This is a genomic window from Novosphingobium sp. FG137, assembly GCF_057809735.1.
The window spans coordinates 216,230-273,900 of the sequence record NZ_JBMDKN010000002.1; the positions used below are offsets into that span (position 1 = coordinate 216,230).

At 66.0% G+C, this 57,671-nt stretch carries 54 protein-coding genes (1 of these 54 cut by a window edge); 41 read left to right on the forward strand and 13 right to left on the reverse strand.

Annotated features, from left to right (window positions below; all coding sequences use genetic code 11):
• The first annotated feature begins 537 nt into the window (after positions 1-537).
• From ACODS2_RS06735 to ACODS2_RS06845, 23 genes are all read left to right on the forward strand, one after another.
• Complete coding sequence (locus ACODS2_RS06735; RefSeq protein ID WP_488998125.1) at positions 538-1,140, forward strand: hypothetical protein; 603 nt, start codon at positions 538-540, stop codon at positions 1,138-1,140.
• Positions 1,137-2,693: a hypothetical protein gene (locus tag ACODS2_RS06740; RefSeq protein WP_488998126.1), complete on the forward strand. Its 1,557-nt coding sequence runs from the start codon at positions 1,137-1,139 to the stop codon at positions 2,691-2,693. The genes ACODS2_RS06735 and ACODS2_RS06740 overlap by 4 nt, the downstream gene beginning before the upstream one ends.
• The gene (locus tag ACODS2_RS06745) at positions 2,693-2,947 is read left to right on the forward strand and encodes a hypothetical protein (RefSeq protein ID WP_488998127.1); all 255 of its coding nucleotides are present in this window, start codon (positions 2,693-2,695) and stop codon (positions 2,945-2,947) included. Before ACODS2_RS06740 ends, ACODS2_RS06745 begins: the two co-directional genes overlap by 1 nt.
• Before the next feature lie 32 nt (positions 2,948-2,979).
• A complete protein-coding gene (locus ACODS2_RS06750) occupies positions 2,980-3,813 on the forward strand; it encodes a hypothetical protein (protein ID WP_488998128.1) in 834 nt (277 codons plus the stop codon).
• Positions 3,814-3,877: 64 nt separating this feature from the next.
• Positions 3,878-5,545 (forward strand): portal protein, encoded by a 1,668-nt coding sequence (locus tag ACODS2_RS06755; protein ID WP_488998129.1) that lies wholly within the window; start codon positions 3,878-3,880, stop codon positions 5,543-5,545.
• Between the two features lie 40 nt (positions 5,546-5,585).
• Entirely contained in the window at positions 5,586-5,906 is a 321-nt protein-coding gene (locus ACODS2_RS06760) for a Bbp19 family protein (RefSeq protein ID WP_488998130.1), read from the forward strand.
• Complete coding sequence (locus ACODS2_RS06765) at positions 5,903-6,760, forward strand: hypothetical protein (RefSeq protein WP_488998131.1); 858 nt, start codon at positions 5,903-5,905, stop codon at positions 6,758-6,760. The genes ACODS2_RS06760 and ACODS2_RS06765 overlap by 4 nt, the downstream gene beginning before the upstream one ends.
• 256 nt (positions 6,761-7,016) lie before the next feature.
• Positions 7,017-7,961, forward strand: a complete 945-nt coding sequence (locus tag ACODS2_RS06770) for a phage capsid protein (RefSeq protein ID WP_488998132.1) — start codon at positions 7,017-7,019, stop codon at positions 7,959-7,961.
• 74 nt (positions 7,962-8,035) lie between these two features.
• Positions 8,036-8,491 (forward strand): hypothetical protein, encoded by a 456-nt coding sequence (locus ACODS2_RS06775; RefSeq protein WP_488998133.1) that lies wholly within the window; start codon positions 8,036-8,038, stop codon positions 8,489-8,491.
• A gap of 102 nt (positions 8,492-8,593) precedes the next feature.
• On the forward strand, positions 8,594-9,241 hold the full coding sequence (locus ACODS2_RS06780) for a phage connector family protein (protein WP_488998134.1): 648 nt from the start codon (positions 8,594-8,596) through the stop codon (positions 9,239-9,241).
• A gap of 6 nt (positions 9,242-9,247) precedes the next feature.
• Positions 9,248-11,455 (forward strand): phage tail protein, encoded by a 2,208-nt coding sequence (locus ACODS2_RS06785; protein ID WP_488998135.1) that lies wholly within the window; start codon positions 9,248-9,250, stop codon positions 11,453-11,455.
• Entirely contained in the window at positions 11,452-11,928 is a 477-nt protein-coding gene (locus ACODS2_RS06790; protein ID WP_488998136.1) for a hypothetical protein, read from the forward strand. The genes ACODS2_RS06785 and ACODS2_RS06790 overlap by 4 nt, the downstream gene beginning before the upstream one ends.
• Positions 11,925-12,422 (forward strand): hypothetical protein, encoded by a 498-nt coding sequence (locus ACODS2_RS06795; RefSeq protein ID WP_488998137.1) that lies wholly within the window; start codon positions 11,925-11,927, stop codon positions 12,420-12,422. The genes ACODS2_RS06790 and ACODS2_RS06795 overlap by 4 nt, the downstream gene beginning before the upstream one ends.
• 1 nt (position 12,423) lies before the next feature.
• Entirely contained in the window at positions 12,424-14,274 is a 1,851-nt protein-coding gene (locus ACODS2_RS06800) for a hypothetical protein (protein WP_488998138.1), read from the forward strand.
• Complete coding sequence (locus tag ACODS2_RS06805; protein ID WP_488998139.1) at positions 14,274-17,429, forward strand: hypothetical protein; 3,156 nt, start codon at positions 14,274-14,276, stop codon at positions 17,427-17,429. Before ACODS2_RS06800 ends, ACODS2_RS06805 begins: the two co-directional genes overlap by 1 nt.
• Positions 17,430-17,450: 21 nt before the next feature.
• Entirely contained in the window at positions 17,451-20,054 is a 2,604-nt protein-coding gene (locus ACODS2_RS06810) for a hypothetical protein (protein ID WP_488998140.1), read from the forward strand.
• Positions 20,055-20,161: 107 nt separating this feature from the next.
• Complete coding sequence (locus ACODS2_RS06815; RefSeq protein ID WP_488998141.1) at positions 20,162-22,825, forward strand: hypothetical protein; 2,664 nt, start codon at positions 20,162-20,164, stop codon at positions 22,823-22,825.
• Between the two features lie 25 nt (positions 22,826-22,850).
• A complete protein-coding gene (locus ACODS2_RS06820; RefSeq protein ID WP_488998142.1) occupies positions 22,851-23,690 on the forward strand; it encodes a hypothetical protein in 840 nt (279 codons plus the stop codon).
• A gap of 3 nt (positions 23,691-23,693) precedes the next feature.
• A complete protein-coding gene (locus tag ACODS2_RS06825) occupies positions 23,694-23,942 on the forward strand; it encodes a hypothetical protein (protein ID WP_298164601.1) in 249 nt (82 codons plus the stop codon).
• Positions 23,943-23,945: 3 nt separating this feature from the next.
• A complete protein-coding gene (locus ACODS2_RS06830; RefSeq protein ID WP_488998143.1) occupies positions 23,946-24,626 on the forward strand; it encodes an N-acetylmuramidase domain-containing protein in 681 nt (226 codons plus the stop codon).
• On the forward strand, positions 24,623-24,964 hold the full coding sequence (locus tag ACODS2_RS06835) for a hypothetical protein (protein ID WP_488998144.1): 342 nt from the start codon (positions 24,623-24,625) through the stop codon (positions 24,962-24,964). Before ACODS2_RS06830 ends, ACODS2_RS06835 begins: the two co-directional genes overlap by 4 nt.
• Complete coding sequence (locus tag ACODS2_RS06840) at positions 24,961-25,314, forward strand: hypothetical protein (RefSeq protein WP_488998145.1); 354 nt, start codon at positions 24,961-24,963, stop codon at positions 25,312-25,314. Before ACODS2_RS06835 ends, ACODS2_RS06840 begins: the two co-directional genes overlap by 4 nt.
• A gap of 49 nt (positions 25,315-25,363) precedes the next feature.
• On the forward strand, positions 25,364-25,510 hold the full coding sequence (locus tag ACODS2_RS06845; protein ID WP_488998146.1) for a hypothetical protein: 147 nt from the start codon (positions 25,364-25,366) through the stop codon (positions 25,508-25,510).
• Positions 25,511-25,647: 137 nt separating this feature from the next.
• On the opposite strand, the gene ACODS2_RS06850 is transcribed toward ACODS2_RS06845, so the two are convergent.
• The 3 genes from ACODS2_RS06850 to ACODS2_RS06860 form a co-directional block, all read right to left on the reverse strand.
• Positions 25,648-26,346, reverse strand: coding sequence for an SDR family NAD(P)-dependent oxidoreductase (locus ACODS2_RS06850; RefSeq protein ID WP_488998147.1), 699 nt, complete (start codon positions 26,344-26,346; stop codon positions 25,648-25,650).
• Complete coding sequence (locus ACODS2_RS06855; protein WP_488998148.1) at positions 26,343-26,936, reverse strand: 2-hydroxychromene-2-carboxylate isomerase; 594 nt, start codon at positions 26,934-26,936, stop codon at positions 26,343-26,345. Before ACODS2_RS06855 ends, ACODS2_RS06850 begins: the two co-directional genes overlap by 4 nt.
• Positions 26,937-27,011: 75 nt before the next feature.
• Positions 27,012-27,602 carry a TetR/AcrR family transcriptional regulator gene (locus ACODS2_RS06860; protein WP_488998149.1) on the reverse strand — a complete coding sequence of 197 codons (591 nt, stop codon included), beginning with the start codon at positions 27,600-27,602 and terminating at the stop codon, positions 27,012-27,014.
• Positions 27,603-27,865: 263 nt separating this feature from the next.
• On the opposite strand from ACODS2_RS06860, the gene ACODS2_RS06865 reads away from it, so the two are divergent.
• From ACODS2_RS06865 to ACODS2_RS06945, 17 genes are all read left to right on the forward strand, one after another.
• Positions 27,866-28,624 (forward strand): SDR family NAD(P)-dependent oxidoreductase, encoded by a 759-nt coding sequence (locus ACODS2_RS06865; protein WP_488998150.1) that lies wholly within the window; start codon positions 27,866-27,868, stop codon positions 28,622-28,624.
• Positions 28,625-28,707: 83 nt separating this feature from the next.
• Positions 28,708-28,845 (forward strand): hypothetical protein, encoded by a 138-nt coding sequence (locus ACODS2_RS06870; RefSeq protein ID WP_488998151.1) that lies wholly within the window; start codon positions 28,708-28,710, stop codon positions 28,843-28,845.
• 169 nt (positions 28,846-29,014) lie between these two features.
• Positions 29,015-29,416, forward strand: coding sequence for a hypothetical protein (locus tag ACODS2_RS06875; RefSeq protein WP_488998152.1), 402 nt, complete (start codon positions 29,015-29,017; stop codon positions 29,414-29,416).
• 535 nt (positions 29,417-29,951) lie between these two features.
• On the forward strand, positions 29,952-32,231 hold the full coding sequence (locus ACODS2_RS06880; protein ID WP_488998153.1) for a TonB-dependent receptor: 2,280 nt from the start codon (positions 29,952-29,954) through the stop codon (positions 32,229-32,231).
• A 75-nt stretch (positions 32,232-32,306) separates the two neighbouring features.
• Positions 32,307-33,035 (forward strand): TetR/AcrR family transcriptional regulator, encoded by a 729-nt coding sequence (locus ACODS2_RS06885; RefSeq protein ID WP_298164612.1) that lies wholly within the window; start codon positions 32,307-32,309, stop codon positions 33,033-33,035.
• Positions 33,032-33,913 (forward strand): NAD(P)-dependent oxidoreductase, encoded by an 882-nt coding sequence (locus tag ACODS2_RS06890; RefSeq protein ID WP_488998154.1) that lies wholly within the window; start codon positions 33,032-33,034, stop codon positions 33,911-33,913. The genes ACODS2_RS06885 and ACODS2_RS06890 overlap by 4 nt, the downstream gene beginning before the upstream one ends.
• A gap of 64 nt (positions 33,914-33,977) precedes the next feature.
• Entirely contained in the window at positions 33,978-34,901 is a 924-nt protein-coding gene (locus ACODS2_RS06895; RefSeq protein WP_488998155.1) for an SMP-30/gluconolactonase/LRE family protein, read from the forward strand.
• Entirely contained in the window at positions 34,898-35,689 is a 792-nt protein-coding gene (locus ACODS2_RS06900) for an SDR family oxidoreductase (RefSeq protein ID WP_488998156.1), read from the forward strand. Before ACODS2_RS06895 ends, ACODS2_RS06900 begins: the two co-directional genes overlap by 4 nt.
• A 23-nt stretch (positions 35,690-35,712) precedes the next feature.
• Positions 35,713-36,696: a beta-keto acid cleavage family enzyme gene (locus ACODS2_RS06905; RefSeq protein ID WP_298164618.1), complete on the forward strand. Its 984-nt coding sequence runs from the start codon at positions 35,713-35,715 to the stop codon at positions 36,694-36,696.
• Positions 36,697-36,721: 25 nt separating this feature from the next.
• The gene (locus ACODS2_RS06910; RefSeq protein WP_488998157.1) at positions 36,722-38,053 is read left to right on the forward strand and encodes an aspartate aminotransferase family protein; all 1,332 of its coding nucleotides are present in this window, start codon (positions 36,722-36,724) and stop codon (positions 38,051-38,053) included.
• Complete coding sequence (locus ACODS2_RS06915) at positions 38,029-39,129, forward strand: CPBP family intramembrane glutamic endopeptidase (protein ID WP_488998158.1); 1,101 nt, start codon at positions 38,029-38,031, stop codon at positions 39,127-39,129. Before ACODS2_RS06910 ends, ACODS2_RS06915 begins: the two co-directional genes overlap by 25 nt.
• The gene (locus ACODS2_RS06920) at positions 39,119-40,447 is read left to right on the forward strand and encodes an aspartate aminotransferase family protein (protein WP_488998159.1); all 1,329 of its coding nucleotides are present in this window, start codon (positions 39,119-39,121) and stop codon (positions 40,445-40,447) included. The genes ACODS2_RS06915 and ACODS2_RS06920 overlap by 11 nt, the downstream gene beginning before the upstream one ends.
• On the forward strand, positions 40,444-41,223 hold the full coding sequence (locus tag ACODS2_RS06925) for a TIM barrel protein (protein ID WP_488998160.1): 780 nt from the start codon (positions 40,444-40,446) through the stop codon (positions 41,221-41,223). Before ACODS2_RS06920 ends, ACODS2_RS06925 begins: the two co-directional genes overlap by 4 nt.
• Complete coding sequence (locus tag ACODS2_RS06930) at positions 41,220-42,296, forward strand: serine hydrolase domain-containing protein (RefSeq protein WP_488998161.1); 1,077 nt, start codon at positions 41,220-41,222, stop codon at positions 42,294-42,296. Before ACODS2_RS06925 ends, ACODS2_RS06930 begins: the two co-directional genes overlap by 4 nt.
• Positions 42,293-42,715, forward strand: a complete 423-nt coding sequence (locus ACODS2_RS06935) for a hypothetical protein (protein ID WP_298164627.1) — start codon at positions 42,293-42,295, stop codon at positions 42,713-42,715. Before ACODS2_RS06930 ends, ACODS2_RS06935 begins: the two co-directional genes overlap by 4 nt.
• Positions 42,715-43,668, forward strand: a complete 954-nt coding sequence (locus ACODS2_RS06940) for an alpha/beta fold hydrolase (RefSeq protein ID WP_488998162.1) — start codon at positions 42,715-42,717, stop codon at positions 43,666-43,668. Before ACODS2_RS06935 ends, ACODS2_RS06940 begins: the two co-directional genes overlap by 1 nt.
• Positions 43,665-45,068, forward strand: a complete 1,404-nt coding sequence (locus tag ACODS2_RS06945) for an MFS transporter (RefSeq protein ID WP_488998163.1) — start codon at positions 43,665-43,667, stop codon at positions 45,066-45,068. Before ACODS2_RS06940 ends, ACODS2_RS06945 begins: the two co-directional genes overlap by 4 nt.
• Here the strand turns inward: ACODS2_RS06945 and ACODS2_RS06950 are convergent, their stop codons facing one another.
• The 5 genes from ACODS2_RS06950 to ACODS2_RS06970 are packed head-to-tail and all read right to left on the reverse strand — an operon-like array spanning position 45,069 to position 49,601.
• Positions 45,069-45,725: an SGNH/GDSL hydrolase family protein gene (locus ACODS2_RS06950; protein WP_488998164.1), complete on the reverse strand. Its 657-nt coding sequence runs from the start codon at positions 45,723-45,725 to the stop codon at positions 45,069-45,071.
• Positions 45,722-46,843, reverse strand: coding sequence for a C45 family autoproteolytic acyltransferase/hydrolase (locus tag ACODS2_RS06955; protein WP_488998165.1), 1,122 nt, complete (start codon positions 46,841-46,843; stop codon positions 45,722-45,724). Before ACODS2_RS06955 ends, ACODS2_RS06950 begins: the two co-directional genes overlap by 4 nt.
• Complete coding sequence (locus ACODS2_RS06960) at positions 46,840-47,712, reverse strand: beta-keto acid cleavage family enzyme (protein WP_488998166.1); 873 nt, start codon at positions 47,710-47,712, stop codon at positions 46,840-46,842. The genes ACODS2_RS06955 and ACODS2_RS06960 overlap by 4 nt, the downstream gene beginning before the upstream one ends.
• 45 nt (positions 47,713-47,757) lie before the next feature.
• Complete coding sequence (locus ACODS2_RS06965) at positions 47,758-48,513, reverse strand: SDR family NAD(P)-dependent oxidoreductase (RefSeq protein WP_488998167.1); 756 nt, start codon at positions 48,511-48,513, stop codon at positions 47,758-47,760.
• Positions 48,510-49,601 (reverse strand): mandelate racemase/muconate lactonizing enzyme family protein, encoded by a 1,092-nt coding sequence (locus tag ACODS2_RS06970; protein ID WP_298164642.1) that lies wholly within the window; start codon positions 49,599-49,601, stop codon positions 48,510-48,512. The genes ACODS2_RS06965 and ACODS2_RS06970 overlap by 4 nt, the downstream gene beginning before the upstream one ends.
• 325 nt (positions 49,602-49,926) lie before the next feature.
• On the opposite strand from ACODS2_RS06970, the gene ACODS2_RS06975 reads away from it, so the two are divergent.
• Positions 49,927-51,669 (forward strand): PQQ-dependent sugar dehydrogenase, encoded by a 1,743-nt coding sequence (locus ACODS2_RS06975; protein WP_488998168.1) that lies wholly within the window; start codon positions 49,927-49,929, stop codon positions 51,667-51,669.
• Positions 51,670-51,673: 4 nt separating this feature from the next.
• Here the strand turns inward: ACODS2_RS06975 and ACODS2_RS06980 are convergent, their stop codons facing one another.
• The 5 genes in view from ACODS2_RS06980 to ACODS2_RS07000 are tightly spaced (at most 16 nt apart) and all read right to left on the reverse strand, a layout consistent with a single transcriptional unit that may run on beyond the window.
• Complete coding sequence (locus tag ACODS2_RS06980) at positions 51,674-52,096, reverse strand: GlcG/HbpS family heme-binding protein (protein ID WP_488998169.1); 423 nt, start codon at positions 52,094-52,096, stop codon at positions 51,674-51,676.
• A 6-nt stretch (positions 52,097-52,102) separates the two neighbouring features.
• Entirely contained in the window at positions 52,103-53,404 is a 1,302-nt protein-coding gene (gene glcF / locus ACODS2_RS06985; RefSeq protein ID WP_488998170.1) for a glycolate oxidase subunit GlcF, read from the reverse strand.
• On the reverse strand, positions 53,388-54,515 hold the full coding sequence (locus ACODS2_RS06990; protein ID WP_488998171.1) for an FAD-binding protein: 1,128 nt from the start codon (positions 54,513-54,515) through the stop codon (positions 53,388-53,390). The genes glcF and ACODS2_RS06990 overlap by 17 nt, the downstream gene beginning before the upstream one ends.
• Before the next feature lie 16 nt (positions 54,516-54,531).
• Complete coding sequence (locus ACODS2_RS06995) at positions 54,532-56,025, reverse strand: FAD-linked oxidase C-terminal domain-containing protein (RefSeq protein ID WP_488998172.1); 1,494 nt, start codon at positions 56,023-56,025, stop codon at positions 54,532-54,534.
• A gap of 16 nt (positions 56,026-56,041) precedes the next feature.
• A protein-coding gene (locus tag ACODS2_RS07000) for a malate synthase G (protein ID WP_488998173.1) crosses the window boundary here: on the reverse strand, positions 56,042-57,671 show its 3' portion. Its footprint extends 467 nt past the window's final position; only the last 1,630 of its 2,097 coding nucleotides appear in the window; its start codon lies off the right edge, out of view; its stop codon occupies positions 56,042-56,044.

The window sequence follows — 57,671 nt, forward strand, 5'->3', positions numbered from 1 at the left end:
GCCGGATCGGGGCGGCGGCGGCGGCCTGGTCGAGCTGCGGGGCGCGGATCGGGATCCGCGGAATTCTGCGGTTTCGGGGGGCCTCGATCGGGCAAGTCAGAACGGCGAAGTCAGAACGGGGCGCGCAAGTCTTTGATGTTTCGCGGTTTTCGGGCGATGCGGTTCAGCCTGACAGGCTGAATTCGGCCGGTCTGGCCTTCGGCCAGGGGGGGCGACCCCCTCGCCAACGGCGACCGCTTCCCCTCCCCGTCGCTGACGACAGGAACCAGATTGGTCAAAAGTTTCCGGACCGGGGCCAGCCCCGCGACAATGGCCGCTGCAAGGCCGAAATCGGACGCCTGAAAGGGCGCGGAGTTCTTCAGGCCCCACTGGGGTCAGGGGTGCGGGCGGCACCAAGCGCAGGTGTCAACGGCCAGTCTGGGTGCCGCCCAATATCGCGCCAAAATTGGCGGAAAACTGCGGGTTCGGGTGGGGGATTTGCCCTGTCCTGCGCCAAAGGTGTCAACGTTCTGCGGACGCTAGAATCGGGGGCGGGCCATGTCAACCAGCGGGCTTGACCGGATGCTGGCTGAAGCTGCCGGCGACAGCGCTGCACGGCCGCTCCACGGCATGCCGAGCGCCGAGCAGCTCGATCTGCTGCGCGACGAGAAGGGAAATCTGCCCCGCGACGTGTTCCAGCTGGCACGCAAGCGCGGGCGGCCGGAAGGCGCCCGCAACAAGCGTGATCAGGATCTGGCGAAGTACATCGTCCAGGAGTTCGGCGACCCGGTAAATGCCCTCGGCAACGTCATGGCGATGGATTGGCAGAGCCTGCGCGACCTGTGGGTGGCAGCGCAGCGCAGCGAGGACAAATCGAAGCCAGTGCGCATCCGCGATGTGGCCGAATTCTGGCTGAAGTGCGTCCAGGAGCTGATGGACCGGGTGCACGGCAAGGCCGTCCAGCGCCTCGAAGTCGACGGCAAGGTCGATGGGTTCATCTTTGCGCCGCAACTGCTGCCCAAGGGCGCGGTTTCCGATGCCGCGCTGACGGAATTCATGGGCCGGATGAAGGGTGTGGTCCATGCCGACGATATCCGGCTGCTGGAAGCCGAAATCGAGGATGCCCGCATCGAGCCGGTGGCCCCGGATAGCGGCGAATGAGCGCGGCAGCGGCCTTGAGCGAGGACGGCGAGAGCAATGTCCTGACGATGGAGCCGGTTGGCCCGATCGCGGACCGCTTCATCAATGATACCAAGCTGATTTCGGCGATCATGGGGCCTTACGGTTCGGCCAAGACGACGAGCTGCTTCCAGAAGATCATCAACGCGGCGCTGTGGCAGAAGCCGATGCAGGACGGCGTGCGCCGGATCGCGGTGTGCTGCGTGCGCGCAACCTATTCCCAGCTTGCCACCAACGTGATGCAGGACTGGTTCCGCTGGTTTCCCCAAACCAAGGCCAATTGGAACGGCGAGCTGAACCGGCACGTGGTGCGGCGCATGGTGATCGGCATCGGCGAGATCGAGATCACGATGTGGTTCCGCGCGATGGGCGACCTGAAGGCCGAAGAGGTCTTCAAGGGCATGTCGCTGACCGTGCTGTGGCTCAACGAGGTCGATACGCTCGATCCTTCGGTGATCCGCTTCGGCCTGCCCCGCGTGGGCCGCTATCACGGCTCCGTGCATGGCTGGAACGGGGTGATTGCCGACTTCAACGCGCCTGACGTGGACAACTGGACCTATGACCTGCTGGTTGAGGGCAATCTGGGCATTCCCGATGACATGGTGGATGGTTTCCAGCAGCAATTCGGCGACGATTTCGGGATCAATTTTCACCGGCAGCCCGGCGGGCTTAGTCCCCAGGCCGAAAACCTCAAGAACCTGCGCAAGGGTTACTATCAGGGCATGATGCTCACGATGTCGGAGAACGACATCCGACGCTTCATTCACAACGAATTCGGCGCGGTGCGCGCCGGGCAGCCGGTCTATCCTGAATTCAACGACCGGATGCACATGGCGGAGGGTGCGCTTCAGCCCCTGCCTGACTTGCCGATCCATTTCGGCATCGACGGCGGGCGAACCCCCGCGATCGTGTTTGCGCAAGAGGATATGGGCCAGCTTCGGGTGCTGGACGAGCTGGTGATCTTCGATCCGGCGAAGAACAACGAACTGACCCGCATGGGGCCGACCGCTTTCGGCGAGCTGGCCCGCGAATTCGTGAGCACCGCCTATCCGCGGGCGACGCTGGGCAAGGGGTTTTTCGATCCGGCGGCGGAATGGGGCGAGTATGACGACGAGGGCACGTGGATCGAAATTTTCCTGCGTGCCTTTGGCGGCAGCGCCAAGCCCGGCGGGGAGCCGGGGAACCGGATCGAGCCGCGCCTTGAGGCTGTGCGGGCGCGCCTGAATGCATCGCCGGGCGGGCGGCCCGGCCTGTTGGTGAGCACAACGGCGCGGATGCTGCGGCGCGGCTTCAACAACGGCTACGTGATCGAGCGCATCCAGACATCGGCCGGTGGCCGCTTCCGCGATCTGCCGACCAAGAACGACTTCAGCCATGTGCAGGATGCTCTGCAATACCTGTGCCTTGGCCTCTCCAGGAAGGCTCGCGTGGTTTCCGAAATGGATGACCGCCGCGACGCGCGGCAGCGGACGGGTGGACAGGTTTCTTACTCGAAAAACGTGGCGCAGCTGCGCGGCCGCGAAAGGAGAGCGTGATGGCGTTTTTGGCGGCAATCGTTCCGGCCCTTCTTGCAACGGCGGCGACAGTGGGTGTGTCGAAGGCGCTTTCCGGCGGTGGGCAGCAGCAGCAGGCGCCGCAGGTGGCGACGCGCAACGACGCGCTCGAGCGCGCGGCGGCGGCGGATAGCCTGGCGCGGCGCACGGGTGCGCGCGGGCAGAAAAAGACGCCCGTGGGCGGGGCCGAAGCCTCGACCGGGCCGAAGACGAGTTTGCTGGGGCGTTCGGCCTGAAGGCCCCGATTTGACGGCGAAGGAACACGACGATGGCACGGCTGAAGACAGTGACGGATGGCGAGAATGCAACGCAAGCCCCTGACGACGTGGCGGGCGCAGCGGCACCGGATGCCGCGCCGCCGGCCGAAGCTGCGGCGGAAGAAGCTCCGGCCGGCGAAAGTGCCGCCGAACCCGTGAGCGAGGATGGTGTCTCGACTTCGCTCGACACGAACGGAGAGGCTGCTCCCGATCCCGCTCCGATCGACGATCCGGTGGTGCTGCTGACCGGCGAAGTCGAGGCCGCAAAGTCCGCGCTCGATGCGGCGCAGGCGGAGTATCTGGCGCAGAGCGACAAGCTGGCGGCGGCGAATGCCACGAATGCCAGCCTTCAGGACGAGCTGAAGGACCGCGATGCGCAAATCCTGGCGCTTACCGCGACGATCGCGCAGCGCGATGCGCAGATTGCCGTGCTGGGCGCTGCACCGCCGCCCCCCGTGGAAGAAGCGACCGTCAAGCTGCCCAAGCTGGGCAAGGTGCTGAAGCTGCCGGAAGATCACGGCTTCGCCAAATGGGCAGATGTGCTGGAATACCTTGATGCCGGCGCACTGGCAGTGATGGTTCTGGCCGATGACAACGGCGTGGTGCAGCCCTTCGCCCCGGTGGTGGGCGGCAAAGCGCTGTTCACGGCGCAGGCCGGCTCGCTGCTCTATGGCGGCATGATCCAGCTCGAACCCGAAATGGATCAGGTGACGCTGCGCTTTGCGGTGCTGCTCGATGCCGGGGGCAAAGTGCTTTCGGTGTGCCGGCTCGGCGCGCTGCTGATCGGCGGCGGCGGGCTTTCCGCGATGATCCCCGGCAACAATCTGCGGTTCAACTTCGGCTGAGGGGCGTGATGGAGGAGTCTGGCGCTCCTCCACCATTGCGCGACGGTTTCAGGAAAGGGTGGCCATGTACAGCGGCGAGGCGATCATCAAGCGGCAGGACCGGATGGCGGCGGGACAGACCGCGATCCGCGAGCTGCGGCAGGAAGTAGCCGAATTGATCCTGCCGCGCATGGCGAAGTTCTATTGCCTGGGCCAGTACGGCGATGTGCAGCGTAGCATCGTTACCGCCGTGTTCGACGAATATGCCCAGCAGAAATTCGAGGAAGGCGTCTCGATCGCGATGGGCCTTTCCAACCCTTCGGGCCAGATTTGGCAGCGCTGGACGCTGGACGACGATGACCTGATGAAGCTTCAGCATGTGGCGCTGTGGGTGGAGAGCAAGAACCGCCTGCTCCAGCAGCTGCGCAGCGACCCGAAATCGGGCTTTACCGACCATCTTGGCGAAGGCTGGGCGAGCCTGCTGGCCTTTGCCATGCAATCGAGCTGGGTAGACATCAGGCGCGACATCATGGGCCGCCCGATCGGGTTTTCCTACCAGAGCGAGTTCATCGGCCAGATCTATGTGGAAGAGAACGCCGAAGGGCTGCCGATCCGCACGCACAACAAATTCACCCTGACGGCCCGCCAGGCATGGGACAAGTGGGGGCCGGAAAGCCCCGAAGTGGTGAAACGCCATATCAGCAAGCAGGGCGGCACCGGGGACGACGAGAAGGTGGAATTCATCCACGCGATCTATCCGAACACCGAATATGATCCCGACCGGATCGATCATCTGGGCAAGCCCTGGCGCGGGTGCCTTGTGGCGGTGGAAGGCAAGGAACTGTTCAAGGACGGTGGCTACGTCGCCGCCCCGCGCGTGGTGAGCCGCTTCGCCAAGGGCCTCAACGGACCCTATGGCCACTGCGCCGCGTTTCAGGTGCTCCCCTCTGTCCGCCAGTGCGAGATGATGATGGTGGACATGACCGAAACCGCCGAACAGAAGGCGGGGCCGACGATGCTGGCGCATGACGACATGCTGGATTACGGCATCCGCTATGCCCCGCGCGAAGTGATCATGGGCGGGCTTGGCAGCCGCTATGAAGAGCGGATCAAGGCGCTGTTCAACCCGGCCGACAACACCGAAGCCGAGCGGCTGCTGGAGCTGCGGCACAGCTACATCGACCGCGCGTTCTATGCCCACCTGCTGCAAATCAACCAGGACCTGAAAAGCCATGTGACCGATGGCCAGATCATGGAGCGCAAGGCCGATGCCGGCGTGCTGCTGACCCCGCTGGCGCGACAGGAGAACGAATGGTTCTCTCCCGAGCTGGACCGCGAGCTGGCGCTGATGGACGAGCTGGGCCTGATGGACGACGAACCCGGCGAAGTGCGCGAGGCGCGCGAAGCGGGCATGGGGATCAAGGCGGTCTATGACAATGGCGTCACCAGATCGCAGGGCGCGGCCGGCGTGGGCGCGCTGCTCGACATGGAGCGCTTCTTCGCGCCGACCTTCCAGAACGATCCCGAGACTTACCAGACCTACAAGCAATACTTCCCGTTCGAGAAGCGGCTGAAGTTCGTGGCGGAAAACACATCGGTGCCAGTTTCGATCATGAGCACCGAAGATGAGCGCGCGGCGATCAAGCAGCAGCACGATCAGCAGAACCAGGAGCAACAGTTCCTGGCCGCCGTGCCGGAGCTGGCGAAGGCATCGAAGGACCTGGCCGGGGCGGTGCCTCCCAATGTCGCCTGACTACGGCGAGAGCCCGGACCTGATCGAGCTGCGCGCGAAAATGGCCGCATCGCGCAGCAAGCGGCGCAGCCTGCCCGGCATGGGCGGAATCCAGCGACGCAGGGCGCTGCGTGAAGTGCACGAGGCCTATCGCGAGCTGTTCTATCCGGACGGAGCCACGCTTTCGCGCGCAGGCGCAATCGTACTTGACGATTTAGCGCAGGCGGCCGGGCTGGGCGCGGCCTCTGCCCTGACCGATCATGCTGAACTGTGCGTGCTGGAGGGCAAGCGGCGGCTGATGCTGCACTTGCTGGCGCGCTTCCGCCTCATCCCGGCCGAGAAAGCCAAATCCCTGCAAACTGAACTGGAGAACCAACGATGAGTGACGTTGACCCCATCGCCGCCCCCAATGGATCTGGCGCCGATCCGGCCCCGGCTGCCGATCCCGCGCCTGCTTCTCCGCTGGGCCGGGCGGACCCGGCCCCGGCTGCCGATCCCGCTGCCGATCCCGGCGCGAAGGCGTGGATGGACAGCCTGCCCGATGACCTGAAGGGCGACAAGACGCTGGCGCGGTTCAAATCGGTGGAGGAGCTGGCGGCGGGGCTGGTGGAGCGCCAGAAGATGCTGGGGAACCGCATCGAGCTGCCCAAGGCCGACGATCCCGACAGCTTCGAGCGCTTTGCTGCTGCCGTGCGGCCGGAGAAGGCGGAAGACTACAAGATCGAGGTTCCTGAAGGGCAGGATGCGACCTTTGCCGAATCGATGCGGCCGGTGTTCCACAAGGCCGGGCTGCATCCGGCGCAGGCGGAATTGCTGGTGGCGGCGAACAACGCCTATGTTGCCGAGCAGCAGGCTGCCTTGCAGGCGGCGGCGCAGCGCGAGCTGGCCGATCTGGAAGCGGGCATGGGCAAGGCGGAGTTCGCGGCCGCCAAGGCCGCGACGAATTCCTGGCTGACGCGCATGGGCATCCCGGTGAAGTTCGATACCGACCTCGCCCGCCTTGTCGGCGCGGGCAATTCGGTGCGCATCCTGTTCGATATCGCGCGGCGCACGGGCGAGATGGGCAAGGTGGATGATACCGAAATGGCCATGGCGCTGGGCACGATGACGCCGGAACAGGCCAAGGAGGCGGCGGCGAAGCTCCCGGCGGACAAGCTGCGCAACCCGAACAGCGCCGAGAGCAAGAAGCTGGACGAATATGCCAAGATCATCGCGGCGGGCACTTCGCGGCGCTGACACAAATCAGCTTGACTTTGTTATCGATTCGATAAACTTCTAGGGCGTTCCGATCGGGCTGAAGCACCCTGCCCCCCGGCCCGATCGGAACGTCCGGATACCCTGCCAGATGGCGGCCCCGGTGCTTCCCCGCAAAAGGTGCGGGCGTTCACGCGGCACGTGAGTCGCCAGTCCGGCCCGGCCCTGCGGCGACGCACGGGGCGATACCCCTGACGAAAATTTCGCATGTTGTGAAACTTTTGCCAGGAGAAAGACTGTGGCAGTTCCAGTTGAAAATTGGCCCGAGACCGATCGGACCATCGCCTATACCCTCAAGGTCACCAACGAGCTTAACCAGATTCCGGGGAAGTTCACCCAGCTGTTCGACGAGAGCAACAGCGGCCAGTGCAGCGGCACGATCAAGGTCCTCGAAGACCGCTTCGATATCATCAATCTCGAAACGCAGAACAACCGCGCCGACGACACCAACTATGTCGACATCGGCAACGTTCGCCGCGCGATCCGCAAGCGCAAGCCTGCCGATGCGGCGGTGCTGGTGGGACGCCATGACATTCAGGCAACCGATGTCAACATTGAGGCGGTGCCGCCCAAGAGCCTTGCCGATGCCGCGCGCCGGTATCACGACGATGCGTTCTTCGATCCGCTCGGCGGCTTCTACGGCAACGCCTATACCGGCGAATATGGCGCGACTGCGGTGCCCTTCACCCCCGGCAACATCATTCCGCATGGCGGTGCCGGTATCACCAAAGCCAAGCTGCAAGCGCTGATGAAGCTGTTCAACGACAACGACGTGGACACCGAGACCGAAGAGCCGATCCTGTTCATCGACAACCAGGGCGTGATCGACCTTCAGAACATCACCGAATTTGCCAACTGGGAATACAGTGAAGACCGCCCGCTGGCGCGCGGTGAATTCGCTGCCGGGCGCGGGTTCCTCGGCTTCCGCTACATCCGCTGCAACATGCTTTCGGCGCGCGCCTATCCTTCGGCTCCGGGCACGATCGTGCCGGCAGCCGGGCAGATTTCGCTGCCGGCGTTCGTGCCCAGCGGCCTCTACCGTGGCGTCTGGACCGAGTTCTTCTACCGCCAGGGCGAGAACCCCGGAAAGAAGCACCAGATGCAGCAGTATGCGGAAGCCTGCTCGGCGATCACTCGGGTCGATGAGAAGAAGTGCTTCCAGATGGTCTGCAACGGCCGGTGATCAATCTGACGGCCCTTCGGCAAGCTCAAGGTGAGCGCGCTTAGGGGCCGTCAAAAGCTTTCAGGAGAACGATCATGGCCGACCGTACCGGCAAATATATGACCAACGTGTACACGGGGACCAAGGCGCAGCAGGCCCCTGGCCACAGCAACAATGCAGGCATTCGGCGCAACCGCGAAGTGTTCCTGACCGACGACGGCGGCGCGAATGCCATCGGCACCACGCTGGTGATCGGTGCACTGCGCGGCGGCGATGTGCCTGACTGGGTGGATCTCACGGCGGGCACTGTTTCGATGGCGGGCGTGAGCTTTTCCGTGGGCACGCGCGCGAATGCCACCAAGTACAGCGCGGCGGTGGCAGGCCCGGCGGCGGGCGCAACCGTGCGCATCAAGCTGCTCGACTTCAACGATATCGGCCTCAACACCGTGCCGTTTTCGACCGAAGAACTGGTGCTGACCACCAGCGTTGCCGTGATCCCGGTGACCGCTGGCGGCAAGCTTCAGGTGGATACGTACTACAGCCATAAGTGAGCACACCCGCGCTCATTGGGCTGAAACTACGCCCGCCGCGTGCCGAGGTCTTCATCTCGGGCTGGACACGCGGCGGGTGCTTTCTTGGTGGGAGAGTGAAGCGTGGCTGATATCGTGACTTCGCAGACCCGCATCGCCAACCGTGCGCTGATCCTGCTGGGGACGGTGACGCGGATCATCTCGATCGATGATCGTGTGCCGCTGGCGCGCCAGCTGGCCGACCTGTGGCACGAAAGCCGCCGCGCCGCGATCGTGTGCCACCCGTGGAATTTCGCGCTGTTTCGCGCGCTGCTGAACGAGACGGGCGACGCGCCCGCTTTCGGCTATACCCGGCGCTTCAAGCTGCCTGCCGAGTGCATGCGCTGGTTGCCGCCGCCGCGCGACGACGATGCCTTCTTCGAGGGCGTGGAAGAGGGTGGCCATATCCTGACCAATGCCGCCGCACCGCTGCCGTTTCGCGGAATTCGCGACGTGGAAGACGTGGGGGCCTGGCCTGCACATTTTCAGGTGTTCATGGCCTATCAACTGGCGATGGACCTGGCCGACGCGGCAACGCAGTTTGCCAGCAAGGCGCAGGACATGGCGCAGATGCGCGAGGCCGCGCTGGAGGAGGCCAAGAAGCTGGACGGCCTGGCATCGGGCGAGCGCACGACGGGCAATGCCCGCTATCTTTCGCGCTGGAACCGGGCGCGGCGCGAACGGGCGTCGGGCAGCTATTTTGGGGGCAGCTATCCGGGCTGGGGGCGGTAAGGCGCGATGTCTCTCGTCACCCCGCTGCAATCCAACTTCACCGGCGGCGAGCTTTCGCCGTTCATGCTCGGCCGCGTGGACCACGAGGTGTGGAAGGTTTCCTCGCTTGAAGTGACCGGGTGGGTGCCGCGCCCGCAAGGCCCGCTAGAGGCCTGCCCCGGCTTTGAATACGTGGAGACGGCGGCGGGGCCCTGCCGCCTGATCCCGTTCGAGCCGTACCTCACGCAGGCCTACCAGATCGAAATGTCGGCGCTGAAGTTTCGCTTCTACACGAACGACGTGCGGATCGAGACGGTAGGCGTGCCGGTGGAGCTGGCGCATCCCTACACGCTGCCGCAGGTGAAGGCGCTGGATTACACGTTTTCTCCCGATGGGGACACGATGTGGTTCTGGCACCGCGACGTGGCCCCCAGGCAGCTTTTCCGCACCGGGGCAACATCGTTCACGCTGGTCGATTTCACCTTCAAGAACGGCCCCTATGAGGACCGCAATGCAGACAAGACGCTGACCGTGCAGGCCAGCGCGAGCAGCGGCACGGTGACGCTGGTGGCCAACCAGCCCCTGTTCGATCCGGGCGACGTGGGCGGCCTGTTTGAAATGGAGTTCATCGACCTTTCGACCATCCCGCACTGGATGGTGGGCATGACGGTGACGGCCGGGATGCGCGTGGTCAGTGTCAACGGCAAGGTCTATCAGCATAGCTCCGGCACCATCACGGGATCGGTTGCGCCGACGCACAACGAGGGCACGCAGTACGACGGGATCAATGGCAACGATGTGAATGCCAAAGGCCCCTATGGCTGCGCCTGGACCTATCTTTACAGCGCGATCGGGCGGCTGAAGATCACCGGCTATACCGACAGCACGCACGTGACGGCGACAGTCAGCCAAGACCTTGCATCGACCAATGCGACCTGGCGCTGGCGCTTTGGCGCGTTCAGCCCCAAGCGGGGCTGGCCGCAGCACGGCGCGATCATTCAGGACCGGCTGATCCTTTCCAAGGACAACGTGCGCTATGCGAGCCAGATCGGGCTGTATGACGACTTCGACCGCTTCAACGAAAACGGCGATATCGGCGACGATCAGGCGTTCATTTCCCCGCTGACCGACCCCAACGAAATCGCGTGGATGCAATCGGGCAACAACCTGTTCACCGGAGGCGCGCGCGAGGAAGGCGTGATGCAGCAGAGCAGCGCCGCACGCGGGATCGCACCGGGCAATGTGCGCAACACGGTGAATTCGCGGCGCGGCAGCGCCGTGGTGCGCCCGGTGGACATCGACGGGAAGCCGGTGTTCCTTCAGCGCAACCGGCGCAAGGTGCTGCGGGTGACCGATACGACTTACGAGCGGCTCGGCGTGGAGGACATGACCCGCTATGCCGACCACATCGGCAACAGCCCGATCGTGGAGATGGCCAAGCAAAGCGAGCCGATGCCGCTGCTGTGGAGCGTGCACGAGGACGGCATGCTGAAGGGCTGCCTGCTTATGCCGGAGGAGGCCATCCTTGGCTGGTTCAACCGGCCGCTGGGTGGCGGCATGCTGGCCCGTTCCATCTCCGCCTGCACCGCCCCCGATGGCACGCGCGAGGATCTGTGGATCGCGGCGGAAACGCCGGACGGCGCGTGGTTCGTGATGAAAATGGCGCCGTTCCGAAATGCCGGCGAATATGACGAAAACGGCATCATGTGTGACGCGGCGCTGACCTATGACGGGCCGCCGGCCAGCATCTTCACGGCGGCGCATCTGGCGGGCAAGGACGTGGAAATCATCGCCGATGGCGCGGTGCTGGGCACGTTCACGCTGGACGGCACGGGCACGGTGGACCTTTCGGGCTATGGCGACGACGGCGCGTTCAGCAAGGTGATGCTGGGCCAGCCCTTTGCCTGCCGCTGGCGTTCGCTGCCGGTGGAGGCGGGGGGCGACAATGGCCCGGCGATGTTCAAGATCGGCCGCACGGCCAAAGTGTGGCTGCGCGTGCAGAACAGCCTTGGCCTGCGCGTGACGGTGGACGGGGCGGCCAATTCGGCAAGGGATGTGGAGAGCCAGACGACGGACAGCCCAATGGACGTGGCGCTGCCATTTCTGACTCAAGACATCCCGCTGGATACCGGCGGCGATTACGACGGGCTCAACGTGATCGAGATCGAGCGCACGGCAGCCAAGCAATCGACCATTCTGGCGGTGATGCAGCAAGTGAAGAAGGCGGGCGGATGATCAAGGGGCGCGCCGTGAGCGGCGACATGCTGCGGGTGCCTTTCGAGGCGCGGCATCTGGGCATGATCGAGGTGCAGCCGGAGCAGGCGAACGACTGGCCGGACTGCGCGGCGCGCGACGCACGGGCACAGGCCTTTGCCGCCGAAGAGCATTGCTGGACCTTTGCTAATCCGGAACGTGACCGCGTGCTGGCCTGCTTTGGCATGGTGCGCAGCCATGCCGAATACCTGACGGCATGGGCGGTGATGAGCGAACTGGGCACGGCGCGGCTTGCCCATGTGACGCGCTGGTGCCGCGCCTATATCGCCAGCATGCCGGAGCGGCGCATCGATGTGACGGTGCGGCGCGGCTTCAAGCAAGGCCACCAGTGGGCGCGGCTGCTGGGGCTGGGCTTCGAGGGGTGGCATTACCGCTTCTGCCCCGACGGGGAGGACATGGCCGTGTACGCGCGGATCGACGGGAGGCCGGCATGAGCGCGGGATTGCTGGGTGCGGTGCAGCTGGTGGGCAGTGTCGCCGGGCCGATCATCGGTGGCATGGAGCAGAGCGGCACCTTGCGGGCGCAGGCGCGGATGGACCGCGAGAATGCGAACCGCACCGAATTTCAGGGCGAGCTGGACGCCTGGCAGACGGCGCGCGACGCGAGGCTGGCGCAGGGCGCTGGACTTGCCATGGCGGCGGCGGATGGCAACCCGGTGGGCACTGGCACGGTGGCCGATCTTGTCGAGCAGGCGGCGCTGGAGCGCGAGCTGGAGATTGCCAACTTGCGCAGCAAGGCACGGGGTGAGGCATACAACCTGCGGGTGCGCGCGGGGCAGGCCGACCGGCAGGCGCGGGGGGCGCTGGTGAAGGGCTTCCTTGGCGGCGCGGTGGGCTATGCCGCCACAAAATTCGACCAGCGAAACGGGCAGATGCAGCTTGAAATGAACAAGCGCAACAATGCCAGCATCCTGAACAGGAACGGGTGACATGGCGGGATGGTTCACGAGCCGGATCAACGCGAGCGTAGTGCCGGCCGCGCCGGTGGCCGAGCCGCTGGGCATCGGGGAGACGGTTTCAGCGCTGGGGCGGACAGCGGGCGGCATCCTCGACCAAAATCGCCAGACTGAAATCCAGACGGACAAGATCGCCACCGCGATTGCCGAGCGGGAGAAGGCGCGCCAGCAGGACAAGGCCAATTCTGCCCTGGCGATGAAGCTGGCACAAGGCGAGGGCGAGTATTCGCGCTGGGTGATCGACCACCAGAACGATGCCGATTTCGAAAAGCAGGCCCCGGCCAGGGTAGATGCCGACATCAGCGCGCTGCGCGGCGAGATTGGCAATGACCCCGATCTGCTGAATCATTGGGAGCCGGTGCTGACGCAGGCTGCCGAGGCGCGCAAGACGGCGGCCTATACCCATGTCGCAGCGATCCGGGCCAAGGCGAGCGCAGCGGATACCGACCAGCTGGTGACGACATCGAGCGACAATGCCGCCAATGCGCCCGACCGCACCGCGGAATTTGCCGACACGGTGAGCGCGGCGGTGAAAGCCAACAGCACGATCCCGGCAGCGCTGCGCGACAGCGTGGCCCGGACTGCCGCAGGGCAGGTGTGGGTATCGGGCCTTTCCGCATCGATCCGTGCAGGGCGCTATGACGCGGTAGAGAAGGAACTGGATGCGGGCACCTATGCCGGGGTGCTGCCCGATGGCGCGGCGGACACGCTGCGGCGGCAGATCGATGCGGAACGCAATGCGGCCGGAGTGGCGGCGCGCGCGGCGGAGGCTGAACGGCAGAAGGCGGCGCGCGAGGCGATTGCGCAAGTGAAAGTGGCGATCAAGAACGGCGATACCGTGCCGGTGACCACGATCAACAGCGTGCTGGCGAATGGCAGAGCAGCAGGCCTCCAGCCATCGGAGCTGATGGAAGCGGGCTACCTTGCCGGAGACATGGTGAATGTCCAGAACGCCAAGGCGCTCGACACGGGTTCGCTGGAGACGCGGATAGGGGCGCTGGAGACGCGGCGCGCAGCGGGAGGCGCGCAGAAACTGAAGCCCGACGAGGGGCGGCTGCTGGATGCCTTCAAGGACGAGCTAAAGGCGCGTGACGATGCCGCCGGGGCCAGGCTGGGGCCGATGCTGAAGGGCGGGCCGGAACAGCGCATGCAGGGGGTGGCGCAGCTAGCCGCCATGCCGCCGGAGCGGCGTTTTGCAGCGGCGACGGCGGCGGGCGACACGCAGGCGGCGGTTGTTGCGGGGCTGGACCCGCTGGCGCGCGGGTGGGCGGTGCAAGGCGGGCAGATGCGGCGCGAGCGGCCCGACGTGTTCAAGCCCGTGGCGGCAAAGGGCGAGAACCCTGACGCGCAGATCGAAGCGGTGATGGCAGCCAAGCTGGGCGGCGTGGCGGACCATGATGGCGGGGCCTACAAGGAAATCCGGGATACCGCGCTCGATATCATGGCGGCGACGGGCCACAAGTATGACGAGGCGAACCTGAAGGCGGCCGTGGACCGGGTTTACGGGGGCAGCGTTCGCGACGGCAAGCGGTATGGCGGGGTGCAGACGGTGAACGGCATGCAAGTGGTGATCCCGCCGTTCCTGACCGCCGAACAGTTTGCCCAGCTCTATGCCCGGCATGACTTTGCAAACGCGGTGCTGGCGAACGGGCAGCCTGCGAATGCCGCCGATATCAAGGCCCATTTCCAGCTTCGGCAGGCCGAGCCCGATGCAGATGGTGCAGAGCGCTACATGCTGATCGGCCCGGACTTCAAGGCGCTGGCGCGTCGCCGCCGCGATGGCCGGACAGAGCCGTACTATTTGCGTGTGAAGGCGCTGCGCTGATGCCGCCGGTTCTGCCGCAGACGCTGCGCTCGCCGATTTCGGACCGGCCAAGCAATGGTCCGCCGCCGCCGGACAAGCCGGGCTGGTGGGAAGGCATTACGGCGGGTTTCAACGTGGCCCGCGATACGCAGGACAGCCTGGTGCAGGCCCCGCGCGAGTACGATGCTTATGCCGACGCGCTCGACGCGCTGGCAAAGCTGGGCATGGACACATCGCCTTCGGGGCCGCTTTACGACAATGGCGCGACTTCGATGATGGCGATGACACCCGGCGGGCCGGTTTATGCCGGGCCACCGGGAACAGCGCGCGTGCTGAACCATGACAGGGTGTTTGCCGCGATGCAGGCACAGCGGGCCACAAACGGGCAGGCCTTTGGCGCGCTGCCAGCGACGCGCGCGGAATGGGACCGGCAGATTGCCACCCGCTTTGGGCAGCGTGCGCGCGATGCATCGGTGGCAGGCCGCGCGCCGGTGGCAAGCATGATCGGCGGCGTGGGCGCGGTGGCAAGGGACCCGGCGCAGGCCATGGCCATGCTTGTGGGCGGAGGCGGAGGCACGCTGGCGCGGTTCGTGATCGGCGAAGCGCTGGCCGGTGCGGGTGGCAGTATAGTGATGCTGCCTGACAAGAAGCGCGCGATGGACCGCATGGGCGAACCCTATGGCGCGGCGGATATGGCGGGCGACGTGGCGATGGGTGCGGCGGGGAACGTGCTGGTGGCCGGTGTGGGCAAGTATGTGGCAGCGCCGGTGCTGGGCGCGGCGGCAAAGGCTGCGGGGAACGTGGCGGCCCCGGTGGTGGAAGCGGGGCTGGCGCGAATCATCCCGCACCTGCCCGAAGCGCTGCGGCCCAAGATCATCGGGATTGCCGACATTCCCGATGCGGACCTTGCCAATGCCTTTGAGGCGGCGATCGGGCGGGACAAGATGACCGAAGCGGAGCGCGGTGCGGTTTCCATCCTCCGCCGCGCTTCGGACGAGGCGGCGAGCAATCCATTCGTGCCGGACGGGGCGGGCACGGTGGCGCATCAGAGCGCGCTGCAAGCCGCCATGGACCGCATCACATCCGGCATACCGAAGCCTTCGCAGAAGGGCTCGCTGGGCGGCTCCAGTGGCCTTGCCAGCGGCACGGTGCGCGCACCCGGCGAGCTTGGGCCGGGTGCTGCGGTGAGCGGGCGCGAGGCGGTGGATTACGTGGTGCGCCGGATCGCGGGCAATCCGGCGGTGGAGGGCACGGGCAAGAACCCGGCGAGCAGCGCGGTGGGGGTGGGCCAGTTCGTCGACTCCACGTTCGTTTCGGTGTTTCGCAAGACGTTTCCGGCCGAGGCGAAGCTAAGCAACAAGGATATCCTTGCCCGGCGCGGCAGCGGGGTGGAGCGCGCGATGCTGGAGCGGTTTACCGCCGACAACGCGGCAAAGCTGACGGCGGCGCGGCAGCCGGTGACGCCGACCACGCTGTACCTTGCTCACTTTCTGGGCGATGGCGATGCGATCAAGGTGCTGGGCCATGCGGGAGATACGCCGCTGGCGGGACTGATCAGCGCGAAATCGATCAAGGCGAATGCCAGCGTGCTGGCGGGGCGCACGGTGGCCGATGCCATCGCCTTTGCCGAGCGCAAGATGGGCGGGCGCGGTGAAGGCCTGCCCATGGGCGGCGCAGGCGATGACCTGGCGCTGGCGGCAGCGCAGGCAGCAGATGCGGTGCAGGCGGCGGAAAGCGGGGTGCAGGCGATCACGGCCGCGCCCGCGATCGATGCCGAGACGGCGGCGCTTTCGCAGCCTGTCGCGCCGCGGCCGACGCTGCTGCCCGAGTATCGCGGGGCCATGCCGCATGCGCTGGAGCGGGTGGCGGCGAGCCAAATCAACGTGGACGCGGAAACCTTCCAGTTCAAATCCGGCGGCGATGCGCAAGGGGTGACCGACGCGCTGGCCGGGGTGACCAAGTGGGAGCCGGGTTTCTCTGACCGCGTGATCCTGTGGCAGGACAAGGAAGGCCGCTATTTCGTGGCGGATGGCCACCAGCGCACCGGCCTCGCCCGCCGGATCGGCGCGAAGGAAGGGCGAGACATCAACCTTGACGCCTATGTGCTGCGCGAAGCGGACGGGGTGAGCGCGCGCGATGCGCGCACCTTTGCCGCACTGAAGAATATCGCCGGCGAACGCGGCACAATCCTCGACATGGCCAAGGTGCTGCGGGATGCGGGGCCGGACGCACTGCGGCAGGCAGGTGTGCCGCGCGGGGCCAAGGCGCGGCATGCCGAAGGTGCGGCACGGCTTTCACCGGAAGCATTCGGTGCGGTGGTCAACAAGGTGATCCCGGAGGAATATGGCGCGATCATCGGCGCGCGCCTGCCCGATCGGCCTGAAGCGCACATGGCGCTGGTGGACCTGCTGAAGAAGACCAAACCGGCGAACCTTGCACAGGCCGACGATATCGTGCGGCAAGGCATCGAGGCGGGCTTTCAGGGCGGCGTGCAGACTGATATGTTCGGCCAGCTCGACACGATGGCCAGCCTGTTCACCGAACGGGCGCGCGTCAAAGAATCGGCGATGGCCAAGCTGCGCAACCTCAAGCGCATCCACAATGTGGCGGCGAACGAGGCGGGCACGCTGGAAAGCGCGGGTTCGAAGATCGATGTGGCGGCGAGCAGACAGGAAGCGTTGAGCAATGATGAAGCCCTTGCCCTTATCGACAAGCTCGCCTGGAGCGCCGGACCTGTCAAAGACGCCATCGACCGGGCTGCCAAGCGGCTTGCCGGTGGAGAATCCCTCGCCCGCGTCTCCAGCGACCTTGCGAGCGACATCCGGGCCATTGACCTACGCGCTGCGGCCCTGGATGGGGCCGAAGCTGGCGGAAATGCTGGCGGCGGAGAGCTAGGCCCGCCCGACCCGCTGGATGCGCGGCCGTTTGACAATCAGGCGCAGGCCACGCTGGCCGGGTTCGACGATCCGGCCGCAGAGGCAGCGCAGCGCCAGATGGACAGCGCGCGGCACGACCTGGACCTGTTTGCCACCGAGAACCCCGACATGATGATCACGCCGGACGGCGACAGCGAGCCTGTGCGGCTTGCCGACTATCTGCGCGAGGCGGACGTGGAAGAGCAGGGCCTCGACACGATCGAGGCCTGCCTCGCCCCTGCCCCTCTGCCGAAAGCATAGACCATGGCGCTTAGCGAATGCGTGAAGACCCTTGTGGCCGAAGGATCGATCCCCAAGGCGCAAGGGGAAAAGGCCGAGCAGCTCTACACGCGCCACTTCAACCGGCTGAAGCACCAGAAGGGGATGATGGCAGCGGCGGCGGAAGCGACCGAGCTGACGATGAAGCACTTGCGCGGTGAGGCGAAGGCGGCGAAGCGCGCGAAGATCAGCACGGCCATGGCGCAAGTGAACGCGCTGAAGGACCTTGCCACGTACAACGGCGGCATGAAGCCGGGCGGGCTGCTTGATCCGCGATCCCTCACCGCACTGGCGGCATGGGATGACCGGGCGCGGTTCATGGACATGGAGGGACAGCGCGAGGCGTTGCGGGCCACATACCTTTCGACGCTGGACGGCCTGCTGAAGGAAACGCGCGCCACGGTGCTGGGCAAGGTACGTGCGCCGGCACTGGAGGAGGATATCCTTGCCGCTGCCTATGGCGAAGTGGTGGACGACGTGAACGCGCACGAGATGGCGCTGGCCGCGCAAAAGGTGGCCGAGCTGGCGCGCCAGCAATTCAACGAGGCGGGCGGGCACATCGCCAAACGCGAGGACTGGCACTGGGTGCAGGATCACAGCGGCGACAAGTTTCGCGCGGCCGGGTTCGATGCGTGGAAGAAGTTCGTGCTGGGCACCGATGAACGCGGGGTGCCGATCCTGAAGCTCGATGCCATGCTCGACAACGAAACCGGGCTGCCGCTGGAAGGTGACCGGCTCGATATGATCCTGGGCAAGATGTATGACGACGTGGTGACCGATGGCCGCGCCAGCATGGAAATCGGCGGCATGGGGAACGGCAAGGCGCTGTACAACCGGCACGCGGAAGAGCGCTTCTTCGTATTTTCGGACAGCAAGGCACACCTTGCCTATGCGAGCGCCTTCGGAAAGACGGGCGTGGCGGAGGGGATGCTGCGCCACCTTGACCGGATGGCGCGCGACGTGGCGGCGATGCAGCGGTTTGGGGCGAACCCGGATGCGACGATCAAGCATGTGGGCGATACGCTGGTGCAGCAGGCGGCGGCCAGGGTGGGCCGCGCGCCGCAACCGCGCGCCAAACTGCTGAAGGACCCGGTGGCGGCAATCAGGCAGAGGCTTGCGCCGGACCCGCTGGACAGAGCGCTAGCGGCGGCATCGGAATTGCAGACTACCTACGACGTGTTCATGGGGCGGCATGAGAACATGATCCCGAAAAGCCGCAAGATCGCGGCGGGGTTCGATGCCTTTCGCGCCTTCGAGACAAGCGCCAAGCTGGGCAGCGCGGTGGTATCGGCCGCGACGGGCGACACGGCCACAGCATCGGTGGTGCGCGCGTTCAACGGGCTGGACGTGTGGAAGAGCGTGGCCGATTACGTGCGCTTGATGGCCCCGACCGAAGGCAGCCTGACAGAGCGCCAGATGCTCGGCCGACACGGCGCGATCCTTTCCGATTGGGCGCATTCGGGCGCGGAAGCGCACCGGATGATGGGCGAAGAGTTTTCCGGCGAGCTGGCCAAGCGGGCGGCAGAAACCACGATCCGGGCTTCGGGCCTGGCGAAGCACACCGATGTGATGCGCGCGCTGTTCGTGAAGAGCTTCAATGCCGGGGTAGCGGACTTCGCGCACCTGCCGTTCGTGCAGCTGCCGGAGAAGTTCGCCGCCGCGATCGACCGCTACGGAATTGGCCCGGCCGAGTGGGAAACGATCAGGTTGACCCCGATGGAGGACGCGCACGGCACTGTGTGGTTCAACCCGATGGCGATCAGGGATGATGCCCTGCGCAACTCCTACCTGCGCATGGTGCACACGGAAAAGCGCCTGGCCGTGCCCGAGACGGATCTTCGCACGCAAGCCATGCTGGCGCAGAATTTCAAGCGCGGGACCGTCTTCGGCGAGACGATGAAGAGCCTGTTCCTGTTCAAGGGCTTTGGCCTTACGCTGATGAACACGCACGGCCGGCGCGCGATGGGCCAGGGCGGCTATGCCGGCGCACGCTTCATGGCGGCCTATGCCATGCGGCTTGGCATCCTCACCACGCTGGCGGGGGCAGCGGCGATCCAGCTGAAGCACCTGCTGCGCGGCGAGGACCCGGAGCCGATGGACAGCGCGGGCTTTGTCGGCAGCGCCGTTGCGCAAGGCGGCGGCTTCGGCATCTTCGGCGATTTCCTGAAAGCCAGCGATAACCGCTTTGGTGGCGGCATTGCCCAGACGATTGCAGGGCCGGGTGCACAGACTGCGCAGAACGTGATCGAGCTGACCTATGGCAACGCAGCGGCGGCGATCCGTGGCGATGATACGCATGTGGGCAAGGACATCGTGAAGATCATGCGGCAGGAAGTGCCGGTGGCCAGCTCGCTATGGTATTTGCGGCCCGCCTATGACCGGCTGCTGGTTCACGAAATCGATACCATTATCAACCCGAAGCACGACGACGACGAGGCCCGCATGCTCCAGCGCATCCAGGACGAGCGGCACCCGATGTTCGTGCCGCCGGGCACGTTGATGCCAGCACGCGCGCCGGATTTCGGGAATATGTTCGACAATCCGGGCGCGCCGGAGAATGTGGCGGCCAAGGCAGCGGCAGAGCGCGAGGCAGCGGCGGCGAATTGACGCGGCGTTAACGATCCGATAACAGGACGACACCGGGGACCTCGCTCCAGCCCGTCCCGGCCTTTACCGCTCGCATGGCGTGAGCGCGATCAGGTCGGGCGCTTCTCATGACGGTATCTTCGGCGGTCCTCTCCCATAGCTACGTTCCGGGCGCGGCCATGCTGGCGGAATCGCTGGCGGGCCTGATTGCCATGCAGGCCAGCGAGCTGGTGGTGACCGACCCGGATGGCGCGGTGCAGGTGCTGGGCACCGATTACGAGATTACCGGCAACCTGCGCACCGGGGCGGGATCGATCCGCACGCTGCGCGCCTACACGGCGGGCGTGCAGTTGACCGTGACGCGCCAGACGAGCCGGGTCCAGCTGGCGCAGCTTTCGCCGACGCAGCCGCTGCCGGCGAAGAAGATCGAGGACGAGCTGGATCGGCGTGCGCTGATCGAGCAGGAGCAGGATGCGCTGGCGGCGGATACCGCAATGCGCGCCATTCTGGGCTTGCCGGGCCAGGCGGGGCTGGCGCTGGACACTGCGGGTCTGCTGGACGGCGATATCCTGCAATATCGCGGGGGCAGGCTGCGGCGGTTTGATCGCAGCCTGTTTGCGGGCAAGTTTTATGCCGGGGGAGCGGCCGGCGAGCTGGTTCCGGCGAGCGGCACCGGGAACGATAGTGCGCTGCGCGGCGACCTTGCCAGCACGATCGGCGACCTGCTGATCGCGGTGGGCAACAAGACGCTGCATGAGGTGCTGGGCGATCCCAATGCCTTCCGGCTTTCGGGGCTTTCCGGGGTGAACGGCCTGCCTGCCGCCGCACCCGGCACCGATGAAAGCGTGCTGCTGGCGCAGGGCATGTACCTGATGAATTTCTGGCACCGGCCATTCATCATCGACCGAACCATTCAGGCCGCCAGCTTTACCACGGTGAGCGGCTACTGCGTTGTGGTCTGCGAAGAAGATTGCTTCATCGAGTTCACCGGCGGGACAACCGGCTTCCGCGCCGAAAATACCTATGCCGCCGTGGGGAGCTGGACCGGGGCATTCGTGCCCGCGCAATCGCCGGTGGGAAGCGGCGCGATTGTCAGCACCTTGCCGGTGGATGCGGCGAGCTATGCTGCGCTCAACGTGGGTGACCGTGTGTTCCTGGGCGATAGCGTGCCCAATACCTTCACCTACAATGCCAATTCGACTTCGCTGGCGGACTGGGCGCAGGTGATCGACAAGACCGGCGGCAACACGCTGTGGTTTGACCGGACCATCGACGAGGCGGCGCTCTATGCCGCCACCGGCACGATCTACAAGGTAGACCAGAACGAATGCGTGCTGGACCTGAAGGTGAAGGGCGAAAAGACGCAGGTGCGCGAGGCGGTGCGCATCGAGGGCTATATCTGCGCGCGCGGCAAGGTGCGGGTGGAAGGCAATTCGAGCCGGGGCTTCATGCCCGTTTCCTGCTACAACCCGGTGTTCGAAATCTTCGCCCGCGATCTGCGCGACGATGAAGGCAGCAACTGCTACGGCTATGGCTGCTCGCCGTTCGGCGCGACGGTGGACGGCTACTACAAGATCTATGCCGAAGAATGCCGGCATGCCTATACCGATGGCATCATCGGCGGCGTGGCGGCCGCCGCGCGGATGCGGCAGGGGGTTTGCCGCCGCAACACCGTTACCGGCGTGGCGGTGCGCTGCACGGCGGCGAGCTGGGATACGCATCCGAACAGCAAGGTCACCCTGTTCATCGACATCGTGGCGTGGGGCACGCATTCGGTCAGCCCCGGGCAGACGGTCAACGGCCTGAACTGGGCCATGCAGGTGCGCGGCAACGATGTGACGGTGGACGGTTTCACGACCGATATCCGGCAGGGCATCATCTATGTCGGCAATGCCGTGGTCAGCCGCGCGAGCCTGACCGAAGTGAAGAACTTCACGCACCAGTGCAACTTCCCCGGTGCGTATGCCGGCCTCAATTCCATGACCTCGGTGGCGTTCTTCTCCAAGACCGGGACGGGCACGCATGCCTTCATCTGCCGCAATTCCAGCATCCACAACTTCACGACGACGGGCGGGGGATGGGCTGCGCGATTCGTTGATTGCAAAATGGACCGAACCACGACGGCTTCGGCCATGGCGGGCGACAGCACATGCATGTTCGAGCTGGAGAACTGCGAGATCGTCTCACCCGGATCACTCACCATCGCGGGCGGCTATGTGTTTCGCGGCGGCCTGCTCCGCATCGCCAATTCGGGTGGGCTGAACCTGATCGACGGCGCGAACGTGACGGCCATCAATGTGGGGATCGAGCGGCCGCCGCTGCTGACCTCGCTGAACAAGGCCTTTGCCTACACCACGATCGCGGTGGGCGCGGTGACATTCCAGCATGCGGGCCTGTGGATCAATTCGCCGAACGACGCGGCGCGCAGCGTGCGGCCGTTTGCCGATCTTTCCACGGGCGGGGCGGTGACGGTGAAGAGCCTTGCCATTCCGGCCGAGTTTCGCGGGACGGCGACCAAGGGCGATGCGAACGTCACGCTCCAGGTAGGCGTCGACGAATATCAGCAGACGTTCAACACGCCGCTGACGGCCGCGCGCACCATCACGCTCAAGAAGAAGGGCGCGACGTCCGGTGACAGTTTCTATTTCACGCGGCCGGCGGGTGGCGCTTTCGCGCTTTCCTTCATCAACGACACGGCCGGAGCAACGATCCTCACGCTGGCAACCGGCGAAGCGGGCATCGCGATGTTCAACGGGGTGGACTGGTTCCTCGTGATCAAGGGCACCTGCTGACGCGGGCCGAACAGGAGAAGACTTCATGCGTCTACGGATTTTGATGATGATCGCGCTGGCGGCGCTGCTGTTGCCGGAGGCAGCGCTGGCAGGCATCGCCTATCCCACCAACGTGGCGGGCACGTTTGCCGATGCGGCGGTGAACCTGCAATGCGACGCCAGCGGGATCAACTGTCAGCCTGTGACGACGGCAAACCCTGTGCCGGTGGCGGCGACGGGCAACGTGGCGGCAGGGGCCACGGACAGCGGCAACCCGGTGAAGGTGGGCGCGATCTACAACGCGACCCGGCCGACCTATACGACGGGCCAGCGCGGGGATCTTCAAGTTGATACGCGCGGCAGCCTGGGCGTGGCGCTGTTCGGCTTCAACGGTGCGACCGGCGTGACGGCCGCCGCGCCCAGCTCGGACGGCTTCGCCACTTCCAACACCGGCCTTGCCACGCAGGCCTTTCCCTATGCCTTCAACGGCACCACGCTCGATCGCGTGCGCGGGGATACGAACGGGCTTGTCGTGCAGCCGGGGCTTTCCTCGACATACTGGAGCTATGCATCGGCTGCTGGCGGCATCGTATCCAGCACCGCAGACGTTGCCATCGCGGCAGCGCGCGGCGCGAGCGTGCGAAACTACGTCAAATCGCTGACCATCTCGCATGACACGCTAAGTGCTGCGACCGAAATTGTCGTCAAGGACGGCGCGACAGTCATCTATCGCGGCAAGTTGCAGACGGCTGCCATCGAAGGCGGGAGCGAGCTGATCTTCGACCCGCCGCTGCGCGGAACTGCGAACACGGCCGTCAACGTCGCGCTGATTTCATCGGTGACCGGCGGCGTCTTCGTGAATGCCACCGGATGGACGGGGAACTGAGCCATGGATGACAACGCCGACGCCCCCGCATCTGGCGAGCATGTGCGGACGATCACCGATGAGGACGCCAAGGCGATTGCCGCCGCGCTGCTGACCGAAGCGACCAAGCAGGTGCTGATGGCAACCGGGCGCGGTGTGTGGAGCACGATCAAGGCGCTGGTGTTCCCGCTGCTGATCGGCGTGGTCATCTGGTGGGCCGCGACCAAGGGCACGCAGATCGAGGTGCCCGTTCATATCAAGCAGGTGAGGTGAGGCATGGATATCAAGGCGCTCCAGCGCGCGATCGGCGCGAACCCGGACGGGATATGGGGGCCGAAATCGAAGGCCCTGTTGCTGGACTGGTTCCGCAACCCGGCGGCGGACCTGATCCGGCCAACGGAGCTTTCCTGGGCGGCGGGGCAGATCGGCTGCTCAATCCTCCAGATCAAGGCCATCTGGACGGTGGAATCATCCGGGCGCGGCTTTGATGCGGCGGGGCGGCCGAAGATGCTTTACGAGCGACACAAGTTTCACCGCTTTACCGCCGGATACTGGAGTCCGGCTGCGTTCAGCCAGCCAAGCGCGGGTGGTTATTCGCGCGATGCGGACGGCAACGGCGTGCTCGATGCCTGGGACCGGCTTTCCGATGCCATCGCCACGGGGGCGGTGGATGCGGCGTTCATGGCGGCAAGCTGGGGCGCGTTCCAGATCATGGGGGAATGGTGGGACGAGCTGGGCTATGCCAGCCCCTTTGCCATGGCCCATGCCTGCGTGACGGGCGAGGCCGCGCACCTCGACATGCTGGTGCGCTATATCCGGCATTTCAGGCTGGAGGACGAGGCGCGAGCCATCACTAGCAACCCCGACTCCTGCCGCCGTTTTGCCGCCGCCTACAACGGCGCGGGTTATGCGCGGAACGATTATCACGCCAAGCTTGCGGCGGAGATGCGTGCATGACGCTTTTCAAGGACTGGCCTCCCCGCGACTGGCGTAAGGTGCTGGCGCTGCTCTTCTCTGTGGCGGGCGCTGCATTCCTGACGGCGCTGGTGTGGTGGGGCATGGCGGCGCTGCTGCCGGAGCGCGGATGGACCGTGGCGAGCGAGGAAGGCCGCGCCGCAACGCTGCGCTGGGTGTTGTGGATCGCAATCGGCGGTGTGGTGGTGGTGCTGTTCAGCCTGGGCATGGCGATCAACCGTCGCAGCCTGCAAGCGCAATGGGGCGACAAGCGGGTGGACTTTTCGGGCGGCGAGAACGGCGACGACGACAATCCGCCGGCGGGGCAGGCAGCGCCATGAGCGGGCTGCGCTGGACGCTGATTGCCGGCGCGGTGGCGCTGGCCCTGGCGGTTCTGCTGCTGGCCACCTGCCAGCGCGCGCGCACGGCGGGAATGGAAGCCGCGCTTAGCCGGAACACGGCGGGCGCGGCCGTGGCGAGCGGACAGGATGCGGTCGGCACCGTGGGCGCAGTGGGCGCGAGCGAGGCCGCCATCGATGCAACGGGAAGGACGAACGATGCCGAAATCCGCAAGGCTGAAGGCGCTGCCATGGCGGTGCCTGCTGCCGTTGATAGCGCTGGCCGCAACGCTCTCTGCCTGCGCGCCGCCTATCGCAGCGATCCCCGCTGCCTGCGCAAGCCTGCTCCCTGACACCTGGCGCGTGCCGGTGCCCGGCGCGCCGCTGCCCGAAGGATCCAGCGTGGCCGACTGGGTGAGCTTTGCCGACCAGCAGACGGGCCAGCTCGACAAGGCCAACGAGAGAACCCTTGCAGCGATCGGAATTGTGGAGCGGTGCGAGGCGCGCGATGCGGCGGCGGTGAAAGCCGCGCGCCGCCGCCTATTCTGACTTTAACGATATCGGGTGTAGATTGCTGCCAGTTCTTGCAAGCTAAGTTATTGAAAAATAGACTTAGCTGGCAGCTTCCCAAGCTGAATACGAGGGTTCGATTCCCTTCACCCGCTCCATTTTTGGCCCGCCCTCTCCTACCAGTTCTCTCGGTATGGCCTCACTTCGGCAAGGAATGACCAGGCGGACCGGTCCTGATGGGCCAGATGGAAGACCTCGTCGGCGATCGCGGAAGGCTTGATGAAGAAGTCGTCCTCGGCGGCGGAATAGAGCTTCCGGGCCCAGGGGACGTCGATCACGGCATCGATGATCAGATAGGCGACATGGATGCCCTTGGGCCCCAGATCGCGCGCGATGGATTCGGCCAGAATGCGCTGGGCGGCCTTGGTGGGGGCAAACCCGGCAAACTTGGGGCGGCCGCGCTGCGCCGAGGTGTTGCCTGTGACGATGATCGCGCCTTTGCCTTGCTCGATCATCAGCGGCGCAGCCCACCGCGCCAGATGCAACAGCGCCATCACGTTGACATCGAAATTGGCCTGCAGCGTTTCCGGCGCCACTTCCTGAAAATCGGCGAACGCGCCGCCGACCGCATTGTGGACGACGACCTCGGGCGCTCCTGCACGCGCGCGGATGCCTTCGAGCGCTGCGTGGAGGGCCGCTGTGTTGGTGACGTCGCACGGCACCGCGAAGGCATCGGGCAATTCAGCGACCAGCGCATCAAGCCGCGCCGTGTTGCGCGCGATCATGGCGACTTGATACCCGCCTGCAATGAACCGCCGGACCAGCGAACTGCCTGTGCCGGGGCCGACCCCGGTGATGACCGCGAGGGGCTTCATGCCGCCACCGCCCCGGCTTCTGCCAGCGCTTCGCGCAGGAACTCGAGCCGGTCATTGCCGAAGAACATCGTATCGCCGACGAAAAAGCTGGGCGACCCGAACACGCCTTTTTCAGCGGCGACGGCGTTCGCGGCATCGAGCAGGGCTTCCAGATCGTCGCCATCCATCCGGTCGGCCAGATCCGCGCTTCCCGCAACGCCAGCCGGGGAGAGCAAAGCCGCGATCTCTTCGGGCGAGCCAAGCGGTGCAGGCTCTCCCCACATCGCCTTGAACAGCGCTTCGGCGGCCTTGCGGCGTTCGGGGCCATCGGGAACGGCGAGCGTCGCGCGCAGCAACCGCCGTCCTTCAATCTCGCGCATCTTGGGATTGGGGTTCAGCGGTACGCCGTAGCGGCCAGCCCAGCGGCCAAGGTCGGCGTTCGCGTATTGGCCTTTGACCTTGCAGGTGATCGTGGTCGGCGTGTTGCCCACGCGCTTCATCACATCGATCACATCAAAGGGGTGCAGCGTCAGATCAAGGTCGCCGATCTGCGTCATCGCCAGATAGGAATAGGGGCTGCGATAATCGAAATGGAAAGCCACTGCCGCCACGACTCATCTCCTCGATGCCAGACCGGCAAATGAGTATGATGAGCATCATGCAAAATCAAGCCGGTTATCCAGCAGTCAGGACTTGCGCCCACCGTGCAGATCCGCAAGCTCCAGAATGGACTTGCGCGCATGCGCCAGCACGCGATCGGCCAGCGGATCACCAGCCATGATGCGCGAGATCATCATCGCGCCGATCATCATCGACCAGGCGGACGCAGCAAACTGCTCCGTATCCTGATCTGCCTCGCCCAAGGCTTCACCCATGAGTCGGAATCCCTTGGCAAGTTGCTGCGCCATGATGGCGCGCACTTCCGGATCGGCCCGCCCAACCTCTCCGGCAAGCGTGGGAATGGCGCAGCCGCTGCTGGGGTGATCGCGGTGCGCGGGGCTGAGGTAGCTGTTGACGATGGATTTGACCGTGGCGCCGCGCTCGCCGACGTGGGCTGCAACAGCCTGGTCGCCGTCAGCAAGCGCCTGCTCCAGCGCTGCCGCGATCAGATGGGCGCGCGATTCAAAATGCCCGTAGAACCCGCCATGCGTGAGGTTTACTGACTTCATCAGTTCGCCCACGCTGATGCCTTCGAGCCCGGCTTCGCGGATACGCGTGGCGGCAGCGGCCAGAATGCGCTTTCGGCTTTGTGCCTTCTCGGCTCTAGAATGCCCCAATTGCGGCCTCCATCTGCATCGGCTTTCCTTCTCACCATGATTTTCATCATGCTGAATACCCAGCGCTCGGTACAGCGCGGCGGCAAAGAATGCCAGCCATTCCTGCCCGATTGAGCGCCAATCCAGCGCGAGTTACGCGCTACGGTGGGGAGGAGAGCAACTCGCTTGACCATCTGAATGACTATTATCATACAGATGGTCAAGCGTGGGCCAGCCAAGCCGGAATTTGGCTGAAGCGAAACCGCCCGATGCAGGAGAGGCAGATGGAACAAGCCGAGCAACTTCAACCAGCCCGCAAGGACGTGTGTCTCGTAATTGGCGCAGGCGACGGTGTCGGCGGGGCGATCGCTCGGGCTTTCGCAGGCGAAGGCATGGCGGTCTGCATGACCCGGCGGGCCCGCAATCTGAGCCAGCTCGAAGCGCTTGCCGAGACCATCCGGAGCGCGGGCGGCGAGGCGCATGCCTTTGGCGTCGATGCACGATCCGAGGAGGAAACCACGAATCTGTTCGCAACCATCGAGCGGGACATCGGGCCGATTGCCGTGGTCGTGTTCAACATCGGCGCAAACGTCCAGTTCGGCATTCGTGAGACCACGACGCGGGTCTTTACCAAGGTCTGGGAAATGGCCTGTCTGGCGGGTTTTCTCGCCGGGCGGGAAGCGGCGAATGTCATGGCCCCCCGCCAACGGGGCACGATCATTTTCACGGGAGCAACAGCCAGCATTCGCGGTCGGGAGCGGCTGGCCGCCTTTGCCGCCGCCAAGAACGGCCTGCGCGCCGTGGCCCAGTCCATGGCGCGCGAACTGGGCCCGCTTGGCATTCATGTCGCGCATGTGATCTGCGACGGGGCGATCGACGGGGTCTTCACGCGCTCGCGCTTCGATGACGTGACACCGCTGCTGGAGGAAGACCTTATCCTCAAGCCCGACGAAATCGCCCGGAACTACGTCATGCTGCACCGCCAGCAGCGGTCGGCCTGGACGCACGAGCTCGATCTGCGCCCGTGGCGCGAGCAGTGGTAAAGCAGAACGGGGTGAGGAAAACATCAGCGAGCAGACCGGCCATCGAGTTCATCTTCGACTGCGCCAGCCCAATTGCCTAACACGTGCTGAAGGTCCTCCCGGCGATTGCGCAGGGGCAGTGTGCGGAGATCAAGCTCCTCCCCGGCCTGCTCGGCGGCACCAAGTGCAAGCTGGAATACGATCATCTCGAAATGCCGCGCAGCCTCCCGCCCCAGCATTGAGAGCACATAGACTGCATCCAACCGGCCGATAACGTGCGCCGATCCTGCCTCGTGCTCGGCCGATCCAGCGCATTGCCGACGACCAAGCCCTAGCTGTTGCCCGGCACGGAAAGGATCAGCGCGGTTTCAAGGTTCTGCGAGAAGGCAAAGGCGATGTACGTCACCGGCCTTGCGCGAAAGCCACCGCATCAATCGCGATTCAGCAAGACTCGTCTCTTTCATGCAGCCCTCGCAGACTGTCGAGCAGGACGTGGCTAATGTCATTCTGGACCACCTTGAAACAGGCGGCATGAGCCGCGACCTTGCCAGAATTGCCTGTTCCAGCATGCAGGCAGTCACGCCTGGCTGGTCGCTGTTCGAAAGCAACGCCTCGGTGCACCCCATGATGATCGGCAACCTCGATAGCGATGCCGCGTTCCATCTGACCCTGACGCAACTGGCGGAAGGGCTGGCCCGGGCGGACCTTTCCCATCCGCCTGCAGCCACAGGGCCCGTCACCACCAGTCCGCCGACGATTGCCCGCAACCCGGCAGAAAACGCAGTGTCGAAATCCAGCATGCCGACCAGGTGATCGTGCATGGTTTCCCATTGCTCCTAGACCACCCACCCAAGCGTGGGCGCGAAGCGGAAGGTAACAGCGTTCAGCGCCTGCTCTTGCGTCATCCCCCAACTGGTAAGATTTCCCGTCATTTGCTCTTTGGCTTCCGGCGTGTCGCTGACAGCTCGCGATGGCCGCAATTGCCTGAATCGAACGGCTGCGCGTCCCCCGCCAATAAGGCTGAGTTGGAGCCCTTTCCGCCCAATCCGGTTCCGCGCCACTTTATATGACCTAAAGGTCACTTCATTGTCATGCCATGAGCTTCAGAAATCTTTGATCGCAGCAAACATTGGGCTTGACGCCGGTTTATCGGCAATTCAACATGACTTTAAGGTCATAATTGGCGGCGGTGCCGAACGGAAGCAAATCCGATCACGGACAGCCGCCGGTTCGGTGCCTGCCCCCAGGCTGGCGCAGGCACCAAAAGGTGATGGCGCGACGATTGGAGGCGGGAATGGTTCAAGCACGAAGCACACTGTTGGTCTCGTCAGCTCTGGCGACTTTGGTCATGGCTGCACCCGCTACGGCGCAGCAGGCGCAGGACAACGAAATCATCGTGACGGCAAACCAGCGCGCGCAAAGCGTGCAGGACGTGCCCATCGCCATCAACGTGCTCACCGAAGAGCAGCTTCGCGCTGCCGGTGCCACCGATATAGGCAGCGCGCTGCAGGATGTGGCCGGCGTTGAATTCCGCACCGAGCAGACCGGCACCGGTGCCATCGCCATTCGCGGCATTGCCGAACTCAACACGAGCAATATCAACGGCACGACCGGTACGGCTGTCGGCCTCTATATCGATGACGCACCCTTCTCGGTCGGCGGGTTCTTCCCGCAGGCGGCGGTATTCGATGCCGCGCGGCTCGAAGTGCTGCGCGGGCCGCAAGGCACGATCTTCGGCGAAGGCTCCCTCGCGGGCACGATCCGTGTTGTCACGAACAAGCCCGATGCCGGGAAAGTGGCCGGCGCAATCGAGGGCAATGTCGGCGCGGTCAAGCGCGGCGGCACCAATGGCAGCGTGAACGGCATGGTCAACCTGCCCATCGTGAAGGACAAGGTCGCGCTGCGCGTGGTCGGCTTCTGGCAGCAGGACGCAGGCTGGATCGACCGCACCGCCGCCACCGTCACCGCACAGTTCCTGCCGCAGCCCAATCCCATTCTCGGCCCCGCTGCGCCCGATGTGAAGACGATCTGGACGAAATCCACCACCACCCCCGATGCCAATGGTGCCGATTCGTGGGGAGGGCGCGCCGCTCTGGCGATCACGCCGAACGATAGCTTCAAAGCCACGGCCTCGGTGCTCCTCAGCCGCGCCGACCGCGGCTATCCCAATCGCGGCGGACGCGACGGCACCGGCTATTTCTCGTCCGGCAAAGTCGGGATGACCGACGATTTCGAGATGTACAGCCTCGTGCTCGAACAGAAGGCTGATTTCGGCACGTTCCTGTCCTCGAGCAACTATTTCAAGCGCCGGATCGACCAGACCACCGACCAGTTCGGCATCATTGCGCTCGCCAATCAGATCGGCGTGCCGCTGAGCGGCGGCCAGTTCGTGTTCCAGGGATCGCGCACCGACAACACACTTCGGGTCAAGGAATTCAATCAGGAACTGCGCTTTGTCTCGGCGTTCAAGGGGCCGTTCCAGCTCACTGCCGGCGGCTTCTACCGCAACCGCGATGTGGGCTTCCGCATCCGCGGCCCGCAGGAGCCGCTGACCCCGGCAGGGATCGCCAATGTCCTGTGCGGCGGGCTGTGCGGCTATACGCTCCCCGGCTCGGGTGATCTCGATGCTCAGACCACCAGCAACTCGCGCCAGATCGCGGCCTTTGCCGAAGGCACGTTCGATATAACGCCCAAGTTCCAGTTGCTTGCCGGCGCGCGTTATTTCAACGACAAACGCAAGTCCTCGACACTCGCGACCAGCCTGTTCAGCGGCCTGCCCTTCGCGCAGACATTCGGCTCGAAGGGCGAGGACAACGTGTTCAACCCGCGCGTATCCCTGCGCTGGCAGCCCAACAGCGACGTTTCTGCCTACATTTCGTTCAGCCGGGGCTTCCGCTCGGGCGGGCAGAACGATCTCTTCGTGCTCGTGGCCGGGGCCACACCGGCGGACCAGACCTTCAAGTCCGAACGGCTCAGCGCCTACGAGGCGGGTGTGAAGACCCAGTTCGGCGCGGGTGGCCGGTTCAATGCGGCGGTGTTCTACAACGATTGGTCGAACCTGCAGGTGGTGACCAAGGAAGGCACCGGCGGCGTGGGCGAAGTGATCGGCAACGCCGGCTCCGCGCGCAGCTACGGCGTCGATCTCGATGCCAGCTACGAAGTAAGCAAAGGCCTTGTGCTCGCAGCCAACACCACGATCATTTCCAGCAAGCTCAAGGATGTCATCGCATCAGGTGCGCTGATCAAGGAAGCGCGCATTCCCGGCACCGCAAATTTCACCGCGAGCGGATCGATCAACTACAACTTCCCGGTGACGGACAAGGTCGAAGGCTTTGCGCGCGCCTCGGTCACCCACCGCGGCAACGCGCTTTCGGGCCTGCTGCGCATCGGGACCCCGGTGGAGCAGATCCCCGCCTATACCACGCTCGATCTGCGGGCTGGCGCAACCATCGGGTCTGCCCGTTTCGAGGTCTATGCGGAAAACGTGACCAACACTTTCGTGCCGCTGTCGATCTTCTATGCGCCCAACGCCAGCAACCCCGGCGGCGGCGATCCGCTCACTGGCAATGTGCTCTACTACCAGGGCTCGCCGCGCGTGATCGGCGCGCGGGTGAGCTTCCGGTACTGATCGGCCTGATGCGCGGTGTCGACGCCTCGGTCGCGCCGCGCTATCGGGAAGGCCGTCTAACCAGAGGACCGGGCCTTGTCGGATATCGGCGCGATCAAGTTTACCACCTATCTCGAAGCGCTGGCGCTCGAGATCCGCAAAGTCCGCAGTGGCGAGAAGACCAGCCTCAAGCTGCTGGCCGCCGGGGCGCGGCTGCTGGACAATGTCGGCTACCGCGATCTCAACGTCGAGGAGATTTCGGCCGAGGCCGGGCTCGCGAAGGGCACGTTCTACATCTACTTCAAGACGAAGGACGAGTTCCTGATCGAGTTGGCGCGCCGCTTCGTCGCGTTCGAGCCGCAGACCCTGCCCTCGTTCTCCCCGCGCGAGACGGCGTTTGGCAGCACGTTGACGCTGGTCAGGTGGTATGAGCGCGGCTTCCTGCGCAATGTCGGCATCCTGCGATGCATCATCCAGATGGGCGAGACCGACGATGCGATGCGCGAGTTGTGGCAGCGCCGCAACCGCATCATTGCCGAACATGCCTGGGATGGCACGCTGGCACGGTTCAACAATCCCGCGCTCGATCCGGCCCTGCTGATGCTGGCCGTGCGCACCGTCGGCGGGATGATGGACCAGAGCCTGTTCAACCGCACCCGGGTCCAGACCGATACCGGTGAGGCAGGAGAAGGTGACGCGGATCCCGAATTCCTGTGCCGCTTCCATGCGCTCCTCATCTACCGCGCGGTCTATGCGCACAATCCCCCCGATCCCGAAGTCGCCGATCTGGTGGCGGCGATCGCGGGACCCACCGCTCTGGCATGACCGCCGTCACCCTCTTCGGCACGGGCATCATGGGCGCCCCGATGGCGCGCAATCTGGCGCAGGCCGGACACCGGGTGACGGTGTGGAACCGCAGCTTCGCAAAGGCGGCAGCGCTGGCGCAGGATGGCCTCGTCGCGATTGCCGATGCGGCAGAGGCGGCGCGCGGCACAGAGATCGCCATTCTCATGCTCACCGATGGGCCGGCCTGCGATGCCCTGCTGTTCGAGGCTGGTGTGGCCGAGGCGCTCGCGCCGGACTCGGCGGTCGTGGTGATGAGTTCGATCCCGGTCGCGACTTCGCGCACGCAGGCCGCGCGCCTTGCCGAGCGCGGCATTGCCTGCGTCGATGCGCCGGTCTCGGGCGGCGAGAAGGGGGCGATCGAGGCCACGCTTTCGATCATGGCAGGCGGCAGCGCCGAAGCGGTAGCGAGGGTGCAGCCGGTTCTGGAGGCTCTCGGCCGGGTCACCCATGTCGGCCCCGCCGGTAGCGGACAACTGTCCAAGCTTGCCAACCAGCTCATCGTCGGCGTGACGATCGGCGCCGTCTCGGAAGCCATGCTGCTAGTCGAGGCGGGCGGCGGCGATGCCGCGGCGGTCCACCAGGCGCTGATGGGCGGCTTTGCTGATTCGACGATCTGGCGCCAGCACGGCGCGCGCATTCTGGAGCGCCGCTTTGCCCCCGGAGGAAAGGCGACCGTGCAGCTGAAGGACATGCGCACGATCACCGCTGCTGCCGCCGGCATGGGGCTCGACCTGCCCTTCGCCGGCCTTGCCGAGGCGCTCTACGCGGCCATGTGCCAAGGACCGCACGCCGAACTCGATCACAGCGCGCTCTATCTGGAACTGGCCGCGCGGGGTGCCGGAAAACTGCCCGCGTAAAAACCGGTTGCATTATATGACCCACGGGTCATAAACTTTCTCCCGTAACGGGAGAGAGTCGCGCGTGGCACTTCAGGTCATCACAGACAGACTGCGCTTCCCCGAAGGTCCAATCGCGCTTTCGGACGGTAGTGTGGTCGTCGTGGAGATCGAGGGTGGCGCCCTCACACGCGTCAGCCCAAATGGTGACCTCGCGGTCATTTCACAGCTCGAAGGCGGGCCAAACGGCGCAGCGCTCGGCCCCGATGGCTGGGTCGTCATCGCCAATTCCGGCGGCTGGCTCTATACCAGTGAAGCCAATGGCTGGCGGCGGCCGACCGGGCAATCCGATGTCCCCGGCTGGATCGAACGCGTCTCACTCGCCACTGGAGAGAGTCAGCGCCTCTACGATGCCTCCGGTGGCATGCGCCTGCAGAGCCCCAACGATCTCGTGTTCGATGCGCTGGGCAATTTCTACGTCACCGATCACGGCAAGCGTGACGGGCGCACACTGGGGCTTGGTGCGGTGCACTACGGCGCGCCGGATGGCAGCTTCCTGCGCCCGGTCGTCACCGGCCTGATCACCCCCAACGGCGTGGGCCTCTCGGCCGACGGGAAGACGCTGTTCGTGGCCGAAACGGTCACGCGCCGGATCCTGTCCTATCCCATTGTCGCACCCGGCGAAGTCAGCCTGCTGCCCTGGCCTGCCCCGGCCGGCGGGCACCTCGTGGCCGGCCTGCCCGATCGCAACTTCCTCGACAGCATGGCGCTCGATGCTGAGGGCCACATCTGCGTCGCCAGCTTCAACGCCTGCGGCATCTGGCGCATCTCGCCCAATGGCGCTGCGCGCCGCTTCACCCCGCTCGACGATTACTACGCCACCAACATCGCATTCGGCGGCCCGGATCGGCGCACAGCATTCGTCACCCTCTCCTCCACCGGGCGGCTGGTGTCGTTCGAATGGCCCTGCCCCGGTCAGCCTCTTGCCTTTGAAGGACCTGCATCGTGAGTTTCGTCCCCGATCTGCTCGCCGGCCGCAGCGCCTTCATCGCTGGCGGAACCAGCGGCATCAATCTCGCCATCGCCCAGGCCTATGTCGCGCACGGCGCCAAGGTGGCAGTGCTGAGCCGCAAGGCTGAAAAGGTGGAGGCCGCAACCGCCGCGATCGGCCACGGCGCCATCGGCTTTGCCGCCGATGTCCGCGATGCCGAAGCGGTGAGCGCGGCGATGAAGGCAGCTGCAGAGGCGAACGGCCCGTTCGATGTGATCGTCTCGGGCGCGGCGGGCAATTTCGTCGCCCCTGCTGCCGCGCTTTCGCCCAACGGCTTCAAGACTGTGGTCGATATCGACCTCGTCGGCACCTTCCATGTGTTTCGCGCCGGGTATGAACTGGCGAAGAAGCCCGGTGCCTCGTTCATCGCGATCTCCGCGCCGCAGGGCTCCGCGCCCTATTTCGCGCAGGCCCACGTTTGCGCGGCCAAGGCGGGGATCGACATGCTGGTCAAATGCCTCGCCTTCGAATGGGGGCCGGAAGGCGTGCGGGTGAACAGCCTCGTCCCCGGTCCAATCGACGGCACCGAGGGCATGGCCAAGCTCGCCCCCAACGAAGCGATGCGCAAGATCGCGACCGAGGCGACTGCGCTGCGCCGCTTCGGCAACACCGGCGATGTCGCGATGCTGGCGCTCTACCTTGCCTCCGACGCCGCATCCTATGTGACCGGCGCGATCATGCCGGCCGATGGCGGCCAGATGCTGGCGGGCAACGGCGCATTCAGCCCGGCCCGAATTTTCCAATAGTAGAACAATCCGGAGAGAACCTGATGCGCAAGACCAACAAGGTCATCATCACCAGCGCGACCACGGGCGCGATGCATATGCCGGTGATGTCACCCTATCTGCCGATCACCCCCGAACAGATCATCGCGGATTCGGTCGGCGCAGCGGAAGCGGGCGCTGCCATCGTCCACCTCCACGCGCGCGATGCGGAAACCGGCTGCCCCGTCACCGATCCGGCGGTCTATGGCCAGTATCTGCCCGCCATCAAGCAGCAGTCCGATGTCATCATCAACATCACCACCGGCCAGCCCGCGATCCGCCGCAAGCCCGATGGCGGGTTCGATGTGAAGACCGCCTGGGCCGATGTGCTCGACGAGCGGCTCGCCGCGCCCAAGCAGTTCGAGCCGGAGATCACCAGCTTCAACATGGGGCCGATGAATGCGGCCAACTGGATGCTGGGCATGCGGTACGAGCTCGACAAGCTGAGCGACTGGGAAAGGCTCTTCGTGCTGAGCACCAAGGACCTCACCATGCAGAACACTTTCGCCTCGATGGAGCGCATCGCGAAGGAGCTCGGCCAGGAACGCGGCGTCGTTTTCGAGTATGAATGCTTCGATATCGGCCACCTCTACAGCCTGAAAATGCTGGAAACGATGGGCTGGGTGAAGCCGCCCTATTTCATCCAGTCGGTGTTCGGCTTCCTTGGCGGCATCGGCACCGGCATGCGCCATGTCCATCACTTCAAGGACACCGCCGACGAGCTGTTTGGCGATGACTACATCTGGTCATGCCTCGCGGCGGGCAAATCGCAGATCCCCACGATCACCCAAGGCGCGCTGCTGGGCAGCAGCGTGCGCGTCGGGCTCGAGGATTCGCTCTGGTACGGCAAGGGCCAGCTCGCGAAATCCTCGGGCGAACAGGTTGGCCGCATCCGCCGCATTCTCGAAGAGCTCGGCCTCGAGATCGCCACGCCAGACGAAGCGCGGGCGATGCTGGGCACCAAGGGCGCCAACAACGTCAAGTTCTAGTCTCCATTTGCTGAAGGAATCCGCCATGGCCGCCGCTGCCGCCGGACACAACCAGACCGCTTCCGCACAGATCTTCGAACGTGCGCGCCATGTCATGCCTTCGGGCTACACGCGGCACCTCGTCGTGCAGAAGCCCAACCCGACATACGCCGCATCCGGCGATGGCTGCTGGATCACCGATGTCGAGGGCAACCGGCGGCTCGACTGGGTCAACAACTTCTCCTCGCTGATCCACGGCCACAACAAGCGCGAAATCGTCGATATGCTCGCCGCGCAGGCCGGGCGGCTGATGTCCGCCGTGCTGCCCACCGAATGGGAAGTCTCGCTGGCGGAGATCCTGTGCGAGCGCATCCCGTCGGTCGAACGCGTGCGCTTCATGAACAGCGGAACCGAGGCCAACCAGATCGCGATCAAGGCAGCTCGCGCCTATACCGGCAAGCCCAGGATCGCCAAGATGGAAGGCGGCTATCACGGCCAGTTCGATCTGCTGGAAGCCAGCTTCCAATCGAACCCCGGCAACTGGGGCCCGGCCGAGCGGCCCAATGCCACGGCCTACCAGGTTGGCCATCCGCAAGGCCTGCTCGATCTCGTCACGATCCTGCCGCTCAACGATATCGAGGCGACGCGCGCCATCCTGCGCGCCGAGGCGGACCAGCTCGCTGCCGTCATCCTCGATCCGCAGCGCTTGCAGCTCGGCATGGTCGCCCCACACCGCCCCTATCTTGAAATGCTGCGCGAAGAGACCGAGAAGCTCGGCATCGTGCTGATCTTCGATGAGGTCTGGTCGCTGCGCGCAGGCTACAACGGCTTCCAGGGCGAAATCGGGATCACGCCCGATCTCACCACCATGGGCAAGATCATCGGCGGCGGCATTCCCGTCGGCGGCTGCGGCGGCCAGCAGAAGTTCATGAGCGTGTTCGAGGTCGATGCGGGCGATCCGAAGATCAAGCACAGCGGCACTTTCACTGCCAATCCGATGGCCATGGCCTGCGGCACCACCTCGCTGCGCCTGCTGACGCCCGAAGTCTTCGCCCGCATGGCCGCGCAGGGCGAACGGCTGCGCGAGGGCCTGCGCGCGATCCGGCGCGATCTGGGGATCACGGCGCAAGTGCTGGGCGAAGGCTCGCTTTCGGGCATGACTCCTACCGAACTGCCGCTGAACAACTACCGCGAGTTGGCCTATGCCTTCGCCACCGAAATCGCCCCCAAGCTGCCGGTGATCCAGACGGAGCTGCTGGCGGAAGATCTCCTCACCATGCGCGGCGGTTTTGTCGGCTCGACGCCGATGACCGATGACGATATCGATTTCACCATCGCCGGCGCCCGCCGCGCATGGACGAGGATCATGGCGCAATGAACCTTTCCGCGCAGGTCCGCCGCCATCCGGTCCGCTGGTTCTATGGCATAGCAGTGGGCATCGCCGCGCTGCTGTGGACCTACGCCATGATCCACACCGTGCTCTGGCCAAACTTTGGCGGACCGGGCGTGAGCCTGGGGGATTACTTCTACATCGAGCGCGCCAAGGTCGCCGCTGCCCACCCCTACTGGGCGGCCCATTCGGATGGCGTGCCGCTCAGCCTCATGGGCTACTGGCAAGTGCCGCAGGTCTCGATGTTCCTGTTCTTCCCGGGCGCGCCGACCACGGCGGCCCTGCTTGTGGCCGGGATCGGCTGGGGCCGGCAGGGCGTTGCCCCGCTGCTCTCGCTCTACAAGCCGATCCTGGGGGACCAGACCTGGCGCGACGGCGTGCGGCTCTATGCCGCCTTGCTGCTGATCGTCGCGGGGGCCGCCGGGCTCTCGTCCGCAGCCGCGTTCTTCCTGGTCGGCGATGCGGCGCGCAGCGTTCTGGTCAAGGCGTTCGGCATGCAGTCGCTCGGCACGTTCTGCGCGGCCTGGGGTGTGGCGCTGTTCATGAATCAGGGCGGATTGCTCGAGGAGCTGGGCTGGCGCGGTTTTGCGTGGCCCGCGCTCGCCCGCAGGCTGGCAAGCCCGCTATCCGCAGCGCTCCTGCTCGGTGTGATGTGGGCGCTATGGCACTTCCCGCGCGAAGTGCCCTTGCTGCTGACCGGGCAGAACACGATCCCGAACCTCCTGCTCGGCCAGTTCAATTTCATCATCACCTGCACCGCGATGACGATCGTGGCGGTCTATTTCGTCAACCTGTCCGGCGGCAGTGTCTGGCCTGCGATCATCGTCCACGGCAGCCTCAACATGCTCTACGGCGCGTTCAAGCTGCGCCCCGATGGCGATGGCGGCGGCGGCAATGTCTATAGCCACTCCATCTGGCTCTGGCTCGGCGCAGCGGCCATAGTGCTGCTGATCTCGGGCAAGGACCTCGGCTGGTCGACCCGGCTCAGGCTCCACGGCGGCGATGGCCGCACCGATCCCTCACGCATCTGGTCCGAACGGGAGAACCAAGCCCATGGCCTATGATCGTTCCCGCGCGCTGTTCGAGCGTGCTCGCGCCGTCCAGCCCGGCGGCAACACCCGCCACATGATCGTGTTCGGCCCGCCGATGCTCTACGCCAGCCGCGGCGAGGGCTGCCGGGTCACCGATGTCGATGGCAACGTCTATATCGATTGGGTCAACAACTTCTCTACCCTGATCCACGGCTATGGCCACCGCCCGACGATCGAGGCGGTGAAAGCGCAGGCCGAGCGCATGCTGTGCTGCATCCTCCCCGCCGAGCCCGAAGTGGAGCTGGCCGAGCGCATCTGCGCGCGCTGGCCCGGTGCCGATCAGGTGCGCTTCATGAATTCGGGGACCGAAGCGATCATGGTCGCGGTCAAGGGGGCCCGGGCGCTGACGGGGCGCTCCAAAGTCGCCAAGTCCGAAGGCGGCTATCACGGCCAGTACGATCTGGTCGAAGCGAGCTTCCTGCCGACCGCCGAGACCTGGGGCCCGGCCGAACGCCCCGCAGCCCCGCCCTTCGGGCGCGGCACGCCGCAAAGCCTGCTGGATGAAGCGGTGATCTTCCCGTTCAACGATACCGCCGCCACGCTCGCGATCCTCGAGGAACAGGCCGAGAGCCTCGCTGCCGTGGTGATCGACCCGATTCCCGCCCGGCTCGGCTTCTCCCCCGCTGACCCCGCCTATCTCGCCGCGATCCGCGATTTCTGCACGCGGCGCGGCGTTGTGCTGATCTTCGACGAGGTGTTCTGCGGCCGCGCAGGCTACCACGGCGCGCAAGGCCGCCTCGGCGTGACGCCGGACATGACCGCGCTCGGCAAGATCATCGGCGGCGGCCTGCCCATCGGCGCAGTGGCCGGCACGCGCGCCGCGATGGCGGTGTTCGACAATCTGGCGGGGCCGCTCAAGATCAGCCATTCGGGCACCTTCACCGGCAATCCGATGACGATGGCCGCCGGCTGCGCCGCCCTCGATGCGCTGACGCCAGAAGCCTTCGCGCAGCTCGAACGGCAGGGCGATGCCCTGCGCAACGGCCTCACCGCGCATTTCGAGGCGCTCGGCCTTGCCATGCGCGCCAATGGCCTTGCCTCGATGACCAGCCTGCAGTTCTTCCGCGAACCGGCACGCAACTACCGCGAGTTTCATGTGCGCTCTGGCACGGATTACCTGGCTCGGATGAAACAACTGCACGGCCTGATGCTGGAGGCGGGCGTGCTCATGGCCACGCGCGGCCTGATGGTCGGCTCGACCGCGATGACCGATGCCGATATCGCCGAGACCGTGGACCGCGCCGGACAGGCGCTGGCCCGTTTTGCCGAGGCGGAAAGGATTGCGGCTTGAGGCGCTTTACCACCAGCGTATCCCTGATGTGGCGCGATCTGCCGATCGCGGAGCGGTTTGCATCGGCCAGGGCGGCGGGTTTCTGCGGCGCGGAAATCCAGGTGCCGGGCGAAGCCGCCGCAGCCGATTGGGCCGCAGCGGCAGAGTCATCGGGCCTGCCCATCACGCTGATGAACCTTGATATGGGCGATTATCTGGGCGGCGGTCCGGGCCTTTCCGGCGTACCGGGGCGCGAAGCCGCCTTTGCCGCGGCGCTTGATATCGGGCTCGATGCCGCCGCGCTGCTGAAGCCCGCAATCCTCCATATCGGCCCCTCCCGCGTGCCCGAAGGCGTGGCCCGCGAGGCCTGTCTCGATGTCTACCGCGCCAATGTCGCGCTCGCGCTTGAACAGGCCTGCAGCCGCGGGATCACGGCGCAGCTCGTGGTCGAAGCGGTCAACCGCGCCGAGGCCCCCACCGCGCTGATCGGCACGACCGCCGAAGCCGCCGCCATTGCCGCCGACTTTGGCGGGGCGCTGGGTCTGCTATTCGATCTCTATCACGCGGCAGCAGGCGGCGAGGATCCGCTCGCCAGCTACCGGACCCATGCCGGGGCTATCGCGCATATCCAGTTCTCCGACTTGCCCGGCCGCCAGCCGCCCGGCAAGGGCACGCTCGATTTCGCCGCGTTGTTCGCCGGGATCGAGGCCGCTGGCTACGCGGGAGCCTGGGGCGCGGAATACATGTCGTTTGCCGGCACCGGCGCAACGCTCGGCTGGATGGAAGCGCTGGCGTGACGCCAACAGCAACAGGCTTGGCCGAGGCCTTCGCCGCGCTCCCTCCGGCGCTCCACACGCCGATCCTGCGCATCGAGGATCGCCACGGCACTTGCCGCTTCGCCGCCGCCCGCGCACCCGCGACCGCCGACGGCGCGTTCCACGTCGCCTCCATCACCAAAACGATGACCGCCACGGTGATCCTCCAGCTGATCGAGGAAGGCGCCTTCTCGCTCGAGACCCCGTTCGACGATCTCGGGGTGATTGACCGCACGTTAACGCAGGGGCGGCTCGATGGCGGGATCACGATCCGCCACTTGCTCTCGCACACCGCCGGCATCCGCGACACGATGGAGGACGATGCCGAAACGCTGGGCGGCCCGGCGCCGGGCAGCGTGATCGGCCGGCTGATGCTCGATCCCGGCAAGCACTGGCAGCCTTTCGATCCCGCCCGCCCCGACGACGCGAACGCCGGGGTCATCAACCACTTCTTTGCCAGCGGCACTGCCGATGCGCGCCTTTCCCCGCCGGGCGCGCGCTTCCATTATTCCGATACCGGCTACATGCTTCTCGGCCTCCTGATCGAGCGCGCGGGGGGCGAGCCGCTGCACGCAGCCTACCGCCGCCGTCTGTTCGATCCGGCCGGCATCGACGATATCTGGCTGGCCTACCGCGAGCCGGCGCGGCTGCCCGAAATCGATCAATACTTCGGTGACATGCCCCTTCTCGCCAGCGGCGTCTCGCTCAGCTTCGACTGGGCGGGCGGCGGCCTTGTCGCCACCGCGGCAGCGCTCGCCACGTTCCTGCGCGCGCTGCTGGCCGGGTCCCTGTTCCGCAAGCCTGAGACGCTGGCAGCAATGCAGGACTGGGCCGCGCCCGAAGGCATGGCCGCGCCGCGCACAGGCGTCGGACTTGGCCTGTTCCGGGTCGAGCGCGATGGCATGACCCTCATCGGCCATTCCGGCGCACCTGCCGCGCGCATGTTCACCGATCCCGATTGCGGCCTCTTCCTCACCGGCACAGCCAACCAGGCCATCGGTGCGGCGGACTGGCACTGGCCGCTGCTTGCCCTCGCCCGAAAGGAATTCGCATGACCACTGCTGCCGAAACCTTCATCGAAACCGTGCTTGAAAAGGTCAAGGCCGGCACCGGGAGTTCGGTCAGCGCATGGCTCGCCCCCGGCGCGCGGCTGTTCACCCCGCGCCATCACAAGCCGGTCACCGATCCCAATCACTTCGCGATCATTCTCCAGTCGATCCCCAAGGTCCTCGAAAACTTCCGCTACGACCGCACCTGGGCAGCGGGCGACGAGGCAATCATGGAGTTCAAGGGCAATATCGGCGCGGTCGAAGTCCACGGGCTCGATATCTTCACCATCGACGACAACGGCCAGATCAGCGAGCTCACCGTGTTCGTGCGCCCGACCAAGGCCCACGCCGCTCTCGCCGAGCGCGAGGATGCGATGGTGATCGAAACGCTTCAGAAATTGCAACGCGGCGAAGCCATCGGCTGATGCGGCGGCTCGACGATCCGTTCTGCACAATGGCCGCCCCGCGCGCTTCGGGGCATCTCGACGTCGGCGAAGGCCACCAGATCCACTGGGTCGAAATGGGCAGCGCGGACGGCCTGCCCCAGATCATCTGCCACGGCGGTCCGGGCGGCGCGATGATGCTGGGCAGCGGGCGCTTCAGCGATAGCACGCGCCTGCGCAGCGTCCATTTCGACCAGCGCGGCTGCGGCCAGTCCACCCCTCGCGGCGAACTCGCCGCCAACAGCCTGCAGCACAGCGTCGCCGATATGGAGGCGCTACGCCGCCATCTCGGCATCGAGCGCTGGTTGGTCAGCGGCGGCTCCTGGGGCTCGACGCTCGCGCTCGCCTATGCGCAGGCGCATCCCGAACGCTGCCTTGGCCTGTTCCTTGTCGGCGCATGGCTCTGCCGCAAGCGTGACACGCGCTGGTGGTTCCACGGCGTCCGCGCGCTGTTTCCCGAACTGTGGGAGGCGTTTGCCGGTGCGGTCCCGCCCAAAGAGCGAGGCGATCTGCGCGAAGCCTACTGCAAGCGAATTCTGGGCGACGATCCCGAAATTGCGGCCGATTTTGCCACCCGGCTGTTCCTCTACGAAGAAGGCTTCATGCACTTCGATGCGCCGCTGACCCCGCCCGATCCCCTGCGCGGGCGCGACTATGGCCGCATTTTCGCGCACTATGCCGCGCACGATTTCTTCGTCGACGATGACCAGCTGCTGCGCGAGGCGGACCGGCTGGCGGGCATTCCGGTCCATATCATCACCGGCCGCTACGATTGCTGCACCACGCCGGAGAACGCTTTCGATCTGGCGCAGGCGGTGCCGCATGCGGTGCTGGAGATCGTGCCCGGCGCAGGCCACTATCCCACCGAACCGACCTTCGCCCGCGCCGTCGCGCGCGCGGCACAGGGCTTTGCCGCCAAAGTCGGCGGCTGGTGAGCGGCAAGGTCCCCTTCGGCCAGCTCGCAGCCTATGCCCTGCCGGGGCTGCCGCTTTCGCTGCTGATCTCGCCCTTCCCGGCGTTGCTCATGGCCTTCTACGCCAAGCACACTGCCGCAACCACTGCGGGCATCGCCACGATCATTCTCTTTGCGCGCATTTTCAACGGCGTGATCGATCCGCCGATCGGCTATCTCTCCGATCGCACCCGTGGCCGGTTCGGCCCGCGCAAGCCCTGGCTAATCGGCGGCGCGCTCATCTCGGTTCCGGCGTTCTACGTGGCCTACATGCCGCCCGCCGATGCCGGCAACGCATGGTTCGCGCTCGCCATTGTCAGCTTCTACATCGCGCATTCAGTGATCGCGACGCCCTACAACAGCTGGACCGGCGAGATCAGCACCGAATACGCCGAACGTTCGCGCATTGCCGGGGCGCAGACGCTGACCCTGCTGATTGGCGGGGTGTTCTTCCTTGCCCTCCCTGAAATCCTCTCGGCGCCGGGAATCGGCCTGCTCAAGACCTCGGCGCTGAACCGCGAGGCCATGGCCGTGTTCGGCCTGATCGGCATGATCGCCATGCCCATCGCGATTGGCCTTGCCGTGTGGAAAGTGCCGGTCGGCACCGTCACCCAGGGCGAAAGTTACGGCATGCTGGAGATGCGCACGGTCTTTACGCTCAACGGCCCGTTCCGCCGCTTCATCGCCGCCGACATGCTGAGCGCGATCGGCTGGGCGGTGAGCTATGCGCTGATCACCATCGTGCTCGACAACTACTTCGGCTTTGGCGAGGGGATCGTGCTGTTCCTGCTCAGTGCCACCGCCGCGCAGCTCCTCGCGATCCCGGTCTGCACCCGGCTCGCAGCGCGCTTCGGGAAGCATCAAGTCTATGCCTGGGGCCAGATCCTCAATGGCGCACTCCTGCCGGTCTACCTGCTGTTTCCGCCGGGCGGGCAGGCCAATTTCCTGCTGATGCTGGCCTTCGGCAGCTTCGTCAGCGCGCTCGGCACGCCCAACATGCTGTTTCCCAGCGCGCTGCTGGCCGATCTGGCAGACTACGACAGCCTCAAATCCCGCCAGTCGCGCCCCGGCATCTATTTCTCGATGCGCACGCTGCTCAATCCTGCAGGCGGCGCGATCGGCGGGGCGCTGGGGTTCTACATGCTCTCGATCGTCGGCTTCGATCCCTCGGCCAAGGTCAATAGCGCCAGCGCAACCTTCGGCATGCTGATGACTTCCACCTTCGTGCCGCTGCTATGCTTCATCCTATCCGGCGCGCTGATGCGCGGCTACGAGATCACCGCCCGCCGCCACGCCGCGATCCGCCGCGCACTCGATCGGCGCGATCAGGCCATGATCGGCGGCGAAGCGAGCCTGATCGGCGCAACCGTCCTCGACCGCTGATCAGAGCGCTGCGAACAGGCCTGCGATCACCGCCTCGGCAATGATCATGTGCCCAGCAAGCGCCGGATGCACCCGATCAGGCGCGAGCGCCATGGGATGCAGCGCTTCCAGCACATGGTCGAACGCAGCCTGCACATCGATGAAGCCAAGGCCCTGCTCCGCCGCCACGCCGCTCGCGATGGCGGCATAGGCGTCCATTCTCGCCCGCATCGGTTCCGTGCGATCAGGCTCGATGAAGAAGGGCCCCGCCACGCTCACCCCGATGCCCGCTGCGCGGGTCTCGGTCACCAGCCGCGTCAGCGTTTCGCGGTATTCCTCCGGCCCGATCTGCCAATCGCCCCAGTTCGTGCGGCTGAAGGCGCGCCACACATCGTTGATGCCGATCATGATCACCACGTGATCAGGCGCGATCGCCAGAACATCGCTCTGCCAGCGCGCCGCAAGGCCGCGCACCGTATCGCCCGAAACGCCCATGTTGACGATGCGTTGGCGGTGCGCCGGGCACCGGGCGGTGAGCAGCGCGGCGACCAGCGCGACATAGCCTGTGCCGAGCGGCGTGCCCATGACCCCCTCGCCAACCGGGCGGAGCCGGTCGCAGTCCGTGATGGAATCGCCGATGAACAGCACTTTGCTTGGCATCATTGGATCAAGCGTCATGCGTCAAACTCCTGCCATGCGGTGCGATCAGCTGGCCCCGGCGCGACATGAAGGCGCGGCGTTTCCCCCAGTTCCATCACCAGCGAGCCGAAGCTGAAGCCATCCCGCTTGCCCTCGGTTTCCCCCACGCGGCAAATCGGCCCCTCACGGCAGGCGAGCACCGCCTTGGCCGCCGCGACATCCAGGCGTTGCGCCGGATCGATGCGCTCATAAAGCGTTGCGAGGCGCGCCTCGGTAGTGAAACCGAAGCGGGCGGTGCGCTGTGCTTCGTCCATCCCGGCAATCATCGCCTCGAACCAGCCTTGGTGCGGATTGGCGACGGGGTGATTGCTGTGCGCCACAACGAGATCACCGGCATCGCGGCGCCATTCGCTGACGCCATTTGCCGAACATTCGAGGCTGACGGCGCGGCCGTGGCCATCGGGGACGATATAGTTCTGGCCCGAAGCATGGTGCACATGCCGCAGGAACCCGTGCCCGGCTGCCGGAGAACCGCTGGCCAGGTAGCTGCGCACGACGAGGTCTTCGGCAAGGCCGGTGCGTGCCGGATCGAGTTGCAGCAGCGAATTGCAGGTGATGGCAAGGCCGCGCCTGGTCATGCCGCACAAACTGATCTTGCCAGCCACCGTGAAGACGAGGGCGCGGTCGCCATCAGGCTGCATGAAGCGCAGCAGAGTCTGTCCGCCATCCCACCATGTAGGTACGTCCATGGTCTGCGCAATGAGCAGCGGCGCATCTGGCCCGGCATCTGAACCGAGCGATGAGCAGCCCTTGGGCGCAGTCTCGCGGTCTCGCGCATATTCCATGCGCACCCAAGGCTCCTCGTCAGAAAGCATGCGCGCGAACACGCGGGCGTAGGGGATGCCGGAGCCTTCGGCGATGCCGCGGAGTTCCTCCAACAGGTCAGGCGCAAGGCGCTCGGCCGCATCGAGGAAGCCCTGATCGATCAGTCCGTCCAGATAGGCGCCCGCAGGTTCGCCAAGATCGGCAGCAATCGCTTCCTCCCACAAGGCGTGGTGGCGCGCGATTTCCTCGCGCAGTGCCTCGCCATGCTGGCGTCCGCGCTGGCGGGGCGTGCCATAGAGATCAAGGGTGTGCAGTTTGCCCAGAAAGCTCACGCCACCAGCCCCAGCATTTCACGGGCCACCCATGGCGTTGCCACCCGCGCACCCAGATCGCGCACGATCCGCGCTGCCTTAGCGCAAAGCTCGGCATTGCTGCGGGCCAGCGCCCCCTTTGCAAGGTAGATGTTGTCTTCAAAGCCCACGCGCACATGCCCGCCCATCAGCGTCGCGGCGGCGACCATCGGAAAGCTGCTGCGCGAAACCCCGAATGCCGACCAGATTGCGCCCGGCGGCAGCATGGCAAGGCCCAGCTGGATCGCCTCGATGCTCGCCGGCCAGCCATAGTTGATGCCAAGCACGAACGAGAACATCGGCTTCGGCCCGAAGCGCCCATCGGCCAGCAACTCCCGCGCCAGCACCAGATCGCCCGGATTGAAGATCTCGATCTCGGGCTTCGCCCCCGCGTCCAGAATAGCCTGCGCCATGATCCGCACATTGCGCGGCGTGTTCATGACCACCTGATCCCCCGAATTCATCGTGTTGAGATCGAGCGTGGCGATCTCGGGCCGCAGCGCAGGGATGTGGCTTACCCGTTCGAGCGGCGGCAGCAGGGTCGTTCCCGGCGCGGCAAGGCGCGGATCTTCAGCATCCGGCACAAAGCGCCCACCAGGCCCCGTGGTGAGGTTGAGGATAAGCTGCGATCCGGCGTTCCGGATGCGCTCGACCACCTCGGTATAATGCGCCAGTTCCATCGAGGGCCGGCCATCATCATGCCGCACATGAATATGTACGATCGCCGCCCCCGCAGCCTCGGCCTCCAGCGCCGAAGTTGCGATCTGTTCCGGCGTGATCGGCAGATAGGGGGTCATGTCGGGCCGGGTGATATTCCCGGTAAGGGCGCAGGTCAGGATCACATCGCGCATCGGCAGGCTCCAGAATGGCAAGCGGCGACGGGTTATCTCGCGCCGTCAGAGATGGCGGCCGCCGTCGACGTAGATTGTCGCCCCCGTGGTGGCCGTCAGCAGGCGCGCTGCAGCCAGCACCGCATTGGCCACTTCGGTCACGTTCGCCAGCCGGCCGAGCGGGGTGGCGGCGATCGTGCGCGCGATGAATTCGGGGCCGCGCCCCTGCGCAAACGGCGTGTCGAGCGCCGAGGGGGCCACGCTCACCGTCCGCACGGCCGGCGCCAGGGCCTTGGCGAGCGAAATCATCGCCGTATCCATGGCGGCCTTGGCGGCGCCATAGGCGATGTTGCTGCCAAGGCCTGTTCGCGCGGCGACCGAAGAGACATTGACGAAGACCGGATCGGTCCCCGCGCGCAGCAGCGGCGCAAGGTCCCGCGCCAACCGCAGCGGCCCCATGGCGTTCGCAAGGAACACCTCGTCGATCAGCCCATCATCGAGGTGCGGCAAGTCCGCCAGCGCGACCGAGCGGGTCACGCCCGCCGCCGTCACCAGAATATCGACCGCGCCGTACTTCTCCGCCACCCGCTGCGTGAAGGCACGGATCGAAGCGGAATCCGCCAGATCGAGCCGCGCGTGAACTGCATGGCCGCGCCCCGGCGCGGTCCAGTCAGCCGCGCCCTGACGCGAGGCCGCAACAACCCGCGCGCCCAGATCGCAGGCCTGCGCCGCCACCGCAGCGCCCACGCCGCCGCGTCCGCCCACAATCACCACCCGCGCACCGGCAAAGCCGCGCAGCAGTTCGGCGAGCGAGGCGCTCATATCTGGCGCGGTCCGCCATCGGCCGCGCGCGCAAGACCATGGTGGAACTGGCTCCCGAACGGCTGGTAGCTCGCGCCCTCTAGCCACTCCAGATCAAGCTCCATCCCGATCCCCGGCACTTCGGGGATCACAAGGTAGCCGTCCTCGATCCGGTTGACCGCTTTCACCACCTGCCGCCAGGGATCGCGATCCTCGCGGACATAGCCCTGGACGTCCCAGTTCACCGTCGCCGCCGCCATCTGGATATGGGCCGCCGTCGCCACGGGCGAAGTGAAGTTGTGCGGCACGATGCGCTGCTGGCGCGATTCGGCGATCGCGGCGATCTTGCGCATCTGCGTAAAGCCGCCAGCAAGGCCGATGTCCGGCCGCAGGATCGCGATATCCGGGCAATCCGAGTAATCCCGGAACTCCCAGATATTGGTCACCCGCTCAGCGAGCGCGACCGTTCCGCCCATGCTGCGTGCCGCCTGCACATTGGCCGCAAGGCTGAACGGCATGACCGGATCTTCGAGGAAGTAGGGCCGCATGGACCGCACCCCCTCGGCAAACACGCCCGCAAGGTCAGGGGGCAGATTGCGGTGCATCTCGACCGCGATGTCGATATCCCAGCCCACCGCCGCGCGGGTTTCCTGCACGGTGGTGATCACATCCTGCAGCATCCGCGCGGTTGTCTGCCGTGCCCAATCACCCACGAAGGGCTTGAGCTTGATGGCGGTGAAGCCCTCGTCGCGCGCGGCCACGGCCCCCGCGATCAGCGCATCGACCGAGCCCGCTTCAACCAGCAGGATCGCCCGCACCTTGTCGCGCACCCGCCCGCCGAGCAGCTGCCACACCGGCACGCCCAGCGCCTTGCCCTTGATGTCCCACAACGCCTGATCCAGCGCGGAAACCGCCGCCATCTGGCACGCATCGCGAATGCAGTGGTGCTTGATCGCCAGCTGAAACAGCCACTCCGGCCGGAAGGCATCCGCACCGATATAGATGGCCTTGAGGTCCTCGATCACCGCCGCCGTTGCCAGCGGATGGGGAAAATACGTCGCCTCCCCGATCCCGATCGCGCCGCCCTCGGTGGTTACCGTGACGAACAACCAATGCCCCGCGACGTGAGCACGGATTTCAGCAATCGGAGCGGTGTGAAGGCGAGATACTGACATGACTTTCAGGTCATATAATGGGATCTATGCATTTGCAACCTGGCACCATTCTAGCGCTCAAACTCTTTGTTGGAGGCAACTCTATGGCCTCCGGCAATTATATGACCACCTCGTCATATAATTGCCGCAACCCCGCCCCCCTTGAGCATCTGCCACCCGCCTCCATCACAGGCAGGCGTGGCCTCCTGCTGCCTGTCTTCACCGCCATTTCCCTCTGATCAGGATTGACCGCCGGCGGACGGACCACCACAGTCGCGCCATGATCAAACATCTCTCGCGCCGCACCATCCTTGCCGCCGCCAGCGCCGCCGCACTCGGCCTCGCCTTCATCTCCCCGCGCGCCCCGCTGGCTGCCGCTTCCGAACCCGCGAGTGCAGACTGCGCACCGGACAATGGCGGGCTCAGCCTGCCGCCGGGCTTCTGCGCCACGGTCTTTGCCGATCACCTCGGCCATGCCCGCCACCTCACTGTCGGTGCGGACGGCACGGTCTACGTCAACACCTGGGACTATCCCGACTACTTCCCCGGCGCACCCGCACCTGCCGGCGGCTTCATCGTCGCGCTGAAGGACCGCGATGGTGATGGCGCCGCCGACGTGACCGAGCGCTTCGGCTCGAATGCCCGCAAGGGCGGACAGGGCGGCACCGGCATCGCGCTGTGGAACGGGGCGCTCTATGCCGAGGAGGGCAGCACCATCGTCCGCTATGCGCTCACCCCCGGCGTGGCAGTGCCCGGCGGCGCGGGCGAAACGGTCGTCTCCGGCCTCGTCATGAAGGGGGATCACCCAATGCATCCCTTCGCGATCGACAAGGGCGGCCTCCTCCTCGTCAATTCCGGCTCGGCCTCCAACACGTGCGAGAGCCCCAATCGCCAGCCCGGTGCAAAAGGCGCAGACCCTTGCATCGAACAGCAGACGCGCGGCGGCATCTGGGCCTACCGTGCCGACAAGACCGGACAGGTCTTCTCCCCCGCCGACCGCTGGGCCACCGGCATCCGCAACACCGGCGGCATCGCGTTCGACAGCGCGGGCCGTGTTTTCGCCACCCAGCACGGGCGCGATCAACTCTCGCAGAACTGGCCCGCGCTCTATTCCGGCGAACAAGGCGCGGAATTGCCGAGCGAGATCCTGTTCTCCCCGTTCAAGGGCGCCGATTTCGGCTGGCCGACCTGCTACTACGATGGCCAGCGTCACGTGCTAGCCCCCGAATATGGCGGCGATGGCGGCAAAATGCAGGGCCGCTGCGCCGGAAAGACGCCCATCGTGGCCGCTTATCCCGCGCACTGGGCGCCCAATGATGTCGCGATCTACAGCGCAGGCCGCTTCCCCGCCGCCTATGCCGAGGGCGCGTTCATCGCTTTCCACGGCTCATGGAACCGCGCGCCCGCGCCGCAGGACGGCTATCTCGTCGCGTTCCAGCCGCTGAAGGACGGCAAGGCCTCGGGTACATGGATCCGCTTTGCCGATGGCTTTGCCGGAGAATACCGCGAACCCGGCCGCGCCGCCCACCGCCCGGCGGGCCTCGCCGTGGGGCCGGACGGCGCGCTCTATATCGCTGATGACGTGCGCGGCACGATCTGGCGCGTGACCTACCACGGCGCGGCGGACGCTCCGCTCACCGCCGCCCCGCGCGCGGCGGTGAAAAGCGCGCTCACCACCGGCGATCCGTTCAGCGGCAAGCCCCCTCTCGCCCCGCCCGGCTCGAACGCGGAAGAAGTCGCGCTCGGCCAGCGGATCTATTTCGGCGAGGCCAAGGGCGGCACCTGCGCAGGCTGCCACGGCTCTGATGGGCGCGGCAGTTCCGCCGGCGGCTCGCTTGTCGGCCCCGCCTATCAATGGAGCGACGGCTCGCTCGAAGGCCTTGCCGCCACGATCCGCACCGGAGTCGCCAAGCCGAAGAAGGCCAGCGGCGGCATGCCCGCGATGGGCGGCGCGCCGCTGGATGAGGCCGATGCGCGGGCGGTGGCGGCCTACGTGTGGACCATGGGCCACCGCCCCGGCTGAGGCATCAGGCGGCGAGCCCCGCCGCCTTGATCCCCGCCAGCGCGGCGAGTTCGTCATTATCGCTGGTATCGCCCGTCACGCCGACCGCGCCGATCACAGCGCCATCGCTGCCGCGCACCAGCACGCCGCCCGCTGCAGGGACGATCCCCGCCGGATTGAGCCCGGCCGCGGCATTGATGAAGGTCGGCCGCTCGATCGCCATCTCACCGATGGTGCGCGAGGAGACCCCCAGCGCCAGCGCGCCCGAGGCCTTGGCGGTCGCGATCTGCGGGCGCAGGTTCGAGGAACCATCTTCGCGCGCGAGGGCGATCATGTGGCCACCGGCATCGAGCACGGCCATGCTGATCGGCTTCAGCCCAAGCGCGCGGGCTTCCTTGAGCGCGCCATCAACGATTGTCTGGGCCTGATCGAGCGAGATACGGGTCATGGGTGTTTACTCCTGGGGAAGATGACTGAGATTTGCGGGTTTCGGGCCGCCAGTGGCCCAATCGAGCAATTCGATGGTGTGGACGACAGGCAGACCGGCATGGCGCGCGATCTGCACCGCGCAGCCCACGTTGCCGGTGGCGATCACATCGGCCTTCAACGCGCTCAGCCGCTCGGCCTTCCTCGCGCCGAGCTGACCGGCGATCTCGCTCTGCAGGATGTTGTAGGTGCCCGCTGAACCGCAGCACAGATGCGCCTCCGCCGGCAGCCGCACGGCATAGCCTGCCTCTGCCAGCAGCCGCTTCGGTGCTTCGGTCACCTTCTGGCCGTGCTGCAAGGAGCAGGGCGGATGATAGGCCACAGAAAGCCCCCGCGCCGTCACCGGTGGCAGCCCCACCTTGGCGAGATATTCGCTTACATCCATCGCCAGCGCGCTCACCCGCGCCGCCTTTTCGGCATGGGCGGGATCGGCGCGCAGCATATGGCCATAATCCTTGATCGTGGTGCCGCAGCCTGATGTGGTGACGATGACCGCATCGAGGCCCTTCCCCTCAATCTCGCGCATCCACGCATCGACATTGCGCCGCGCCGCCGCCAGCGCATCGCTCTCGCGCCCCAGATGATGCACCAGCGCGCCGCAGCAGCCTTCGCCCTGCGCAAAGACAACCTCGTGCCCCGCCCGCTCCAGCAACCGCACCGTCGCCGCGCGCACCTCAGGGCTCAGCACCGGCTCGGCGCAGCCCTGCAGCAAAGCCACCCGGCCCTTGGGCCTCGCCATCCGTTCGGGCTGCACCAGCACCGGCGCAGGCACCCGCTTGGGAGCCAGCGCGACCATCGCCGCCAAGGGTTGCAGCGCCTTGATCCGCTTCATCAACGGCACGAATGGCCGGCCCAGCGGCGCAAGCTCCAGCGCCAGCCGCATCCGTCCGGAATGGGGCAGCACCCATGCCAGCAGCCGCCGTGTGGCCCGCTCATGCCAGGGTCGCCGATAATGCTCGTGGATATAGGCCCGCGCATGATCGACGAGGTGCATGTAGTTCACCCCCGAAGGACAGGTCGTCATGCAGGCAAGGCATGAGAGGCAGCGGTCGACATGCTTGACCGTCTCCGGACCCGGCACGCGCTGGTTTTCCAGCATGTCCTTGATCAGATAGATTCGCCCGCGCGGGCTGTCGTTCTCGTCACCCAGCAGCACATAGGTCGGGCAGGTCGCCGTGCAGAACCCGCAATGCACGCACTTGCGGATCACGCTTTCCGATGTCGCCATCGCCGGATCGGCGAGCGCACCTGCGTCAAACCGCGTCTGCATGCGCATCCTCCGCAAAGCGCCCGGTGGCGAACACGTCCATGGGGTCGAACGCCCGCCGCACCCGCGCTTCGAGCGCCAGCACACCGGGTGCGCGCGGATGAAACGCGGCAACCCGCGCGCGCATTTCGGCAGGCGCCAGGATCAGCCGCGCCTCCCCGCACAGCCGCGCCACAGCCACGCGCACCGCGTCATCGTCGCGATCGGTGCCGATCCAGAGCCGCCCGCCGCCCCAGTCCATGGCCCAGTCCGTTCCGGCAGGCAGGGCGGCTAAGAACTCCGGCGCAGCACGCGGCGGCAGATGCACATCCCAGCGCACCGCGCCGCGCAGGGCGCCGCCCGTCATCGCCTGCCGCCACAAGGGCGCGGCCTCGTCCTCGGCCACGGCCTCCAGCGCGCAGTGCCCTGCAAGCAGCCCCGGCAACGCCGCGCAGCGCGCCGCCACCGATGGCGCAAAGCCCGCCACGCGCAGCAGCACCGTGCCACCGGGCAAAGCGGCCGCGGCAGACACCTCCGCCCGGCTCCCCAGTGCACAAGCCATCGCCGCATGGGCAGCCGCCGGGCTCAGCCCGCGCGCCGCCAACGTCACCACATGGCGCGGACGTGGCAGCACTTTCACGGTCAGTTCGGTCATCGCGCCGATCCGCCCCCATGATCCCGCCATCAGCTTGGGCAGGTCATACCCCGTCACGTTCTTGACGACCTTGGCGCCTGCGACAAACACCTCGCCGCGCCCCGAAACCGCTGTCAGCCCCAGCAAATGATCGCGCGCGCTCCCCGCCGTCACCCGGCGCGAACCCGCCACGCCCGCCGCCACGGTTCCGCCGATGGTCGCGCCCGCCTCGCCCCACGGCTCGAACGCCAGCATCTGCCCTTCGCTCGCTACCAGCGCCTGCACATCGGCCAGCGGCGTCCCCGCCCGCACCGTCAGCACCAGTTCCGCCGGATCGTAATCGACCACACCCGCCAGCCCCGCCAGCGAGATCACTTCAGCATCACGCGGTGCGCCAAACTCCGCGCGCGTGCCGCCGCCGCGCAGCTCCAACTTGCGCCCACCCGCCGCCGCATCGGCGACGATTTCGGCGAGGTCCGCCGCATCCCTCGGCTCCAGCATCAGAAGCGCCCCATCATCAGAATCTGGGCAGCTCGGGATGCGGCAGCGCGCCGTGGTGGACATGCATCCGCCCCAGCTCCGCGCAGCGGTGCAGCACCGGAAACACCTTGCCCGGATTGAGCAGCAATTCCGGATCAAACGCGCACTTCACGCGCTGCTGCTGCTTGAGGTCGGCTTCCGAAAACATCTCCGGCATCAGATCGCGCTTCTCGATCCCCACCCCATGCTCGCCCGTCAGCACCCCGCCGACCGACACGCACAGCCGCAGAATATCCGCGCCGAACGCCTCCGCCTTGTCGAGCTCCCCCGGCACATTGGCATCGTAGAGGATCAGCGGATGCAGGTTGCCATCGCCCGCGTGGAACACGTTGGCGACGCGCAGGCCGTACTCCTCGGACAGCTCCTCCATCCGCCGCAGCACATCGGGCAGGCGGCGGCGCGGGATCGTCCCGTCCATGCAAAGGTAGTCCGGCGAAATCCGCCCCACCGCCGGAAACGCCGCCTTGCGCCCGGCCCAGAACGCCATGCGCTCGGCCTCATCCTGCGATACCCGCGTCGTCACCGCGCCATTCGCGTCCGCAATCCGCGCAATCTCGCCGATCAGGAAATCGCACTCCGCCGCCGGTCCATCGACCTCGACGATCAGCAGCGCCCCCACATCAAGCGGATAGCCCACATGCACAAAGGCCTCCGCCGCATGGATTGCAGGCCGGTCCATCATTTCCATGCCGGCAGGGATGATCCCCTCGGCAATCACTTGCGCCACGCAGGCCCCCGCCTGCTCGGCATCGGGGAACCCCACCAGCACCGCCCGCGCCGTCTCGGGCTTCGGCAAGATGCGCACCGTCACTTCGGTAACGACGCCGAGCAGTCCCTCCGAGCCGACCACCACGCCCAGCAGATCGAGCCCACCCGGATCAAGATGCCGCCCGCCCAGCCGCACGATCTCGCCGTCCATCATCACGATCTTGACGCCCAGCACGTTGTTCGTGGTGAGGCCATATTTCAGGCAATGCACCCCGCCCGAATTCTCAGCGACATTGCCGCCGATGGTGCAGGCGATCTGGCTCGAAGGATCAGGCGCGTAATAGAAGCCCCTGCCCTCCACCGCCTGCGTGATCGCAAGGTTGGTAACGCCGGGCTGCACCACTGCCACACGGTCCTCGTGGTCGATCTCCAGCACCCGCTTGAACTTGCCCAGCCCCAGCAGCACCGCATCGGCCAGGGGCAGCGCCCCGCCCGAAAGCGAAGTCCCCGCCCCGCGCGGCACGACCTTCACGCCCTCGGAATGGCACCACTTAAGCACAGCGGAAACCTGCGCCGTCGTCTCGGGCAGCACGACCATGAGCGGCGGCTGGCGATAGGCCGTCAGCCCATCCGATTCCCACGGGCGCAGCGCCTCGGGCGCATCGATCACGCCTTCCCCCGGCACGATCGCCCGCAGCGCCCGCGCGATCCGCTCGCGCTTGGCGAGCGTTTCGGCATCTGGCACCGGCATGGCAATCGTCATCGGGCGGTTCTCCGGCTCAGGCGGCCGCCTTCACCTTCTGGCGGAACGCGTGCAGCAGCGGTTCGGTATAGCCGCTCGGCTGCGAGACGCCATCGAACACCAGCGCCCGCGCCGCCTGAAACGCGAGGCTGCCTTCGGGATCACCCGCCATCGGCTGGTAGAGCGGATCGCCCGCATTCTGCGCATCGACCTTCGCCGCCATCCGCAGCAGCGCCGCATCGACCTGCTCCGCCGTGACGACCCCATGCAGCAGCCAGTTGGCGATATGCTGGCTCGAAATCCGCAGCGTAGCGCGGTCCTCCATCAGGCCGACGTCGTTGATATCGGGCACCTTGGAGCAGCCGATGCCCTGATCGACCCAGCGCACGACATAGCCCAGAATGCCCTGCGCGTTGTTCTCGATCTCGGCCTGAATGTCCGCCTCGGACCAGTTCTGCCCCGCCGCCACCGGAATGGTCAGCAGCGCATCGAGGCTGGCAATCCCTTCGGCGCGCCGCGCCACCTGCCGGGCGAACACATCAACCTTGTGATAATGCGTCGCGTGGAGCACGGCAGCGGTTGGCGAAGGTACCCATGCGGTGTTCGCGCCGGTCTTGGGATGACCGATCTTCTGCACCAGCATGTCGGCCATGCGGTCGGGCATCGCCCACATCCCCTTGCCGATCTGCGCCTTGCCCGAAAGCCCGCAGGCGAGGCCGATCTGCACGTTGCGGTCCTCGTAGGAGATGATCCACGGGCTCGTCTTCATGTCGCCCTTGCGCAGCATCGCGCCGGCCTGCATCGAGGTGTGCATCTCGTCGCCGGTGCGATCGAGGAAGCCGGTGTTGATGAACATGATGCGGTCCTTCACCGCATGGATGCAGGCGGCCAGATTGGCGCTCGTGCGGCGCTCCTCGTCCATCACCCCGATCTTCAGCGTATGGCGCGCAAGGCCCAGCACATCCTCCACCGCATCGAACAGATCGTTGGCGAACGCCGCCTCTTCCGGCCCATGCATCTTCGGCTTCACGATATAGACCGAACCCGTCCGGCTGTTGCGGCGCGCGCCGTTGATATCGTGCATCGCGATCAGGCTGGTGACGATGCCATCGAGAATGCCCTCCGGCGCCTCGCCCCCGCCCGGCAGTAGCACCGCCGGATTGGTCATCAGGTGGCCCACATTGCGCACCAGCAGCAGCGAACGGCCATGCAGCGTCAACGCCGAGCCATCGGGCGCGGTATAGACGCGGTCCGGATTGAGCCGGCGCGTCATCATCGCGCCGCCCTTCTCGAAAGTGTCCTCGAGGTTGCCCTGCATCAGCCCCAGCCAGTTGGCATAAGCCGCCACCTTGTCATCGGCATCCACCGCCGCGACCGAATCCTCGCAGTCGCAGATCGTCGAGATCGCCGCTTCCAGCACGACGTCCGCGATCCCAGCCGGATCGTCCTTGCCGATGGGATGCGCCGGATCGATCACCACTTCGATGTGCAGGCCATTATGCGCAAACAGCAGGTTCGCGCCCGCCCGGCCGACCAACTGCGCCGGATCCTTCAGCGCCAGATCGCCGCCGGTCCAGTCAGCCCACGAACCCGCCGCCAGCGGCACCGCCTCATCCAGAAACGCCTTGGCCCACTTGATCACTTCCGCGCCGCGCACGGGGTCATAG

What these genes read in the sequence shown, in the direction of transcription:
- ACODS2_RS06910 (WP_488998157.1), top strand. Translation starts at nt 36,722, where the DNA reads ATGGCCGCCGCTGCCGCCGGACACAACCAGACCGCTTCCGCACAGATC.
- ACODS2_RS06790 (WP_488998136.1), top strand. Translation starts at nt 11,452, where the DNA reads ATGATCAAGGGGCGCGCCGTGAGCGGCGACATGCTGCGGGTGCCTTTC.
- ACODS2_RS06990 (WP_488998171.1), bottom strand. Translation starts at nt 54,515, where the DNA reads ATGCTGGAGCCGAGGGATGCGGCGGACCTCGCCGAAATCGTCGCCGAT.
- glcF (WP_488998170.1), bottom strand. Translation starts at nt 53,404, where the DNA reads ATGCAGACGCGGTTTGACGCAGGTGCGCTCGCCGATCCGGCGATGGCG.
- ACODS2_RS06950 (WP_488998164.1), bottom strand. Translation starts at nt 45,725, where the DNA reads ATGACGCTTGATCCAATGATGCCAAGCAAAGTGCTGTTCATCGGCGAT.
- ACODS2_RS06940 (WP_488998162.1), top strand. Translation starts at nt 42,715, where the DNA reads ATGCGGCGGCTCGACGATCCGTTCTGCACAATGGCCGCCCCGCGCGCT.
- ACODS2_RS06745 (WP_488998127.1), top strand. Translation starts at nt 2,693, where the DNA reads ATGGCGTTTTTGGCGGCAATCGTTCCGGCCCTTCTTGCAACGGCGGCG.
- ACODS2_RS06835 (WP_488998144.1), top strand. Translation starts at nt 24,623, where the DNA reads ATGACGCTTTTCAAGGACTGGCCTCCCCGCGACTGGCGTAAGGTGCTG.
- ACODS2_RS06915 (WP_488998158.1), top strand. Translation starts at nt 38,029, where the DNA reads ATGGACGAGGATCATGGCGCAATGAACCTTTCCGCGCAGGTCCGCCGC.
- ACODS2_RS06760 (WP_488998130.1), top strand. Translation starts at nt 5,586, where the DNA reads ATGGCCGCATCGCGCAGCAAGCGGCGCAGCCTGCCCGGCATGGGCGGA.
- ACODS2_RS06740 (WP_488998126.1), top strand. Translation starts at nt 1,137, where the DNA reads ATGAGCGCGGCAGCGGCCTTGAGCGAGGACGGCGAGAGCAATGTCCTG.
- ACODS2_RS06960 (WP_488998166.1), bottom strand. Translation starts at nt 47,712, where the DNA reads ATGCGCGATGTGATCCTGACCTGCGCCCTTACCGGGAATATCACCCGG.
- ACODS2_RS06775 (WP_488998133.1), top strand. Translation starts at nt 8,036, where the DNA reads ATGGCCGACCGTACCGGCAAATATATGACCAACGTGTACACGGGGACC.
- ACODS2_RS06850 (WP_488998147.1), bottom strand. Translation starts at nt 26,346, where the DNA reads ATGAAGCCCCTCGCGGTCATCACCGGGGTCGGCCCCGGCACAGGCAGT.
- ACODS2_RS06880 (WP_488998153.1), top strand. Translation starts at nt 29,952, where the DNA reads ATGGCTGCACCCGCTACGGCGCAGCAGGCGCAGGACAACGAAATCATC.
- ACODS2_RS06750 (WP_488998128.1), top strand. Translation starts at nt 2,980, where the DNA reads ATGGCACGGCTGAAGACAGTGACGGATGGCGAGAATGCAACGCAAGCC.
- ACODS2_RS06755 (WP_488998129.1), top strand. Translation starts at nt 3,878, where the DNA reads ATGTACAGCGGCGAGGCGATCATCAAGCGGCAGGACCGGATGGCGGCG.
- ACODS2_RS06965 (WP_488998167.1), bottom strand. Translation starts at nt 48,513, where the DNA reads ATGAGCGCCTCGCTCGCCGAACTGCTGCGCGGCTTTGCCGGTGCGCGG.
- ACODS2_RS06840 (WP_488998145.1), top strand. Translation starts at nt 24,961, where the DNA reads ATGAGCGGGCTGCGCTGGACGCTGATTGCCGGCGCGGTGGCGCTGGCC.
- ACODS2_RS06980 (WP_488998169.1), bottom strand. Translation starts at nt 52,096, where the DNA reads ATGACCCGTATCTCGCTCGATCAGGCCCAGACAATCGTTGATGGCGCG.
- ACODS2_RS06830 (WP_488998143.1), top strand. Translation starts at nt 23,946, where the DNA reads ATGGATATCAAGGCGCTCCAGCGCGCGATCGGCGCGAACCCGGACGGG.
- ACODS2_RS06975 (WP_488998168.1), top strand. Translation starts at nt 49,927, where the DNA reads ATGATCAAACATCTCTCGCGCCGCACCATCCTTGCCGCCGCCAGCGCC.
- ACODS2_RS06795 (WP_488998137.1), top strand. Translation starts at nt 11,925, where the DNA reads ATGAGCGCGGGATTGCTGGGTGCGGTGCAGCTGGTGGGCAGTGTCGCC.
- ACODS2_RS06920 (WP_488998159.1), top strand. Translation starts at nt 39,119, where the DNA reads ATGGCCTATGATCGTTCCCGCGCGCTGTTCGAGCGTGCTCGCGCCGTC.
- ACODS2_RS06825 (WP_298164601.1), top strand. Translation starts at nt 23,694, where the DNA reads ATGGATGACAACGCCGACGCCCCCGCATCTGGCGAGCATGTGCGGACG.
- ACODS2_RS06905 (WP_298164618.1), top strand. Translation starts at nt 35,713, where the DNA reads ATGCGCAAGACCAACAAGGTCATCATCACCAGCGCGACCACGGGCGCG.
- ACODS2_RS06785 (WP_488998135.1), top strand. Translation starts at nt 9,248, where the DNA reads ATGTCTCTCGTCACCCCGCTGCAATCCAACTTCACCGGCGGCGAGCTT.
- ACODS2_RS06765 (WP_488998131.1), top strand. Translation starts at nt 5,903, where the DNA reads ATGAGTGACGTTGACCCCATCGCCGCCCCCAATGGATCTGGCGCCGAT.
- ACODS2_RS06935 (WP_298164627.1), top strand. Translation starts at nt 42,293, where the DNA reads ATGACCACTGCTGCCGAAACCTTCATCGAAACCGTGCTTGAAAAGGTC.
- ACODS2_RS06995 (WP_488998172.1), bottom strand. Translation starts at nt 56,025, where the DNA reads ATGACGATTGCCATGCCGGTGCCAGATGCCGAAACGCTCGCCAAGCGC.
- ACODS2_RS06820 (WP_488998142.1), top strand. Translation starts at nt 22,851, where the DNA reads ATGCGTCTACGGATTTTGATGATGATCGCGCTGGCGGCGCTGCTGTTG.
- ACODS2_RS06890 (WP_488998154.1), top strand. Translation starts at nt 33,032, where the DNA reads ATGACCGCCGTCACCCTCTTCGGCACGGGCATCATGGGCGCCCCGATG.
- ACODS2_RS06800 (WP_488998138.1), top strand. Translation starts at nt 12,424, where the DNA reads ATGGCGGGATGGTTCACGAGCCGGATCAACGCGAGCGTAGTGCCGGCC.
- ACODS2_RS06865 (WP_488998150.1), top strand. Translation starts at nt 27,866, where the DNA reads ATGGAACAAGCCGAGCAACTTCAACCAGCCCGCAAGGACGTGTGTCTC.
- ACODS2_RS06735 (WP_488998125.1), top strand. Translation starts at nt 538, where the DNA reads ATGTCAACCAGCGGGCTTGACCGGATGCTGGCTGAAGCTGCCGGCGAC.
- ACODS2_RS06815 (WP_488998141.1), top strand. Translation starts at nt 20,162, where the DNA reads ATGACGGTATCTTCGGCGGTCCTCTCCCATAGCTACGTTCCGGGCGCG.
- ACODS2_RS06805 (WP_488998139.1), top strand. Translation starts at nt 14,274, where the DNA reads ATGCCGCCGGTTCTGCCGCAGACGCTGCGCTCGCCGATTTCGGACCGG.